The sequence below is a fragment of the Methylobacterium sp. GC_Met_2 genome, from assembly GCF_026540795.1.
Lineage (GTDB): Bacteria > Pseudomonadota > Alphaproteobacteria > Rhizobiales > Beijerinckiaceae > Methylobacterium.
Genome location: NZ_JALNUM010000045.1, coordinates 1 through 47,083 on the forward strand (window position 1 = coordinate 1; position 47,083 = coordinate 47,083).

Annotated in this window: 47 protein-coding genes and 2 pseudogenes; 29 read left to right on the forward strand and 20 right to left on the reverse strand. The window is 68.9% G+C overall.

Features of this window, described 5'->3' with window-relative positions:
* The first annotated feature begins 222 nt into the window (after positions 1–222).
* The 3 genes from OXS49_RS16345 (at position 223) to OXS49_RS16355 (ending at position 2,577) form a co-directional block, all read left to right on the forward strand.
* Entirely contained in the window at positions 223–1,104 is an 882-nt protein-coding gene (locus OXS49_RS16345) for an alpha/beta hydrolase (protein WP_267425647.1), read from the forward strand.
* A 378-nt stretch (positions 1,105–1,482) separates the two neighbouring features.
* On the forward strand, positions 1,483–1,806 hold the full coding sequence (locus tag OXS49_RS16350) for a hypothetical protein (protein WP_267425648.1): 324 nt from the start codon (positions 1,483–1,485) through the stop codon (positions 1,804–1,806).
* A 93-nt stretch (positions 1,807–1,899) separates the two neighbouring features.
* Positions 1,900–2,577: a carbonic anhydrase gene (locus OXS49_RS16355; protein ID WP_267425649.1), complete on the forward strand. Its 678-nt coding sequence runs from the start codon at positions 1,900–1,902 to the stop codon at positions 2,575–2,577.
* An 86-nt stretch (positions 2,578–2,663) separates the two neighbouring features.
* Here the strand turns inward: OXS49_RS16355 and katG are convergent, their stop codons facing one another.
* The 4 genes from katG to OXS49_RS16375 all read right to left on the reverse strand — a co-directional run bounded on the left by katG (position 2,664) and on the right by OXS49_RS16375 (position 8,473).
* On the reverse strand, positions 2,664–4,985 hold the full coding sequence (gene katG / locus OXS49_RS16360) for a catalase/peroxidase HPI (protein WP_267425651.1): 2,322 nt from the start codon (positions 4,983–4,985) through the stop codon (positions 2,664–2,666).
* Positions 4,986–5,225: 240 nt separating this feature from the next.
* Complete coding sequence (locus OXS49_RS16365) at positions 5,226–6,389, reverse strand: hypothetical protein (RefSeq protein WP_243997888.1); 1,164 nt, start codon at positions 6,387–6,389, stop codon at positions 5,226–5,228.
* A 122-nt stretch (positions 6,390–6,511) separates the two neighbouring features.
* Positions 6,512–6,910 (reverse strand): DUF1640 domain-containing protein, encoded by a 399-nt coding sequence (locus OXS49_RS16370; protein WP_267425652.1) that lies wholly within the window; start codon positions 6,908–6,910, stop codon positions 6,512–6,514.
* Between the two features lie 324 nt (positions 6,911–7,234).
* A complete protein-coding gene (locus OXS49_RS16375) occupies positions 7,235–8,473 on the reverse strand; it encodes a histidine kinase dimerization/phosphoacceptor domain -containing protein (protein WP_243997884.1) in 1,239 nt (412 codons plus the stop codon).
* Positions 8,474–8,643: 170 nt separating this feature from the next.
* On the opposite strand from OXS49_RS16375, the gene OXS49_RS16380 reads away from it, so the two are divergent.
* Positions 8,644–8,907: a hypothetical protein gene (locus OXS49_RS16380; RefSeq protein ID WP_243997882.1), complete on the forward strand. Its 264-nt coding sequence runs from the start codon at positions 8,644–8,646 to the stop codon at positions 8,905–8,907.
* 9 nt (positions 8,908–8,916) lie between these two features.
* Here the strand turns inward: OXS49_RS16380 and OXS49_RS16385 are convergent, their stop codons facing one another.
* A complete protein-coding gene (locus OXS49_RS16385; protein ID WP_346016954.1) occupies positions 8,917–9,501 on the reverse strand; it encodes a DNA-3-methyladenine glycosylase 2 family protein in 585 nt (194 codons plus the stop codon).
* Positions 9,502–9,788: 287 nt separating this feature from the next.
* Between OXS49_RS16385 and OXS49_RS16390 the strand changes: the two genes are divergently transcribed.
* The 3 genes from OXS49_RS16390 to OXS49_RS16400 all read left to right on the forward strand — a co-directional run bounded on the left by OXS49_RS16390 (position 9,789) and on the right by OXS49_RS16400 (position 11,086).
* Positions 9,789–10,346, forward strand: a complete 558-nt coding sequence (locus OXS49_RS16390; protein ID WP_243997879.1) for a metallophosphoesterase — start codon at positions 9,789–9,791, stop codon at positions 10,344–10,346.
* Between the two features lie 36 nt (positions 10,347–10,382).
* Entirely contained in the window at positions 10,383–10,736 is a 354-nt protein-coding gene (locus tag OXS49_RS16395; protein WP_267425656.1) for a hypothetical protein, read from the forward strand.
* Between the two features lie 86 nt (positions 10,737–10,822).
* Complete coding sequence (locus tag OXS49_RS16400; RefSeq protein WP_243997875.1) at positions 10,823–11,086, forward strand: hypothetical protein; 264 nt, start codon at positions 10,823–10,825, stop codon at positions 11,084–11,086.
* A 351-nt stretch (positions 11,087–11,437) separates the two neighbouring features.
* Here OXS49_RS16400 and OXS49_RS16405 read toward each other — a convergent pair whose 3' ends face one another.
* Positions 11,438–12,247 carry a sigma-70 family RNA polymerase sigma factor gene (locus tag OXS49_RS16405; RefSeq protein ID WP_267425658.1) on the reverse strand — a complete coding sequence of 270 codons (810 nt, stop codon included), beginning with the start codon at positions 12,245–12,247 and terminating at the stop codon, positions 11,438–11,440.
* 385 nt (positions 12,248–12,632) lie between these two features.
* On the opposite strand from OXS49_RS16405, the gene OXS49_RS16410 reads away from it, so the two are divergent.
* The 6 genes from OXS49_RS16410 to OXS49_RS16435 all read left to right on the forward strand — a co-directional run bounded on the left by OXS49_RS16410 (position 12,633) and on the right by OXS49_RS16435 (position 19,376).
* The gene (locus tag OXS49_RS16410) at positions 12,633–13,814 is read left to right on the forward strand and encodes a YihY/virulence factor BrkB family protein (protein WP_267425659.1); all 1,182 of its coding nucleotides are present in this window, start codon (positions 12,633–12,635) and stop codon (positions 13,812–13,814) included.
* 441 nt (positions 13,815–14,255) lie between these two features.
* Complete coding sequence (locus OXS49_RS16415; RefSeq protein ID WP_243997867.1) at positions 14,256–14,966, forward strand: Crp/Fnr family transcriptional regulator; 711 nt, start codon at positions 14,256–14,258, stop codon at positions 14,964–14,966.
* Between the two features lie 457 nt (positions 14,967–15,423).
* Complete coding sequence (locus tag OXS49_RS16420) at positions 15,424–16,692, forward strand: LarC family nickel insertion protein (protein WP_244008312.1); 1,269 nt, start codon at positions 15,424–15,426, stop codon at positions 16,690–16,692.
* On the forward strand, positions 16,689–17,513 hold the full coding sequence (locus OXS49_RS16425; protein WP_267425660.1) for an adenine nucleotide alpha hydrolase: 825 nt from the start codon (positions 16,689–16,691) through the stop codon (positions 17,511–17,513). The genes OXS49_RS16420 and OXS49_RS16425 overlap by 4 nt, the downstream gene beginning before the upstream one ends.
* Positions 17,510–18,190 (forward strand): nickel pincer cofactor biosynthesis protein LarB, encoded by a 681-nt coding sequence (larB, locus tag OXS49_RS16430; protein ID WP_244008310.1) that lies wholly within the window; start codon positions 17,510–17,512, stop codon positions 18,188–18,190. Before OXS49_RS16425 ends, larB begins: the two co-directional genes overlap by 4 nt.
* A gap of 55 nt (positions 18,191–18,245) precedes the next feature.
* Positions 18,246–19,376 (forward strand): aldo/keto reductase, encoded by a 1,131-nt coding sequence (locus OXS49_RS16435; RefSeq protein WP_267425661.1) that lies wholly within the window; start codon positions 18,246–18,248, stop codon positions 19,374–19,376.
* Positions 19,377–19,531: 155 nt separating this feature from the next.
* Here OXS49_RS16435 and OXS49_RS16440 read toward each other — a convergent pair whose 3' ends face one another.
* Positions 19,532–21,808, reverse strand: a complete 2,277-nt coding sequence (locus OXS49_RS16440) for a xanthine dehydrogenase family protein molybdopterin-binding subunit (protein ID WP_267425662.1) — start codon at positions 21,806–21,808, stop codon at positions 19,532–19,534.
* Between the two features lie 135 nt (positions 21,809–21,943).
* Entirely contained in the window at positions 21,944–22,513 is a 570-nt protein-coding gene (locus OXS49_RS16445) for a PepSY domain-containing protein (RefSeq protein WP_267425663.1), read from the reverse strand.
* Positions 22,514–22,691: 178 nt separating this feature from the next.
* On the opposite strand from OXS49_RS16445, the gene OXS49_RS16450 reads away from it, so the two are divergent.
* Positions 22,692–22,940 (forward strand): hypothetical protein, encoded by a 249-nt coding sequence (locus OXS49_RS16450; RefSeq protein WP_243927532.1) that lies wholly within the window; start codon positions 22,692–22,694, stop codon positions 22,938–22,940.
* A gap of 77 nt (positions 22,941–23,017) precedes the next feature.
* On the opposite strand, the gene OXS49_RS16455 is transcribed toward OXS49_RS16450, so the two are convergent.
* On the reverse strand, positions 23,018–23,782 hold the full coding sequence (locus OXS49_RS16455) for a 3-hydroxyacyl-CoA dehydrogenase (RefSeq protein ID WP_244008306.1): 765 nt from the start codon (positions 23,780–23,782) through the stop codon (positions 23,018–23,020).
* 504 nt (positions 23,783–24,286) lie between these two features.
* Between OXS49_RS16455 and OXS49_RS16460 the strand changes: the two genes are divergently transcribed.
* The gene (locus tag OXS49_RS16460) at positions 24,287–25,057 is read left to right on the forward strand and encodes an SGNH/GDSL hydrolase family protein (protein ID WP_267425665.1); all 771 of its coding nucleotides are present in this window, start codon (positions 24,287–24,289) and stop codon (positions 25,055–25,057) included.
* Positions 25,054–25,182: a hypothetical protein gene (locus OXS49_RS16465; RefSeq protein WP_267425667.1), complete on the forward strand. Its 129-nt coding sequence runs from the start codon at positions 25,054–25,056 to the stop codon at positions 25,180–25,182. Before OXS49_RS16460 ends, OXS49_RS16465 begins: the two co-directional genes overlap by 4 nt.
* Before the next feature lie 94 nt (positions 25,183–25,276).
* Here OXS49_RS16465 and OXS49_RS16470 read toward each other — a convergent pair whose 3' ends face one another.
* Positions 25,277–26,062, reverse strand: a complete 786-nt coding sequence (locus OXS49_RS16470) for a GNAT family N-acetyltransferase (protein WP_267425669.1) — start codon at positions 26,060–26,062, stop codon at positions 25,277–25,279.
* Between the two features lie 428 nt (positions 26,063–26,490).
* Here OXS49_RS16470 and OXS49_RS16475 point away from each other — a divergent pair, with 428 nt between their 5' ends.
* A complete protein-coding gene (locus tag OXS49_RS16475) occupies positions 26,491–26,886 on the forward strand; it encodes a DUF3307 domain-containing protein (RefSeq protein ID WP_244008303.1) in 396 nt (131 codons plus the stop codon).
* A 150-nt stretch (positions 26,887–27,036) separates the two neighbouring features.
* On the opposite strand, the gene OXS49_RS16480 is transcribed toward OXS49_RS16475, so the two are convergent.
* The 3 genes from OXS49_RS16480 to OXS49_RS16490 all read right to left on the reverse strand — a co-directional run bounded on the left by OXS49_RS16480 (position 27,037) and on the right by OXS49_RS16490 (position 29,945).
* Complete coding sequence (locus OXS49_RS16480; protein ID WP_267425672.1) at positions 27,037–27,912, reverse strand: flagellar motor protein MotB; 876 nt, start codon at positions 27,910–27,912, stop codon at positions 27,037–27,039.
* Positions 27,913–27,940: 28 nt separating this feature from the next.
* Positions 27,941–28,912, reverse strand: coding sequence for a flagellar motor stator protein MotA (gene motA, locus OXS49_RS16485; protein ID WP_267425673.1), 972 nt, complete (start codon positions 28,910–28,912; stop codon positions 27,941–27,943).
* A 154-nt stretch (positions 28,913–29,066) separates the two neighbouring features.
* Positions 29,067–29,945 (reverse strand): cyclic nucleotide-binding domain-containing protein, encoded by an 879-nt coding sequence (locus OXS49_RS16490; RefSeq protein ID WP_267425675.1) that lies wholly within the window; start codon positions 29,943–29,945, stop codon positions 29,067–29,069.
* 574 nt (positions 29,946–30,519) lie between these two features.
* On the opposite strand from OXS49_RS16490, the gene OXS49_RS16495 reads away from it, so the two are divergent.
* Positions 30,520–30,870, forward strand: coding sequence for a hypothetical protein (locus OXS49_RS16495; RefSeq protein WP_267425677.1), 351 nt, complete (start codon positions 30,520–30,522; stop codon positions 30,868–30,870).
* 364 nt (positions 30,871–31,234) lie between these two features.
* Positions 31,235–31,633 (forward strand): hypothetical protein, encoded by a 399-nt coding sequence (locus tag OXS49_RS16500; RefSeq protein WP_267425679.1) that lies wholly within the window; start codon positions 31,235–31,237, stop codon positions 31,631–31,633.
* 17 nt (positions 31,634–31,650) lie between these two features.
* Here OXS49_RS16500 and OXS49_RS16505 read toward each other — a convergent pair whose 3' ends face one another.
* Both OXS49_RS16505 and OXS49_RS33665 read right to left on the reverse strand, forming a co-directional pair.
* On the reverse strand, positions 31,651–31,860 hold the full coding sequence (locus OXS49_RS16505) for a hypothetical protein (protein ID WP_267425680.1): 210 nt from the start codon (positions 31,858–31,860) through the stop codon (positions 31,651–31,653).
* Between the two features lie 231 nt (positions 31,861–32,091).
* Positions 32,092–32,286 (reverse strand): annotated as a pseudogene (locus OXS49_RS33665) (integrase); the annotation flags it as partial.
* Positions 32,287–32,440: 154 nt separating this feature from the next.
* Here OXS49_RS33665 and OXS49_RS16515 point away from each other — a divergent pair.
* The 4 genes from OXS49_RS16515 to OXS49_RS16530 all read left to right on the forward strand — a co-directional run bounded on the left by OXS49_RS16515 (position 32,441) and on the right by OXS49_RS16530 (position 35,985).
* Positions 32,441–33,421: an IS481 family transposase gene (locus OXS49_RS16515; RefSeq protein WP_267425682.1), complete on the forward strand. Its 981-nt coding sequence runs from the start codon at positions 32,441–32,443 to the stop codon at positions 33,419–33,421.
* 79 nt (positions 33,422–33,500) lie between these two features.
* Positions 33,501–34,244, forward strand: coding sequence for a substrate-binding domain-containing protein (locus OXS49_RS16520; protein WP_267425683.1), 744 nt, complete (start codon positions 33,501–33,503; stop codon positions 34,242–34,244).
* A gap of 315 nt (positions 34,245–34,559) precedes the next feature.
* Positions 34,560–35,054, forward strand: coding sequence for a tRNA (N6-threonylcarbamoyladenosine(37)-N6)-methyltransferase TrmO (gene tsaA / locus OXS49_RS16525; protein WP_267425684.1), 495 nt, complete (start codon positions 34,560–34,562; stop codon positions 35,052–35,054).
* Between the two features lie 100 nt (positions 35,055–35,154).
* The gene (locus OXS49_RS16530) at positions 35,155–35,985 is read left to right on the forward strand and encodes a substrate-binding domain-containing protein (RefSeq protein WP_267425685.1); all 831 of its coding nucleotides are present in this window, start codon (positions 35,155–35,157) and stop codon (positions 35,983–35,985) included.
* 24 nt (positions 35,986–36,009) lie between these two features.
* Here OXS49_RS16530 and OXS49_RS16535 read toward each other — a convergent pair whose 3' ends face one another.
* From OXS49_RS16535 to modA, 3 genes are read right to left on the reverse strand one after another with little or no spacing between them, the layout of a single operon-like run.
* Positions 36,010–36,519 (reverse strand): hypothetical protein, encoded by a 510-nt coding sequence (locus tag OXS49_RS16535; RefSeq protein ID WP_267425686.1) that lies wholly within the window; start codon positions 36,517–36,519, stop codon positions 36,010–36,012.
* A gap of 2 nt (positions 36,520–36,521) precedes the next feature.
* On the reverse strand, positions 36,522–36,731 hold the full coding sequence (locus OXS49_RS16540) for a TOBE domain-containing protein (RefSeq protein ID WP_091784862.1): 210 nt from the start codon (positions 36,729–36,731) through the stop codon (positions 36,522–36,524).
* A 31-nt stretch (positions 36,732–36,762) separates the two neighbouring features.
* Positions 36,763–37,542 (reverse strand): molybdate ABC transporter substrate-binding protein, encoded by a 780-nt coding sequence (modA, locus tag OXS49_RS16545; protein WP_267425689.1) that lies wholly within the window; start codon positions 37,540–37,542, stop codon positions 36,763–36,765.
* A gap of 140 nt (positions 37,543–37,682) precedes the next feature.
* Here modA and OXS49_RS16550 point away from each other — a divergent pair, with 140 nt between their 5' ends.
* The 3 genes and pseudogenes from OXS49_RS16550 (at position 37,683) to OXS49_RS16560 (ending at position 40,480) form a co-directional block, all read left to right on the forward strand.
* A complete protein-coding gene (locus OXS49_RS16550; RefSeq protein ID WP_267425691.1) occupies positions 37,683–38,051 on the forward strand; it encodes a winged helix-turn-helix domain-containing protein in 369 nt (122 codons plus the stop codon).
* 64 nt (positions 38,052–38,115) lie between these two features.
* Complete coding sequence (locus tag OXS49_RS16555; RefSeq protein WP_267425693.1) at positions 38,116–39,348, forward strand: DUF2325 domain-containing protein; 1,233 nt, start codon at positions 38,116–38,118, stop codon at positions 39,346–39,348.
* Positions 39,349–39,384: 36 nt separating this feature from the next.
* A pseudogene (locus OXS49_RS16560) lies at positions 39,385–40,480 on the forward strand (DMT family transporter).
* A 308-nt stretch (positions 40,481–40,788) separates the two neighbouring features.
* On the opposite strand, the gene OXS49_RS16565 reads toward OXS49_RS16560, so the two are convergent.
* Positions 40,789–41,652: a class II aldolase/adducin family protein gene (locus OXS49_RS16565; protein WP_267425694.1), complete on the reverse strand. Its 864-nt coding sequence runs from the start codon at positions 41,650–41,652 to the stop codon at positions 40,789–40,791.
* Positions 41,653–41,913: 261 nt separating this feature from the next.
* Between OXS49_RS16565 and OXS49_RS16570 the strand changes: the two genes are divergently transcribed.
* The gene (locus OXS49_RS16570; protein WP_267425695.1) at positions 41,914–42,834 is read left to right on the forward strand and encodes a LysR substrate-binding domain-containing protein; all 921 of its coding nucleotides are present in this window, start codon (positions 41,914–41,916) and stop codon (positions 42,832–42,834) included.
* 18 nt (positions 42,835–42,852) lie between these two features.
* Here the strand turns inward: OXS49_RS16570 and OXS49_RS16575 are convergent, their stop codons facing one another.
* Positions 42,853–43,758 carry a LysR family transcriptional regulator gene (locus OXS49_RS16575; protein WP_267425696.1) on the reverse strand — a complete coding sequence of 302 codons (906 nt, stop codon included), beginning with the start codon at positions 43,756–43,758 and terminating at the stop codon, positions 42,853–42,855.
* 170 nt (positions 43,759–43,928) lie between these two features.
* Between OXS49_RS16575 and OXS49_RS16580 the strand changes: the two genes are divergently transcribed.
* Positions 43,929–45,305, forward strand: a complete 1,377-nt coding sequence (locus tag OXS49_RS16580; RefSeq protein ID WP_267425697.1) for a Gfo/Idh/MocA family oxidoreductase — start codon at positions 43,929–43,931, stop codon at positions 45,303–45,305.
* Between the two features lie 103 nt (positions 45,306–45,408).
* Positions 45,409–46,734 carry an MFS transporter gene (locus OXS49_RS16585; RefSeq protein ID WP_267425698.1) on the forward strand — a complete coding sequence of 442 codons (1,326 nt, stop codon included), beginning with the start codon at positions 45,409–45,411 and terminating at the stop codon, positions 46,732–46,734.
* The last annotated feature ends 349 nt before the right edge of the window (positions 46,735–47,083 follow it).

Consider the following 47,083-nt stretch of genomic DNA (forward strand, 5'->3'; position numbering starts at 1 on the left):
CGCCCGCGACCGGCTTCGGGACTGGCGCGCGTGGCAGGCGCCCCGGCCGCTCGCCCGGATCTTCGCCCCGGCCACGCGGGAGCGGGTCGCGGCTCCGCCCTTCACGGGCTGGGGCTACGGCGGAACGATCCCCGGAGCGCGCCCCGGTTTCTGAACCCATCTCGACCCGGATCCCGGACCCTGCCATGGTGCATGAGCCGGGGCCGCCAGAGACAACCCACAATGGTTCAAGCGACCGGGAACCCAGCGTTTCGCCTGGAGGATCCGACCCCAGCGGATCCGCGCCACCGCTGGGCCTCCCTCGATCCCGACGCGCGGGATGCCTGCTACGACAACACCCGCGCGGTGGCCGACAGCGCGCAGCAGGTCGCCGCCCGGGACGCCGCCTCGGCCGCCTACCGGGCCGCGCATCCGGGCGGCCTCGACCGGCCCTACGGCCCGGGGGCCCGCAACGCGATCGATCTCTATCCGGCCCGGGATGCCGGTGCGCCCTGCCTGGTCTTCCTCCACGGGGGCTACTGGCAGCGGGGGGCGAGGGAGCTGTTCGCCTGCTTCGCGCAGGGCCCGAACGCCGCCGGCTGGTCGGTGGCGATGGTCGGCTACACCCTCGCCCCGGAGGCGAGCCTCACCCGGATCGCGGCCGAGATCGGCTCGGCCCTCGACTGGCTGGCCGCGCAGGGTCCGGGGCACGGGATCCGCGGCCCCCTGGTCCTGGCGGGCTGGTCGGCGGGCGGGCTGCTCACCGCGCTGCAGCTCGGCCATCCGGCCGTGGCGGCGGGGCTCGCCATCTCGGGCGTCTACGATCTCGCGCCGATCCGCCAGACCAGTCTCAACGACAAGCTCCATCTCACCGACGCGGAGATCGAGGCCCTCTCGCCGCTGCGCCTGCCGGTGGTGGAAAAACCCCTGTGCGTCGCCTACGGCACGCACGAGCTGCCGGCCCTGATCCACGACGCCCGCAACCTGCACGCCCTGCGGGCGGCGGCCCACGCCCCCGGCCCCCTGCTGCCGGTGCCCGGCGCCGAGCATTTCTCGGTGCTCGACGCCCTGCGCCGGCCGGACGGGATCCTGGTCCGGGCGGCCCACGCCCTGCTCGGGGGGTGACGACGTGTTCGGGATGAAGATCCTGGTTTCAAAAGGTCCGTGACCTTTTGCGGGTGCAAAGCAGGGCGCCGCCCCGACACCCCGCCAAAGGGCCTGCCCTTTGGAATCCCCTGATCGCCCTTCGCGGGCCCGGTACGCGGCGAAGGCTGCCGCCCTGGGGGCAAGCGAATCGCGTTCAGACCGTAATCCCGCCGCCGGAGTCTGACGATGCGTCGGCGTGCGCCCACGCACACAGTCAATCCCGCGCCGGGGATTAAATTTTCTCGTGTTCTACTGTGTCGGGACGCACATCGACCTTGTCTGATCATGGCTATGTTCAGGACATCGGCGAAAACGCAGTGTTCTTCGCAGAACTGGAACAGACGAGGAGACACGACGATGCACGCACGCCCCCTCTCGATCCTCCGCCCGACCCTCGGCCTCGCCGTCCTGGCCGCCGCCGCACCCCTGCTGATGCCCCTGGCCGCCCAGGCCGGCGAGGGCGGTGGCGGGAGCCGCCAGGTCGCCGGTGGTGGCCATATGAGCTCCTACATCAGCGATCCCCACCACGACCCGCGCTCGCTCCACTCGCAGCGTATGGGCACCGGCCAGATCCTCGGCGCGCCGATGCTCCACGAGCGGGCCGGAGCCGCCCTGGTCCGCCGCCCGGTCGAGTCCCACTGGGCATCCGGGACCACCCGAAACCGCCGGCCGATCCGCTGAGATCACGCGCCGCAATCACCCGCCGCCGGGCTCCGGTCCGGCCGGCCTCTCCCGCTTCCGTCACCGCTGCCGCCCCGTGTCAGGGATCCGTTCATGAACAGCCTCATCCAGGGCATCGCCGCCTTCCAGGGCCACGTCTTCCCCGGCCAGCGCGCGATGTACCAGCAGCTCGTGCGTGACGGTCAGCACCCGAGCGCGCTGATCATTGCGTGCGCGGATTCCCGGGTCTCGCCGGAGCACATCACCCAGGCGGGGCCGGGCGAGCTGTTCGTCTGCCGCAACGCCGGCAACATCGTGCCCCCGGCCTCCGACGTGATCGGCGGCGTCTCCTCGGCGATCGAGTACGCCGTGGTGGCGCTCAAGGTGCGCGACATCGTGATCTGCGGCCATTCCGATTGCGGCGCGATGCACGGGCTGATGCACCGGGACGCGCTGGCGCGGATGCCCGCCGTCGCGGCCTGGCTGCGCCACGCCGAGGCCGCCGAGCGGATCGTCTGCGAGGCCTATCCGGAGGACATGGACGAGACGGCCCGCCACCACGCCCTGGCGCTGGAGAACGTGGTGGTGCAGCTCGCCAACCTGCGCACGCATCCGAGCGTCGCGGCTGCCCTCGCCAAGGGGACGCTGCGCCTGCACGGCTGGTTCTTCGAGATCGAGACCGGCGCCCTCCTGGCGTATGACGGCGCGGAGGGACGCTTCCGGCCGATCGCGGAGGCCGACATGCCGGTGGCCCAGGTTTCTACCGCCGGCAGCCGCCGGCGGGCGGCCTGAACGGTGCCGCCGCGGATCTTCCCTCCCCCCGCAGAGGGGGGAGGGAGAGAAGCGGGGTCGGTCGTGCCCCTCCCCGCTTCCCGATCTCAGGCCGCCATCGGCGCGTAGCGCTTGTGGCCCTTCACGTCGAAGCGATCGAGCATCATGACCTTGTCCCAGACCCGGACGAAGTCCCTGACGAACCGTGCGTCTCCGTCGCGTCCCGCATAGGCGTCGGCGATGTTGCGCAGCTGCGCGTTCGACCCGAAGACGAGGTCGCTGCGCGTGGCCGTATACTTCGCCTGACCCGATGTCCGGTCCTTGAGCGTGAAGGTCATGCCCTCCGCGTCGGCCTTCTCCCAGACGAGGTCGGTGTCGGTCACCGCCCGGAAGAAGTCCGGGCTCAGCACGCCGACCCGGTCGGTGAAGACGCCGTGCTGCCCGCCATCGTGGTTGGCGTTCAGTGCCCGCAGGCCGGCGGTCAGGACCGCCCATTCCGGGGCCGTCAGGGTCATCAGGTTGGCCTTGTCGAGGAAGAGTTCCTCCGGCGAGACGCCGCGGGTCATCTGCCCGAACCCGTCATCGACGTAGTTGCGGAACCCGTCCGCCACCGGCTTGAGCCACGTGAACATCTCGATGTCGGTGAGCTCCTGCGTGGTGTCGACCCGGCCCGGGGTGAACGGCACCGGGATTGCGGCGCCGGCCTCCGAGGCGGCCTTCTCCACGGCGACGCAGCCGCCGAGCACGATCAGGTCGGCGAGCGAGACCCGCTTGCCGTCGCTGCGGCGATCGTTGAACGCCGCCATCACGCCGCGCAGGGCCTCGACCACCGGGGCGGCCCTGCGGTTGACCGCCCAGTCCTTCTGGGGTGCCAGCGCCAGCCGCCCGCCATTGGCGCCGCCGCGCTTGTCGCTGTCGCGGTAGGTCGCGGCCGCCGAGAAGGCCGTGAAGGCGAGGTCCGAGACCGACAGGCCCCTGTCGAGGATCGCCTGCTTGAGCGCAGCGATCTCAGGAGCGCCGACCGGCGCGTAGGCGGCGTCGGGCAGCGGGTCCTGCCACAGCAGCCCGTCCTCGATCGTCACCTCCGGGCCGAGATAGCGGTGCTTGGGGCCCATGTCGCGGTGGGTGAGCTTGTACCACGCCTTCGAGAAGGCCTGCGTGAACGCGTCGAAGTCGCCCAGAAACTTCTCGCAGACCTTGCGGTACTCCGGATCGACCTTGAGGGCGATGTCGGAGGTCATCATCATCAGCGGGTGCATCTGGCCGGCGACATGCGCGTCGGGGGTCTTGGGCGCGTTCGGGTCCTTGGGCGTCCATTGCAGGGCGCCGGCCGGGCTCTTGGTCTGCTCCCACTCGAACGTGAAGAGATTCTCCAGGTAGGCATTGTCCCACTGGGTCGGATCGGGGGTCCAGCTGCCCTCGATGCCGTTGGTCATCGTATCCTTGCCGGAGCCCGCCCCCTTCGGGTTGTGCCAGCCCAGGCCCATCGCCTCCATGGGCGCCATCTCGGGCGGCGGGCCGATCTCCTTGGCGGGGGTCATGCCGTGGCTCTTGCCGAAGGCGTGGCCGCCCGCGATCAGCGCCACCGTCTCCTCGTCGTTCATCGCCATGCGGGTGAAGGTGACGCGGATATCATTCGCCGAGCCCTGCGGGTCGCCGTTGGCGTAGGGGCCCTCCGGGTTCACGTAGATCAGCGCCTGGTGGGAGGCGGCGAGCGGGTTCTCCAGGTCGTAGTCGGCGTCGCCGTTCTTCGCCCGCCAGCGCTTGTCGCGGTTCACCATGTCGTCGAAGCTCGACACGCTGCCCATGTCGACCACCTCGGGGCCCCAGTAGGTGGCGTTGTCGGCCTCCCAGGCATCGAGCCGGCCGCCGGCGAAGCCGTAGGTCGGCAGGCCCATGATCTCCAGGGCGCAATTGCCGGTGAGCACCATCAGGTCGGCCCACGACAGGGCGTTGCCGTATTTGTGCTTGATCGGCTGCAGGAGGCGGCGCGACTTGTCGGTGTTGCCGTTGTCCCACCAGCTCGAGATCGGCGCGAAGCGCTGCATGCCGGTGCCGGCGCCGCCCCGCCCGTCCGCGATCCGGTAGGTGCCGGCCGAGTGCCAGGCCATGCGGATCATCTGCGGGCCGTAATTGCCGTAATCGGATGGCCACCAGGCGACCGACGAGGTCAGGAACTGCTTGATGTCGCTCTTGAGCGCATCGAGGTCGATCGTGGCGAATTCGGCGGCGTAGTCGAAATCCGGGCCGAGCGGATCGGCGGCGAGCCCGTTCTGGTGCAGCAGCTCGACCCGCAGGCGATGGGGATACCAGTTCTCCAGGGCGGGCCGGTCGCCGAAGGCCCCGCCGATCCGGTCACCGCCGAAGGGGCACTGGCCCTGCATCTCGAACGTCGTGGTGTCGGTCTTGTCGAGTCTCATGTCGTCCATCAGGAATCCCCCCTGTGTCGCGGAACCGACGCGGCCGGCCTCGCCCCGTCGTCCGCAGACCCCGACGGCCGCGCGCGCGGCGCCACGGCCATCGGTCACTGTGCGCTTTCAGACCGAGAGCGAAATCAGGCCGCAGCCCCCAAAATCAAGGGCTTGCGGCTTGGCTGTTGGCCGCAGCGGTGCCGGCCGCCCTCACGTTCCGGCGACCGACCCGGTGCACAGCGGCATTTTGCCTGAGGCCTACAGGGATCGCGGCCTCAGCCGGGCGAGGAGATCCTGCCCCGGGAACCGGACCGGCGGCATCGGCCCAGCGGGTGGCGGCGCGTCCCCCGGAATCGGGCCTTCGGCGAAGCGCGCCCCGGCCGACCAGAAGCCGTCGCGGCGGGTTCCGACCATTCCGAGGCCGATCGGCTCGCGCGCGACCTCGGGGCGCAGCCGTCCCGAAGCCCAGACCCGCTGCCAGCACCCGCGCCGCGACAGGTCGGCGTCCCGCCAGCCGAGCCGGGCGTAACCGGCCGCCGCGAAGACGCGCGTCCCGGCAAAATCCTCCGGGATCCACACCCAGCTCGAGAACACGTGGATCGCGTCCCGGTCGAAACCGGCCGGATCGACCGTCCGGGTGAACGCGGTGAATCCCGGTTCCCGGTGCCGGCCGACATGCCGCCGCAGCCGGCCCGACAGCGCCAGCGCCTCCGGGAAGGCGTCAGCGTCGAGGCGGGTCGGCGCCGCGCCGTGAACAAGCGCATAGGCCCCGTCCACGAGGTGCATCCAGGGCTCCAGATCGACCGCCCAGGCCTGCTCCGCCGGTGCGAAGCGGCGCACCCGCCCCTCGATCCGGTGATCGGCGCCGCGCCGGACGGGCTCCGGGGTCCAGGCCGGCCCGGCCTCGGTGACGCGCAGCAGCGTCGCGGGCCCGTGCGCCCGGACCGCCTCGGCGAGCCGCGCGAAGCCGGAATCCGGCGCGTCACGGTCGACCTTGCGCACCAGGATCTTCGAGCCTTCGGCGAGTTCGTCGAGGAACTTGCGCTTGAGATGGGCGAGCCGGCCGTATTCCCGCTCCAGCAGCGCCTCCGGGGCGACCGAGCCCTCCGGGTGCCCGGTATTGGCCCAGATGTTGTACGCGAGGCTGTGGCAATAGTAGGTGCCGCCCGCGCTCACCGACAGGCGCAGGTCGCCCGGCACGCCGAAATCCGAAAACCCGCAGCGCAGGCCGCGGATCAAATCCTCCAGCGGCGTGTAGGAGAAGCGCAGCAGGCCGGACGGCTCGACCCCGCCGTAGCGCTGCACGAACCCGAACTCGCAATTGTCGCCGAGGCTTCGGAAGGCGTGGAGCCGCTGGGCGAGGGTCTTGGCCGCCCCCTCCCCGACCCCGGTCTCCGCCCCTGTCGTGTCTCGACGCGCCATCACGCCAGATCGCGGCGGCGCGGGGCGTTTGTCCAGCCCCGCGGCCCCATCCCGGAAGCCGGGCGTAAGCCTTTCGTGACGATCCGCGCGCCGGAGCCGAGAGCCCGGCGGGCGCGCATGGCTCAGTGCAGGCCCCGCGTGAGGGCCACGACCGCGCCGACGATCACGAGCGCCTGAAACCCGATCGAGCCGATCGTCCACTTGATGATCTCGGCCTTGGTGGCTTCGATCCTGGCCTCCAGGCGCAGCTCCGCCTCGCGCAGGTCGGCCTTCGTGGAGAGCCGCAGCGCTTCAAGGTCGGTCTTCGTGGAGAGCCGCAGCACTTCATTGTCGGTCTTCGTTGAAAGCCGCAACGCCTCGATATCCGTCCGGACCATGGCGATGTCGGTCTTCGTCGCCAGATCGCTCTGGATCGCCTCCGCGACGGCATCGGCCAGACCTTCTGCCTGCTCCGACGACATCTTCGCCTTCTCGCGGAGCGTGCGGACGAAGCGGAGCGTATCGAAGGCGACGGCGGTCATGCGCCGATACCCGGCCCGCCACCGAGGGGACCGGGCGTTTGTTCCATCGCCTTCGGCTTGGAGGCGGTCATCATGATCTGCCCGCGCGGACGGTCGGATTCGGAGGTAACGGCCAAGACCATATCGATGCGCGCATCGTGCGCAAGCGCATCATCCTGAACGATGAGGCCCGGATGTCGCAAAAAGAAGTCACGATCACAGCTTCAACGCCTACGCACAGCTCCGATGTCCAGGGCGATGCTCACAGTGACCAAGTCCAGGGGGTAGAATTTCCAGACCGATCGTACCCTGCCCCGATCTTGCGACCCGGGCGCCGCACGCGGCTCAGGGCGTCAGCGGTACCTCCAGCCGGAAGCAGGCGCCCCGCGGCGTCCTCGGCGTCGTGAGCTGGCCGCCGAGCTGGCGGGTGAGGCTGCCGACGACCCGCATGCCGAGGCTCTTCGAGGTGCGCCCGACCTCGAAGCCCGGCGGCAGCCCGACCCCGTCATCGGCCACCTCGACCACGAGGAGGTCGGGCCGGGGCTCCGCCCGGACCCGGATCTCGCCGCCCTCCGGGTGCGTCCCGAGGGGATACGCGTATTTGAGCGCGTTGGTGACGAGTTCGTTGACCAGGAGCCCGATCGGGATCGCCCGATCGGCCGAGATCCGGTACGGGGCGGCCGTGCAGGCGAGCCTCCGGTCGGGCCGGCCGCCCGCGAGGTTGGCCACGAGGGTCTCCAGGAACGGCGCGAGGTCGAGCTCGCCCGGAACCCCCTCCCCGTTCCCGTCTCCGCCCCCGTCGCCTTGCCGCCAGAGCTGGTCGTGGACGCCCGCGATCGCCTCGACGCGGCTGCGCGCATCCGTCAGGGCGGCGTGCACGGCGGGCTCGGCCTCGGCGGCGCGGGCCTGGAGGGCGAGCAGGCTCGCCACGATCGCGAGGCTGTTCTTGACCCGGTGGCTCATCTCGCGGGCGAGCAGGTCCTGGCGGGCGAGGGCCGCGCGCAGCAGGCTCTCGGTGCGCTGGCGCTCGATCGCGCCGCCGAGCAGGTTGGCGAAGCCCTGCATGAAGGCGATGTCGGCCTCCGCGAACATGCCCTCGCGGGTATCGTCCACCTCCAGCACCCCGAAGGCGCCCTCCCGGTTCTCGATCAGCACGTTGATCGCCCGGCGGACGCCGTGCTCGGCCATGAGCTGAGGCGTGCGGAACCGGGTCTCGGCGGCGAGGTGGTTCGAGATCACCGGCCGCCCGGTCTTCAGGGCGAAGCCCGCCGGCGAGGCGAGATCGGCGCCGACCCGCGCCTTGCCGATCACGTCGGATCCCCAGCCGACGCCCGCCCGCACCAGCAGCGTGTCGGCACCGGGCCGGTATTCCAGGGCTTTGCAGAACTCGGCCCCCATGCCCTGCGCGCACAGCTCCGTGGCCCGCTGCAGCAGGTGATCGACATCGGTGCCGCGCAGGGCCTCGACGCCGAACTCCGACAGGATCGCCTGCTGGCGCAGGCGATAGTCGAGATCGGGACGCGAGGCGTCCCGCGGCGCGTTCGGGCTGGGTTCCACTTCGGTCAGGTCGGTCTTTATGGTCATGAAGACAGCAGAGTACGCGGACTTGCGCGGACAGGCCAACGCTTCGTCCGCGCCGGTCCGTGGCCGGACGCAGGTTTCCGCCGCACCCGTCGTCGCACCCCCGCCGACGACCGGAGCCGCCGACCCCGTGCGGCGTTCGTCCGTCAACCCCGACGCGAGGAGCGCACAGCATGGCCGACGACGTGAACGGACTCTCCGACAAGGCGCTCTCGATCTTCGCCTTCGCGGCCTATCACCGCCTCGTCAGCGGCGAGCGGGTCACCTCGGTGATCCGCAAGGACGGCGCCGGCCACGAGGCCGACCCGCAGGGTGTGAAGGAGCTGGAGGAGCGTGGCCTCGTCACCGCCGGCGAGACCGAGATCGACTTCGGCGAGACGGCGCAGCAGGCGGTCGAGACGATGGTCGCGGCCCTGCGCCAGGCGGTCGGGCGCTGAGGCGATGCGTCATGCGGGCGCCGCGGCGGCCGTGTCCTTGATGCGCCAGAGGTAGCGCGCGAGGATCGAGCGGTACGGCGCGAAGGCCGCCGCCACGGCGCGCGTGTCGGCCTGGCCGGTCAGCCGGCGCAGGCATCCGACCGCCGCCACGTCGCCCTCCGGCCAGATGTCCGGGTCGTGGAAATGGAAGATGCCGACCATGTCGGCCGTCCAGGGGCCCACGCCGCGGATACCGCACAGGATCGCGGCGCGCTCCGGATGCGGCAGCCCGGCCAGTTCCGGGCCGAGCAGGCCCGCCGCCTCGGCCGCGACGATCGCCTGCAGGGCCCGGGCCTTGTTGCCCGAAAGGCCGCAGGCCCGCAGGAGATCCGGGTCGCCGGCCTCGAACAGGGCGCGCGGCGTGCCGGCGGCCGCGGTAGCCGCTGCCTCGATCCGCCCCCAGATCGCCGCGGCGGCCCGGGTGGAGAGCTGCTGGTTGACCACCTCGACGAACAGGCGCTCGGCGACGCAGGGGTGTGCCGCCGGCTCGATCCGGAGCGGGCCGGCTCGCTCCAGGGCGTCCCGCAGGGCCGGGTATGGGCCGGCCGCCGGCAGGAGATGGGTGTGCAGAAGATCGCGGGTTTCCAAAGGGCTACGCCCTTTGGTGGGTCGCGAGGGCGAAGCCCCGGCGCATCGGGCGAAGCCCGACACTCGAGCAAGGCGCGACATCCGGGCAAAGCCCGACATCCGGGCAAAGCCCTGCACCCGCAAAAGGTCGCAGACCCTTTGAAACCCGGACTTTCAAGACGAACGACATGATGGGGAACGCGGATGGTGCGGACATTCGATGACAGGCTCCTGGCGCGTCGGCGATCGACGGGACAACCGCTCCGGCGGGCGTCATGACCCTCTTCTTCACCGCGGACACGCATTTCGGCGATCCGCACATCCTCCGGCACCAGCGGGCCCGGTTCGATACGATCGAGGCCCACGACGAGACCCTGATCGCCCGGTGGAACGCCGTCGTCGGCCCCGGGGACGGCGTCTGGCACCTCGGCGACTTCGCCGCCCATGCGAGCCGCGACCATTGCGCGGCGGTCTTCGCCCGGCTCAACGGGACCAAGCGCCTCGTCCGGGGCAACCACGATTCGAACCGCGTGCTAGACCTGCCCTGGGCCGAGCCGCCCGTGGACAGCGCCCGCCTGTCGATCCCGGACGCGCAGGGCGCGGAACACCGGCTGTTCCTGTCGCACTACGCCCACCGGGCGTGGCCGGGCCTGTGGCGGGAGACGCGCCATCTCTACGGCCACAGCCACGGCTGGCTCGCCGACACGACCCGGTCCTGCGACGTCGGCGTCGATGCCTGGGACGCGCGTCCGGTCACCCTCGACGCGATCCTGGCGCGTCAGGCGGCGGCCGCGCTCGTGCCGGAGGAACTCGCCACCCAGGGTCTGCGCTGATTCCCATACGGGATTCCCTCAGGAGGCCGCACCGCCATGACCGACACGCCCGCACCACCGCCCGGCTGGGCCGAGGCCGCCGTCCAGGCCGCGACCGAACTCGGGCTCGGGACCGCCTTCGCGGAGATGGACCGGACGGATCGGGATCAGGTCCTGCGCCGCGTCGGGCAGATCCTCGCCGGACAGGGGCAGGCCCTGCCGCCCGGCTGGGAGCGCGCGCTGGCGCGGCTGCTCTCGGGTGATGATCTCGGGGGCGATGATCCCGGGGGCGATGATCCGGGTCGCGCCGACGAGACCGGCCGCCCGGCCGACGCCGCGCTGGCGCGCGACACGGCCGACACGGTCCTCGCCGAGAAAGGCGAGGTGTTCGCACCCGAAGACGACGCCTGAAACGCCGGTGCGCAACGTCGGTCTCTTGGAAAACTCTGTGGCGTCCGGCGGTTGCCGTCGCCCCGGTCGGGGCCGATGTAGGGCGCATGCCCCAATCCGAATATCAGCGCGCCGCCCCGAGACCCATCACCACGCGATCCGCCGCACGGACAGGTCCCGACGGGGCGCAGGCCGCCCTGCGGGTGGTCCCGATCGCGGGCCGTCCGGTCCTCGACGCGCAGACGCGCGTGCGCCTCGGCCACGCGCTGCGCGCGCTGTACGATCCGGTGATCGACGAGGCTTTGGATCCCCGGCTGGCGGAGCTGCTGCTGCAGCTCGACGCGGACCGGGCGGGAAAGGTTTCGCGCTGAGGATCCGGCCGGACGCGCCCCCAGCCGAGAAGGGGGCTCCCATCGGCGGATCGGGGGGGTGTCGCACCGATGGGAGCCGAGCCGAGCCGACGGATCGACCCAACCCGCTTCATGTCGCCCGAGTCTGCACCCGGGCGCTTTCACCTAAGTCAAATTTGCTGCTGAATACACGCGGATAAGCGACGAATTTGCGTATTCGGGGTTGAAGCCCTGCAAGGCGGGCCGGTCGGGAGCCGCATCCCGACAGGCGGCATGGCCCCCGAACACGGATCACGCTCCGACGGGCCCGGGCCTCGTCCCGGATTTCCCGTTCCGGATTTCTCGTCCCGGATTTCCTGGCCGCGACGATCCTCAGGCCGTGGTGCCGGTCACCGACAGCATCACGCCGTCGTTGCCGATCTCGGCCCCGCTGTAGCCGAGCATCCGGGCGAGCTGCTCCCGGGCGCGCCAGACCCGGCTCTTCACGGTCCCGATCCGGCAGTTCATCACGGCGGCGGCTTCCTCGTAGCTCAGGTTCTCGATCGCCACGAGGACCAGAGCCTCCCGCATCATCGGTGCGAGCCGGTCGAGGGCGGCGCGCACGTCCTGCAGGTCGAGGTGCCCCCCCTGCTCGGGGATGCTGGTCAGCCGTTCTGCGTGGTTGCCGTCGGAATCCGCGATCTCGCGGCCCTGCTTGCGGTGCTGGCTGTAGAAGACGTTGCGCAGGATCGTGAACAGCCACGCTTCCAAGTTGGTGCCGGGGGTGAAGCCGCCCCGGCCGCGCCAGCCGCGCAGCAGCGTGTCCTGCACGAGGTCGTCGGCCGCCGCCGGGTCGCGGGTCAGCGAGACCGCGAAGCGGTGCAGCGCCGGCACCACCTCCAGCAGGCCGGCGCGGAACGTCGCCTCCCGCGCGCCGTCGGCCCGGGTGAGGGCGGTCCCGAGGCGGGCCAGGAGTTCGGCGAAGCGATCCGAGGTGGCCCCCGGCGCCGGGCCGATCCGGTCGTAGGCATGGCCGAGCAGGGTGCCCAGATGGGCCCGCACGGCCTCCGGCAGACCGTGGCGGGTGTCCTCGCGCGTATCCTCGGCAGAGTCGTCGGCGCCATCCGCGACGCGATCCTCCAGCGTATCGGCCAGGGGGTCGGCCAGGGGGGCGAGGAGGGATGAGCCTTCGGGTGCGGGCATTCAGGTCCGGTCGTCGGCGATCGGGCCGGTCGAGCCCGCACGCGGTTGTCGCGCGCCGAGGCCGCCCATGCCGCAACATGGGTTAGCGGTTTGCCGGAACGCTCATCGGTCGCGGGCTTCCCATGCTCGGTCTGCCGCCCCCCCACCCCCCGGCACCAGAGCCGCGCAAGCGCGGACCCGGATCGGCCCGGTCGAGGGCGCTGCCGGCCAGCGGGGTCTTCGCGCCAGGTTTCAACGGCGATGTTGCAACTGAAAGGCGAACCGTTGCGTGCGATGTGACGTTCCCCTGGGCAAGTGCGGCCCTCGATCGCGTCCCCGGGCGCCTCGGAACCTCCGCCCAGAAGCCGTCCCAGACCCTGTCCCACAACCCCGCCCGGAATCCGCGATGCCCGTTCCCGAACCCGCCCGCTCCGAGGCCGCCGGTCCGCAGGGTCACGCATCGACGGTCTGGACGCTGGCGCTGGCCACCGCGCTGATCGGCCTCGTGGCCCTCCCGCGCCGGACGGGCCGGCCGGCCGAACCGGCCCCGGACCAGAGCTCGGATCAGAGCTCGGATCAGGATGGCGCGCGCCGGCCCTCCCCTTCGCATACGGGCGGCGCGGCGCATACCGTCGCCCGGACTGAGGCCGATCGCGGGCGCGGCGCCGCCACGCCCACCGAGATCCCCGCCAAGGGCTGGAAGGACATCGCGCTGCGCACCTACCGCGCCATCGGCGAGAACCGGCTGTCGCTGATCGCGGCCGGCGTCACCTTCTTCACCCTGCTGGCGATCTTCCCGGCGGTGGCGGCGCTGGTCTCGTGCTACGGCCTCGTGGCCGATGCCTCGACCATCAACGCGCAGCTCGCCAGCCTCCAGGGTATCCTGCCCCAGGGCGCGCTGGAGATCATCGGCGATCAGGTCAAGCGCCTGAACGAGCAGGGCGACACCACCCTGGGGTTCAGCTTGGTCTTCAGCATCGTTCTGTCGGTCTGGAGCGCCAATGGCGGCGTGAAGCACGTCTTCGACGCGCTCAACCTCGTCTACAACGAGCGCGAACGGCGCAATTTCGTCGTGCTCAACCTCGTCTCCCTCGGCTTCACCGCGGGGGCGCTGCTGTTCCTGATCCTGGCGCTGTCCGCGGTGGTGGTGCTGCCCCTGGTGCTCACCTACGTCGGGCTCGGGGCCGACGCGCGGTGGCTGACGCTCCTGCGCTGGCCGGCTTTGTTCGTGGCGGTCCTGCTCGGGCTCGCCCTGCTCTACCGCTACGGCCCCAGCCGGGATGCGCCGCGCTGGCGCTGGGTCACGCCCGGGAGCGCGCTGGCGGCTTTGCTGTGGATCGCCGCGTCGCTGCTGTTCTCATGGTACGTCGCCCATTTCGGCAGCTACAACAAGACCTACGGCTCGCTCGGCGCGGCCATCGGCTTCATGACCTGGATCTGGCTCTCGACCATGATCGTGCTGGCCGGCGCCCAGCTGAACGCCGAGATGGAGCACCAGACCGCCGAGGATACCACCGTCGGCACGCCGCAGCCGCTCGGCACCCGCCGGGCGCGCATGGCCGATACGGTGGGCGCCGCCGCGGAGTAGCGCACCGGCCCCGCGGGGCCGGTGATCCGCCGGCTCAATCCCGGCGGTCGCAAGCAATGGTGGCTTCCGGGGCCGGCCCGGGCGAGGATTCGTGGGGCCTTGAGCCCGACGTGACCGACCCGGTTGGGCAAACTAACACAGGTTGGCGCGCGGTTCTCCGGTCCAGGCACAAGCGGATCAAGAACATCCGGATTTCGCGATCCGGAAGACCGTTTACCTTCCGCCGATCGAAATATCCGTGCCTGACAACTTGATTGATACCTTCGACGGCACCGTCGCGTGCGCCGACCCGGGCGCGCGGATCCACCGACGGCCAGGGGCCGGCCTGCGCGTCGTCGGGCTTGGCCCGGCCGCGACGCTCCGGATGGTCGCCGGACCGGCGGCATGAGACCGGTCCGCACCCGCCCCGCAAGCCCCGCCGCGATCTGACCGGAGGCGGGCGTGGAGAATCCGTTCGTCCGGAAATTGGAGCGGCATGTCCGCCTCGCCCCCGAGGATCGCGTGACCCTCGACGGTCTCGCGCGCCAGCACATCCGCCACGTCGCGGGCCGCCAGGACATCGAGGGGCCGCACAGCGACCCGTACCACACGCACCTGATCCTCGACGGCTGGGCCTGCCGCTACAAGCAGTTCCCGGACGGGCGGCGGGCGATCGTCGCCCTGCTCCTGCCGGGCGACCTGTGCGATCCGTTCGCGTTCCGCCGGGCGCGCATGGACCACGCCATCGGGGCGCTGACCCCCGTCACGGTCGCGCGGATCACCCCCGAGCAGATCGCCGACGCGGTCCGCGGCCGGCCCGCCATCGAGGAGGGCCTGTGGCGGGAGACGCTCGCCACCACGGCCATCCACCGGGAGTGGATCGCCAGCGTCGGGCGCCGCTCGGCGATCGAGCGGCTGGCGCACCTGTTCTGCGAGCTGCACCTGCGGCTCACCTGGGCGGGTCTGGCGGACGGGACCAGCCTGCCGATGCCGGTGACCCAGCCGGATCTCGCCGACGCCCTCGGCCAGACCAGCGTGCACATCAACCGCACCCTCAAGGAGCTGCGCAGCAGCGGCCTCGTCGCCCTGCGCAGCCGGCGCCTGACGATCCGCGACCTCGACGGCCTGCGGGAGCGGGGGCTGTTCGATCCGGCCTACCTGCTGCCGGCATAGAGGGCGCTCTGGCGCCGAAAGGGACACCGGTTCGGCGCAGGAGCGCGCCAGAACAAAGGCCTGGAGCCGGCCGGAGCGGACCAGCGTACACTCCGGAGTGGCCCCCCCGAACAAGACGCGGGTCCCCTCTCCCGTGCGGGAGAGGGACAGGGTGAGGGGCGAGAATTTTCGTGAGGGGCGAGAATTTTCAGGATCGAGCGCGTCGGTAACGCAACGTCAGGGGGGGCGCCTCGTCCGGATCGTTCTCCTCCCTCACCCCAACCCTCTCCCGCTCGGGAGAGGGGGCAGGTCGCGCTCGCCAAGTCCGAAGGCGCACGACTGTCCTGTCGCGCGCAGGCCGGCGGGCGATACGCCGCGGCACCGGTCGGCCTTGCGTCCCGCGGCGAACCTTGCCTTGGGGCCGATGCGGCCGATCTCAGCAGACGTGCCCAATCCGTGGCAGGCCGACCGGCAGACGATGCACATTCATCTCGACGCACTCGGCGGCGTGGCCGGCGACATGTTCGCCGCCGCCCTGCTGGACGCCTTCCCCGAGCATCAGGACGGCGTGAGCGCGAGCATCCGGGCGGTCGATGCCCGCATCGCCTGCGCGCTGCACCCGCACAACGACGGCATCCTGCGCGGCGCGCGTTTTTTCGTTTCCGGACCCGGGGTCGAGCCCGATCACCGGCACGATCACGGCCACCATCATCACCCACACCACGATCACGACCATACGCACGGCCATACGCACGATCACGGCCACCGGCCCTGGTCGGAGATCCGCGCCGCGCTGACGGAAGCGGATCTCGCGCCTTCGGTCCGGGCGCAGGCGCTCGGCATCTTCGGCCACCTCGCCGACGCGGAGGCCCGGGTGCACGGCATCGCGGTCGATGCGGTGGCGTTCCACGAGGTCGGGGCCTTCGATTCGATCGCCGACATCGTGGCCGCCGCCCACCTGATCGCCGCGCTGGAGGTGCGGAGCTGGAGCGTCTCGGCCCTGCCGCTCGGCTCCGGCCGGGTGAAGACCCAGCACGGCCCCCTCCCCGTCCCGGCGCCGGCCACCACGCTGCTGCTCGCCGGCTTCTCCACCCTCGACGACGGCGTCCCCGGCGAACGCGTCACGCCCACCGGGGCGGCGATCCTGCGCCATCTCTGCGGCGGCGATCCCGGGCGGGGCCGGCCCCGGGGGATCCTCGGGCGCACCGGCATCGGCTTCGGCACGAAGGTGCTGCCGGGCCTGAGCAACTGCCTGCGCGCCCTGGTGCTGGAGGAGGGCGCCGCCGCCGGCCCGGGCCGGCGGGATCTCGCGGTGATCGCCTTCGAGATCGACGACCAGTCCGGCGAGGACCTCGCTATGGGCCTCGACTGCTTGCGCGCCGAGCCCGGGATCCTCGACGTCGTGCAGGCCCCGGTCCTCGGCAAGAAGGGCCGGATGATGGCCCATATCCAGGCCCTGGTGCGCCCGGAGAGCCTGGAGGCGGCGATCGCGGCCTGTTTCCGGGAGACCACCACGATCGGCCTGCGTTACCACCTTGTGGAGGGCGCGGTGCTGGATCGGGAAGCCCATACGGTCGAGCAGGCGGGCCGGCCGGTCCGGGTGAAGGTCGTGGACCGGCCGGGCGGGCGCACCGCCAAGGCCGAGGCCGACGATTCCCGCGACCATGCCGGCCACGCCGCGCGGGCCGCCCTGCGCCGCGCGGCCGAGCGTCTCGCCCTGGACCAGCAGCCGGAGGAGGAGCGGTGACGCACCGGAAGACTCTCGAAACGGTCCTCGCCGGGCTCGGCCCCGTGGCGGTGGCGGTGAGCGGCGGGGTCGACAGCCTGACGCTCGCCACCCTCGCCCACCGGCTGGCGCCGGGGGCGGCCCTGATGGTCCACGCGGTCTCGCCGGCGGTGCCCGGGGAGGCGACCGCGCGGGTGCGCGCCGAGGGTGCCCGCGAGGGCTGGGATCTGCGGGTGATCGAGGCCGGCGAGTTCGCCGACCCGGCCTACCGGGCGAACCCGGTCAACCGCTGCTTCTTCTGCAAGACCAATCTCTACGGCGCGGTCCGGGCCGTCACCGACCGGCAGATCCTGTCGGGCGCCAATCGCGACGACCTCGGCGAGTACCGCCCCGGCCTCGACGCCGCCCGGCAGCACGGCGTGCGCCATCCCTACGTGGAGGCCGGGTTCGACAAGGCGTCCGTGCGGGCGCTCGCCCGCGACCTCGGCCTCGGCACGGTGGCGGAGCTGCCGGCGGCGCCTTGCTTGTCGAGCCGGGTCGAGACCGGCATTCCGATCGAGCCGGAAACCTTGAGCTTCATCCACGCGGTCGAGCGGCTGGTCGGCGGGGCACTCGACGCGGGGGCCGGCGCCAAGCGCGCGGTCCGCTGCCGGGTGCGCGCCGAGGGGGTGGTGGTGGAACTCGATCCCGGGAGCCTTGCGGCCCTCGACGCCGCGGAGCGCGAAACGCTCGGGGCCGGCATCCGGGCGCTCGCCCCGCCGCGTCTCGCCGGCCTCGTTCGCTTCGCCCCCTACCGGGTCGGCAGCGCCTTCCTGGTCGAGCCGCGGGAGGCCCAGGCATGAGCATCGCGGAAGAATTCACCCTCGATTTCGCCCGGTCCGAGCGGATCGGCCTGGAGGAGGCGATCTTCTGCGCCGGCAAGAGCCCGGAGCAGATCGACGCGATCCTGGAGGCCGCCCGGGTGCGGGGCGCCTCGCTCCTGCTCACCCGCCTCGACCCGGAGAAGCGCGACCGGCTCAGGGATGGGGCGCGGCTCGACTATTGCCCGGTCTCGCGCACGGCGGTGTTCGGCGAGGCCCCCCGGGTCACGGGCCCGGCCCGGGTCGCCGTGGTGGCGGCCGGCACCTCGGACGTGCCCGTCGCCCGCGAGGCCCTGCGGGTGCTGGCCTATGGCGGCCGGGCGGCCTCGCTCTTTGCCGATGTCGGCGTCGCCGGCCTGTGGCGGCTGACCACGCGGATCGCGGAGATCCGGGCCCATCCGGTGGTGATCGTCGCCGCCGGGATGGATGCGGCCCTGCCGAGCGTCGTCGGCGGCCTCGTGGCGGGCGCGGTGATCGCGGTTCCGACCTCCGTGGGCTACGGCGTCGCGGCCGGCGGGCGCGCCGCCCTCGATGCCGTGCTGGCGAGCTGCGCGCCCGGCATCACGGTGGTCAACATCGACAACGGCTACGGCGCCGCCTGCGCCGCCCTGCGCCTGCTCCACGCGGCAGGACGCCTCGCCGAGGAGCGCGAACGATGACCCGGCCCGACGCATTACCTCCCCGCACCCGACCATTCGCGAACGGAGACAGCCGATGGAACGCCGCAGCTTCCTACAGGGCGCCGTGCTCGGCGCCGGACTTTCCGGCGCGAGCTTGGCTGGCGCCGGCAGCGCAGGAGCGGCCGTGAACGCCCCCGCCAGCCCTCTGCCCGGCAACCGCCCGCAGGACCCGGCCGACCTGCCCTTCGTCACCGATCCCGGCGAGCGCCGGGGCGAGATGCTCTACCGGACCTTCGGCAAGACGTCGGAAAAGATCTCGGCGATCGGCATGGGTGGGTTCCACCTCGGCAAGAGCGCCGTGACGGACGACGATGCGACGCGGCTGATCCATGCCGGGATCGACCGCGGCATCACCTTCATGGACAATTGCTGGGATTACAACGACGGGCGCTCCGAGCTGCGCATGGGCGCGGCGCTGGCCCAGGGCGGCTACCGCGACAAAGTCTTCCTGATGTCCAAAATGGACGGGCGGACCAAGGAAGAGGCGATCAAGCAGATCGACCAGTCGCTCCTGCGCCTGCGCACCGACCGGATCGACCTCGTCCAGCACCATGAGATCCTGCGCTACGACGATCCCGACCGGGTCTTCGCTGAGGGCGGCGCCATGGAGGGGTTCCTGGAGGCCAAGAAGCAGGGCAAGCTGCGCTACATCGGCTTCACCGGCCACAAGGACCCGCGCATCCACCTGCAGATGCTGGAGGTGGCGGCCGAGCGCGGCTTCCACTTCGATTCCGTGCAGATGCCCGTCAACGTGATGGACGCGCATTTCCGCTCGTTCAGCCACCTCGTCCTGCCGTATCTGGTGCAGAACGGCATCGCGCCGCTCGCCATGAAGACGTTCGGCGACGGGGTGATCCTGAAGGCGGACGCGCCGATCCGGCCGATCGAGTACCTGCATTTCTCGCTGAACCTGCCGGTCTCGGTGGTGATCACCGGCATTCAGAACCAGCGCGACCTCGACCAGGCCTTCGAGGCGGTGAAAACCTTCACGCCGATGGACAAGGCCACGGTGGCCGAGTTGCTGTCGCGCTCGAAGCCCTACGCGCTGGAGGGCAAGTACGAGCTGTTCAAGACGAGCGCGACCTTCGACGGCACCGCCAAGAACGCGGCGTGGCTCGGCGACGACGTGCAGGGCGTGAAGAAGCTCGCGCCGACGATGGAGTAAGGCGTCAAGGGTCTCTGCGCCGAAGCGGCCGCTCCCCCCTCCCCCTTGCGGGAAGGGGTTAGGGGTGGGGGTGGTTCAGACGGCACCGCTGTGCTCAATCCGGCACCACCCCCACCTCCGGCTCCTCCCCGCAAGGGGGAGGAGAGCATGCCCCCTCACACCACATCCTCCAGCCGGATCGGCAGGCTGCGGATCCGGCGGCCGGTGGCGTGGTGGATTGCGTTGGCGATGGCCGCGTTCACCCCGATGATCCCGAGCTCGCCCAGGCCCTTCAGGCCCAGCGCGTCGACCTGATCGTCGGGATCGGGCACCAGCAGCGCCTCGACCTCCGGCGCGTCGGCCGCGGTGGGGACGAGGTACTCGGCGAGATCCGGATTGCGATAGGCGGCGCCGTCGAGCACCGTCTCTTCGAGCAGCGCCGAGCCGAGCCCCCAGATCATCCCGCCCATGAGCTGGCTCTTGGCGGTCAGCGGGTTGAGGATCCGCCCCGCCGCGAAGGCGCCGGTCAGCCGCGCCACCCGGATCTCCCCGGTCTCGGCCTCGATATGGACCTCGGCGAACTGCGCGCCAAAACCCCAGGAGACGGCCTTGCCGCCCCCGCCCAGGCTGAGGCCGATATGGCCGCCGCGCAGGCCCTGAAGCGCCTTCTCCCGGTCGCCCCCTGCGGGCACGAATTCCGCGACGGTCTCGACGCCCGCGGGGCCGACCGCCTCGCCAAGCGCGATCCCGGTCCCGTCCGGCGCCGCGAGCCGGCCGCCCGCGAGGCGCAACGCGCCCGGATCCCGGCCGGCGAGGCGTCCGCCTTGCCCGGTCGCGGCCTGCACCAGGGTTTTGCGGATCTGCCGGCAGCCGAGCGCCAGGGCGTTCATCAGGCTGGTGGTCGTGCTCGACCCGCCCGAGATGCCGGCCGCCGGAAGGTCGGTGTCGCCGAGCCGGACCGTCACCCGCTCCACCGGAACCCCGAGCCCGTCCGCCGCGCCCATGGCGAGCAGCGTGGTGATGCCGTTGCCGATCTCGTGATGCGCGCAGGCCACCTCCGCCGATCCGTCCGGGCCGAGCCGGACCCGCATCGTCGCGGCGGCGATTTTTACGGGTCGCACCGAGGCCGCGCAGCCGAGGCCGATCAGCCAGGGGCCATCCCGCATCGCGCCCAAGCGCGGCACCCGGCGCGACCAGCCGAAGGCCTTTGCCCCGGCCTCGAAGCAGGCCATCAGCGGCCGGGTCGAGAACGGTTTTCCCGAGACCGGATCGACCGCCGTGTCGTTGCGCCGGCGCAGTTCGATCGGGTCCATGCCGAGCGCCACCGCCATCTCGTCGACGGCGCTCTCCAGGGCGAACAGGAACGGCACCTCCGGGGGCGCCCGCATCGGCCCCGGCGTGTTGCGGTCGACCCGCACGGCCCGCTCCTCGGTGCGGATGTTCGGGCAGGCATAGAGGCTCGCGGTCACCTCCGCCCCCTCCATCACGAAGGGATCGAAGCGCGACGTCACGGTCTCGGCCTCGTGCACCAGGGCGGTGAACCGGCCCGACCTGTCGGCGCCGAGCCGGATCCTGTGGCGCGATTCCGGCCGGTAATTGGCGATGGTGAAGCAGTGCCGCCGGCTCGGTACCAGGGAGACCGGCCGGCCGAGGCGCTTGGCCGCGAGCGCGACCAGCGCCGTGTGTTGCGACAGCGCGAATTTCGAGCCGAAATGGCCGCCGATCAGGCCCGCCACCACCCGCACGTTCGCGGGATCGAGGCCGAGCTGCGCCGCGAGCCCGTGCTGGACGGCGCCGACATAGCGGGTCGGCTCGTGCACGGTGAGCCGGTCGCCGTCCCAGGCGGCCCGGGTGGTGAACAACTCGATCGGGTTGTGGTGCTGGACCGGGGTCGCGTAGCGGGCCTCGACGCGGATGGCCGCGCCCGCCAAGCCGGCCTCGACATCGCCCCGGTTGATGTCCTCGTGGTGGGGTTTCAGGTCGGCGAGGCGCACGGTCTCGGCGCCGGGCGCATCGAAACCCCCGGCGGCGGGCTCCTCGGCGTAGGAGACCCGGACCGCACCGGCCGCCGCCTCGGCGGCCTCCAGGGTCTCGGCGACGACCAGCGCCACGATCTGGCCGGCATACGCCACCGTGTCGGAGTCGAGGGGCCGGTGCGAGCTGTTGGCGTAGCCGCCGGCCATCAGGTGCTTCACCGGGGCCACCGCGCCGGAAAAATCCCGGTGGGTGAAGATGGCAAGCAGGCCCGGCACCGCCCGCGCGGCGTCGCAGTCGAACCCGGCGATCCGGCCCCGGGCGATGGGGCTGGTCACCAGGGCGGCGTGGGCCGTGCCCCGGTCCGGTCCGGGGCGGTCGGAGCTGTAGAGGGCCCGGCCCGTGACCTTGTCGGGCCCCTCGACCCGGGTGTGGGCCTGGCCGAGATGGTCTCCGGATTCCAAAGCGTGCGAATCCATGCCGCCCTCCCCGTCCGCGGCCATCGGGCCGCCTGCAGGGAGGGAAGCGCCCCGGGGGCGGTTCGGCTCCCCGGGCGGTGGGGCGACAGGATGCAGCGGCCGCGCGGATGGCGCACCAGCGCGGCCGGGATCAGCTCAGTTCAAGACCTTCCCGTCCGGGCCGACCTTGACCTCCTGCTCCTTGTCGGTGCCGGCCACCTTGATCTCGTACTGGACCGCGGAGCCGTCCTTCTCGACCTCGGCCTCGTAGGCCTTGCCGCCGCCGGCCTTCTGCTCGGCGATGGCCAGCGCGTCCTTCAGGGAGGTCTTGGCGTTCTGGAAGTCGGAGGCCTTCAGGCGGGTGAAGTAGCGCTCGAACGGCTGGTTCTCGGTCTTGTAGAGCGCGCCCGTGTCGGCGTTGATGCCGTACTCGACGAGCTTGCCGCTCGGGTAGACGACCTTGATCGCGTAATGGGCCGGGTCCTTGCTGTCGGCCTTCTCGAAGTCGGCATCGATGGCGCGGCCGCCCTTCTCGTCGCCCTGCGTCTCGGCGGTGGCGAGCGCCTGGGCGAGGCCGACCTTGGCGAGCTTGGCGACCTGCCATTCCTTCAGGTTGCTGTCGGCCTTGGAGGCCGGCTCGGCGGGGGTGGAGGTGGCGGTCTGGGCGAGCGTGAGGCTCGTGGAGAGCGCGAGCAGGCCGGCGGCGGCGGCGAGACGGGTGATCATGGCGGGTGTCCCTTTTGCGGGTGCGTTTATGGTTGCGGGTGCGTTCATGGGAGCGTGAAACGCCGGCTCCGGGATACGGTTGCCTCCCCACGGGGAAGAAAAGCCTCCCGGTGTCCGGATGGCGCGGCCCGCCGCTCCAGCTGTATGAGGGGCTGACCCACCCGACACGGAGCCGCCCATGACCGGACACGAACCCGAGCCGCTGGACGAGTTCACGCGCCTGCACGCCAAGCTCTCCGCCCTGGAGATCGTGCTGGGCGTCCTGATCGGGCGCCTGTCGGAGGAGAATCCCGAGATCCGCGAGGACGTGAAGCGCGACGTGGCCGCGATCCTGTCCGACATGCCGATCGACGGCCCGAGCGAGGAGATGATCGCCGAGGAGGTCCGCCGGGCCGCCGGAGTCCTGACCAGCGTGTCGATCGGCTAGTCACCGGTCGGTGGATCCCAAAGGGCAAGCCCTTTGGCGGGGTGTCGGGGCAGCGCCCCGACGCTTGGTTCGCGCCTTCAGCGCGGCGGCATCCGCAAGGCCCCGTCGAGGCGGATCGTCTCGCCGTTGAGCATCGGGTTCTCGCAGATGTGCCGGACCAGGGCGGCGTATTCGGCCGGCCGGCCGAGCCGCGGCGGGAACGGCACGCTCTGCCCGAGCCCGTCCTGCACCTCCTGCGGCAGCCCGGCCATCATGGGCGTCTCGAAGATGCCGGGCGCGATCGTCACCACCCGGATGCCGTGCCGGGCGAGTTCCCGGGCGATCGGCAGGGTCATGGACACCACCCCGCCCTTCGAGGCCGCGTAGGCGGCCTGCCCGATCTGGCCGTCGAAGGCCGCGATCGAGGCGGTGTTGACGATCACGCCCCGGGCGCCCGTCTCGTCCGGCGCCTCCCGGCCGATCGCGTCGGCCGCCAGCCGGATCATGTTGAAGGTGCCCACGAGGTTGACCGTGACCGCCCTGGCGAAGCTGTCGAGGCGGTGCGGCCCGTCGCGGCCGACCACCTTCTCGCCCGGCGCGATCCCGGCGCAGTTCACCAGCCCGTGCAGGTGCCCGAACGCGTCCAGGGCCGTCCGGACCGCCGCCGCGCCGTCCGCCTCGCGGGTGACGTCGGTCTCGGCGAAGCGCGCCGCCGCGCCGAGCTCCGCCGCCACCCGGGCGCCGGCCTCCCGGGCGATGTCGGCCAGCACCACCCGGGCGCCCGCCGCCACGAGGCCGCGCGCCGTCGCCTCGCCCAGGCCCGAGCCCGCCCCGGTGACGATGAAGACGCGATCCTGAATCATTCCGGCCTCCCCCGATAATCCCAGCCGCCGCGCACACGGCGCGCCCGGCCCTGATGACGGACACGACCTAAAGCCGCGCCCGATCGCGTTGCAATCGAGTGCGGCTCTCAACCCGTGTTGTGACGCGCGCTCGTGCTGTGACGCGCACTCTTGCTGTGACGCGCGCTCGTGCTGTGACGCGCGCTCGTGCTGTCACGCGCACTCTTGCGCCGAACGGTGTCCGCTTCGTCGAAGCGGGCTCCGGCGGGAGCCGGAAGCCGCCCGCACCAGCCCCTGAGCGTCGGCGCGACAGTTGACGTGTGAAAAATTCCCACATAAAGTTCGACCAATCGAAGCGCTGTATTGGTTTGTATTTCCGTCTGTTTCCAGCGCGTCGATACAGACTCGAAAAACATTCCGGCCCGTGGTTTCGGTCGAACATCGTCGACCCGCCGCGCCGAAAGCCCAGCCCTCCGCCCCGACCTGCCGGGCGGCCGATGCCTCACGCCATGCACAGGACAGCTCATGCGCGCCCCCTGGTTCGAGACCGTCGCCCGCCGCTGGTGTCATCGCCGGCTCGTCGGGCGGCACCGGGCGGCGCGGTCCGCGGGGATCCGCGCCGCCCTGCGCGCCGCCACACCGGACAGCGTGCTTCTGGTGGGCAATTCCCACGCGGAGTCCATCGGGACCCCGGATCTCGGCGGCCGGCCCAGCCTCAACATCGCGGTCGGCGGCAGCACCGCGGCCGATTGTGCCCGGCTACTCACGGATCTGCACCGGACGGTCCTGCACCGCGCGGACCGGCGCGTGCCGGTCCGCTGCGCAGCCTCCGTGCTGATCATCGGCACCAACGACATCCTGCGCGGGCGCCATCCGGAGCGGGCCCGGAGCGCCGATCGGTTCGCCGCGGAGGTCCGGCGCATCCTGAGCTTCCTGGAGGCGTGGTCGGGGCAGGTCTTCGTCGCCGCCGTCCCGCCGGTCGGCGCCTGGGCGACCGGCCGGGATCCGGCCGCCGTCGCGATCTTCTCGGACCGGCTCGCGGCGCTCTGTGCCGAGCGGGGCCACGCCTACTTCGATCCGTTCGTCGCCCTGCGTGACGGCCCCGGGGGGCTCGCCGGATCGGGCCTCTACCGGGACGGCGTGCACATGGCCGATTACACCCGTCTGGCCGCCGAGATCGCCCGGCTGGTGGTGATCGATCCGCTGCCGGCCGCTCGGCCCGCCCGCCGCTCGGCCGGGCCGAGCCCGGTGGCCAATCTCCGGGTTCTCCGCGCGGCCTGGACCGGCCGCCCGTGAGGGGCCTTGCGGAGATCTTCGCCTGCCCGCTCTCCTCGGGACCCGTCCGCGGCGGGGCACGGCCGGGCCGGCGCTTGGCGCTGGCGGCGGGCCGCACGACGGGCAGCGTCATCCTCACCGTGTGAGACGCCCGCCTCACGGCGGGCAGCCTTATCCTCACCGGGTGAGACGCCCGCCTCACGGCGGGCAGCCTTATCCTCACCGGGTGAGACGCCCGCCTCACGGCGGGCTCGTGCCCATCAGGACCGGCGCGCAGACCGTCCGGAAGCCCGCCCGGGTCGCGAGCGCCTCGAGGGCGCCACCGGCCCGGCCGTGCGGGAAGACGTGCAGGAACACCCGGGTTGCCCCGCGCGTCCGCGCCGCGTTCAAGGCCGCGCGGGTCACGGCGGTGCCCAGGCCCCGGCCCTGCCGATCGACCCGGGTGCCGAGGTTGTACAGCCCGGCCATGTCGCCGCGCAGGTAGAGGCTCGCGCAAGCCGCCGGGCCGGCGGCGTCGCGCAGGACGAGGTGGAGCGGCGCGAGGCCGGGCCGCGCCTTGGCCCCCCGCAGGGCCGGCAGGTAGGTGCGGCGCAGATGCGTCCGCACGGCCGGGTCGTCCGACAGGTTGGCGAAGACGCCCTCGAACTCCGGTCCCGGCGCGGGGGTGGCCTGGAGGGTGATCGCACCGTCCGCCGGGGATGGCACCGGCGGCGGCCGCGCCACCATCCAGCGCGCCGGGCGGAGGATCGCGGGCTCGAACAGGGCTCGCAGCAGAGCGACTTCCTCGGCATCCCGGGCCAGGAAGGCCGGCGCCCGGTCGCGCCCCAGGGCCGCCGCCCCCGCCCAGGCGAACTGGTCGGGCCGGCGCACCCCGTAGGCGAAGTTCAGGGTCGGGTCCGGAATGCTCCGCGACCAGACGTAGCCGGCGCCTCCGGGCCCGTGCGCGACGCCGTCGATCAGGGATCCCTTGAGGGCCGCCACATGGGCGTCGCGCAGGGCCTCGAAGGCCGGGTCGCCATCCCGCATGGTCAGGCGGCCGGTCCGCCCCGGGCCTGCGCCGGGCGATCGAGGCGGCGACGGGAGCGCTGCGGCGGCATCCCCGCCCGCGTATTGCTCAGGTTGCAATCCCGGACCGTCAATCTCGCCCTCGTGGTGCTCGTAATGAAGCCGGGGCTATCATGCACAGGATCGACCCAACAATGGTTATTTATCTGAATTAGAACGATTAAAATATACGACTTGTGGTAGTATACGATCGGACATCAGCAAAAATACTGATCTTATGACCTGAAGCCGTGAGCGAAGTCTGGTGTCGGGCGGCCAGCCGGCCCCGCGCAGGTCGATCCAGGCGCGCCAGGAGGCGGGCGGCCGTGTATGCTGAAGACCCGCGATTCGGAGCGGGCTGCGCGTGCGGACCGTCAGCCTGCGCGCGTGACAGGAGAGCCCGTGCGGCGATGCCGTCCTTCGACACGCCCGTTTCGGTCGGGGCCTTCGCGCTGCTGGTCTTCGCCTTCGCGGTAAAGCAACTCGGTGCGGATTTCCTGCTCCAGAACACCTGGATGGCGCACGGCAAGGACCGGGCCTCGGCCTGGCTCCTCCCCCTCTGTGCCCATACCGGCCTTCACGGCCTGGGCACGCTGCTGATCACGCTGCCGGTCAAGCCGGCCCTGTGGTGGCTGGCGCTGGTGGATTTCGCCGTGCACACGGCCGTCGACCGCGGCAAGGGCCTGATCGGCCAGCGCACGCACTTCCCGCCCACCGACACCCGGTTCTGGTGGCTGATCGGCATCGACCAGTTCCTGCATCAGGTGACCCATATCGGGCTGGCGGCGATCCTGGCCGTGGCCTGATCCGAGGGGCGGCATCGACCGCGCTGTGCCCGTCGTGGTCGCGCGCGCTCTTAGTCGAAGCGGACACCGGTTCGGCGCGGAAGGGCGCGCGTCACGACACGGGCGCGACACGACACGGGCGCGGCTCCAGGGCGGCGCAGCGCCGTGTCGTCAGCGGAAGAGGTTCGCGGGTACCGGCGGGCTCGCATTGAGCAGCGTGATCGTCACCCGTCGGTTCGGCGCGATGTAGGGATTGTCGGGGAAAACCGGCTCGGTGTCGGCGCGGCCCACCACGGAGACGAAGTTGTCGTTGGGAACCCCGGCGCCCGCCAGGATCTCGCGCACGGCGAGCGCACGCCCGGCCGTGAGGGCCCAGGGTTCGCCGGCCCGCGCCGAGCCCGGGCGCGCGGCGGCCGTGTGGCCGGTGACCGACAGGCGGTTGGGCAGCCGGCGCAGGGTAGGCGCGAGCGCCTCCAGCACGCGACGGGTGCGCTCGTAGGGATCGACGGCGCCCTCGCGGAACATGGAGCGGCCGTCCTGGTCCACCAGGGACACGTCCACGCCGTCCTTGGTCGGCTCGATCACGATGTTCTTCGACAGCTCGGCGATGTCGGGCATTTCCTGGAGGGCCTGCCGGAGGCTGGCGATGGCGCTGTAATTCGCCTGCGCGTCGGCGGCCGCGCGGCTGGCCTCGCGATCGCTGGCGCGGCCCGGACTGTTCGGGCGCGCCTTGTCCTCCTGCTCGGCGGAGCCCCGCTCCGCGTCGCGGGGCGTGGACGGCTTGTTGCCGGACGTGTCCAGGGCTCTGCCATACATGATTCCGCCCGCGCCGCTGGTGGCCGGGCTCAAAGCCGCCGGCGCGAAGTATTCCGCCAGACCGACCTTCTGCTCCTGCGTCGTCATGCTGATCAGCCACATCAGCAGGAAGAACGCCATCATGGCGGTCACGAAGTCCGCATAGGCGATCTTCCAGGCCCCGCCGTGGTGGGCATGGGCGGCCTTCTTGACCTTCTTGATGACGATGATCGGCGGGGTGGGCGTGGCCATCAAGTCCCTGCTGGAGACGGGGTCAGGTCTAGGCGGGCAGAGCGGCGGTGGCCGCTTCCACTTCGTTGAAGGTCGGGCGGACGTCGCTCATCAGGGACTTGCGGGCGAATTCAACCGCCATCACCGGCGGCTGGCCGCCGATATGGGCCAGCAGTCCCGCCTTGAGGGACAGATAGTATTTGGATTCAGCCTCGAAGAGGCTCTTGAGCGACTGCGCCATGGGCCCGAAGAAGCCATAGGCGACGAAGACGCCGAAGAAGGTGCCGACCAGCGCGCCGCCGATCAGATGTCCCAGCACCTCCGGCGGTTCCTTGATCGCCCCCATCGTCTTGATCACGCCGAGCACGGCAGCCACGATGCCGAGCGCCGGCGTTCCGTCGGCGAGCGCCTGCATGGCCGAAACGACACGCTCCTGCTCCTGATGGTGGGTCTCCAGTTCCTCATCCATGAGGGCGTCGATCTCGTGGACGTTGTTGGCGCCCAGCGTCACCATGCGCATGTAGTCGCAGACGAACTCGACCGCGTGATGGTTCGCCGCGAAGGTCGGGAAGGCGTTGAACAGCGTCGACTCGCTCGGATCCTCGATGTGCGGCTCGAGCGCCATCGCACCCTTCGACTTCGCCAGCTTGAACAACGAGTACTGCATTCCCAGCAGTTCGACATAGGATTGCTGCGTGTATTTGGGGCCCTTGACCAATGTGCCCAGCATGGCGGGCACAGCCTTGAGCACCGGCCCGGTATTGCCGATGATGAAGGCACCGATCGCTGCACCGAGGATGATGACGAACTCGAACGGCTGCCACAGGACGGCCAGGTGGCCGCCCATCGCCGCGTAGCTGCCGAAGACGCAGGCGAAGACGATCAATGTGCCGACGATCAGCCGCATCACGTGCCATCCTTGCGCGGCGGCCGTTATAGCCGGCGCGAAGTTACCAAGATCTGGCAAATCACCGATTTTGGTTAACGGCGCGTTTAGGGCCTGTTCGGCCCGGGTTTCCAAAGGGCCTCGCCCTTTGGCGGGTGCTCAGGGCGGAGCCCTGAGAGCTTGACCTTGAGACGTCGACCAGGGCCCTGCCCTGGACCCGCGAAAGGTCTCGACCTTTCGAAACCAGAACTGGAGCGCGGCGGCCCGGACACCGAAACTGGGACGCGGCTCAGTGCAGCTCGACCTCGAGCAGCCGGTTCGTGTCGGTGAGCTTGCCGGCCAGTTCGAGGATCAGGAAGCGCTGGACGCGCAGCGCGAGGTCGGGGCGCTCCCGCTCCATGCGGGCGAGGCCGTCCCGGTCGATGCCGACGACCCGGCAGGGGGTTTCGGCCACCGCCGTGGCGGTCCGCTGGCCGCCCTGCACCAGCGCGACCTCGCCGATCACCGTGCCGGCCGCCGTGGTGCGCAGGCGCATATGCGGGCGCCCCGGCACCGCGATCTCGATCGAGACGAGGCCCTGTTCGAGGAAGTACAGGGCGTCGGCCGCCTCGCCCTGGCGCATCAGCGTCGCGCCGGTCTCGAGATCGCGGACGGTCAGGTAGGGTGCCAGCTCGCCGGGCTCGATCGTGCAGCCCAGCTGATCCGACAGGTGCCGGGCGAAAGGCGCGGTCGTGCCGGCCTCGGGGATCGCCGCCTCCGCCAGCAGCGTCGCCTCCGCGTCCCGCAGGGCCTCGTCGAGAGTCGGCAGGGTGCGGATCCGCGGCCCGGCCGTGAGGCCGTTGCGCGCGAACTGCCGGAGCATCGTCGGCCCGAGATGGGCCAGGAGCACGTCGAAGCCGCGCGCCTCGGCGCGCTGCCCGATCTTGCGGAACGCCACGAGGGCCGAGCTGTCCAGCCCGACGCAGTCCCGGAAGTCCAGGATCAGCACCCGCAGGGCCGGGGCCTCCGCGGCGACCCGCCGGTGGATCGCCTGGCCGTTGAGGAAGAACAGGAAGCCCTGCAGCGTGTAGATCCGTGTGCGGGTTCCGGCCTCGCGCAGCCGGGCGGCGGTCTCCGGCGCGCGGATGATGCTTCCGCCGAGGACGTATCCACCAACGTCCAAGTTCATCCAATAAGTCGCTGATTTACATGTTATTTCTTAGATAAGTCGTCCTAAGGCGTCCGCTGGCGTTTGGTCAAATCCCCGCTTACGATGTGGGTAGAGGAGTGGGTGAGAATGTTATGCCGGGTAAGCTGGCCCTCCTTGGACGTACGAAACTCAAAGCCCCGGGCCTGTGCGTGGATGGGGGTGGCTTGTGGCTTCAGGCCGCCGGCAACGGCGCCAAAAGCTGGGTCTTCCGGTTCACGCTGCGCGGGTAAATTATATGAGATGGGATTCGATTCGGCTGGCACATTCTCGTTGGCCAGCGTGTGACAAAGCTCTGAAATGCAGCAAGTTCTGCTACCAGGGTATCAATTCGATTAAAGCTCACCGTCAGCAGCACCAAGCGGCGGCCCTCGAATCCGCGCGCCATGACCTTTCGGCAATGAGCCGCAAACTACATCGAACCGCATAAAGGGGGGTGGAACGAGAAACACAGCGCTCAGTGGCTCGCCATTCGGCGCCCGGTAGTGCGAGTTCGACCTAGCGGCCGGGACTGTGCCGGTCGAACGGGGCGGCGTGCAAACTGATTGGCCGGGTCGTGCGAGCAATTCAGCATCTTGAAACCGCCAAGGTGCTGTCGAGCCGGGTTCAGGCGCTGGCGGCCTCGCTGGGCGAAGGGCTGCATGCCTGGGCGCGTCAGCGGGCGGTTGCAAAGCAGGTGTCCTCATCCCCGACAAATGCCATCGCGAATGCCCGTCGATCGAAGGCCGAGGCACGACAGCGGGCGCTGATCCACGAAGTGACGATCACGACGCGCCGGCTTGATGGCTCCCGAAAGAAGCAGCGGCGGTACGCCATAACGGGCGTTCTAGGGGCCGAGATCGCGGGGCTGCGACGGCGCCTGAAGGGTCTTCAGATGGTAGCCAAGTGCGAAGCTTCGACACGCTGACCAAGCTGGCGGCGAAGCGGCATATGTTCAGCCCCACTGCTGGAATGCGCCATGAGCCGACATCAACTCGCGACCCGGGACCAGACGTTCGGCCGCACGCCCATCTTGGTCATACATTGATCAGTTTCGATCGCTCGGAAGCGGGCTGTAAATCAGCGCGGAATCTTTAAAGCCGAAGGTCAACCTCGCCAGTGATTTGCGGAATGGACCGGTGCTCAGGCCCTATGCGATCCATATGTCCGGGCGCACCTTCATCAAATTTTCGAGGGCGTCACTACGCGCAAATGAAAGAATTTAGTCTGTGCCTTGACAGGAATGCCGACAACAACAAGCTTCACGGTACGAGCAGCCGGAGGATCGAAACATGCCTGCCGTCGAGCCTCAGACCAGCGGGCCCCCCGAGCAAAAGCCTTCCAAGAATGGGCTGCTCGTCGTCATCGGCGTGATCGCCGCCGCCGTCGCGGGTATCGCTGCCGTTATCCGGGATGTTGACTCGATCCGCGATCCCCTGCACCGGGCATGTCAGGCCACGGGCCTGTGCAAGCCCGATCCCCTGCCGATCCCGAAGCTGGCGGATCACACGTCCGATTGGACGGTTGGCGGCTCCAATCAGGAAGCACAGTGTGGACCTACGAGGAACGCATACGCGTCTCAATACCCCAGATTCAATATCGCTTTCTCTGCTTCGGAAGCCACGCGCAAGGATTGGAAGGGTCAAGTAACCTACCAATATCACTGCACCTATTCAGCCATACCGAAGTAACTAATCGTTGGAATGGCCTAAGCCGCCACTGCAACCGTCCGCGCTGGCCACTCCCTGCGGTTGCTGAGCGTCAGCTCGGTTTCCGCGCCGGATCGGGTAACGCGGTCGGTCCAAAGCTCGCCGGCGCGCTCGGTCGCGCCCGAGTCGGGCCATGCGTCGCCGGGGGCATTGCCGACCTCGATCTCTTCCTCCACGTGCTTGGCCTTCTTCCGGTCATTGCGGCGCACCAGAACCTTGCTGCGGCGCAGCCGCCCATCGAGGGGCGGATGCGCGCCTCAATCAGGTTGCCTAGACGGGAGATCGTAACCGTGGGCGTTTGGCCGGCGCCGGGGTCGTCCCTGGTCACGCGCTTGGCGAGCGCCGCCACGCTGCCGTCCAGCTTGAACGTGTCGGTCAGCGCTTGGCCGAGGGCGAAAAAGTTGTGCCCCTTCGTCGATCAATAGGGGCGGCGGATCGCAGCGAAGGTGGACGAGGTTGCAGCCGCGCAGCTTGCTGTCGATGGCGGTGTTGAACAAGGCGAGGCCGCGGATGCGGCCCTCGTGCTGCAAGCGGGTACGGATCGCCCTGATGTGCTTCGGCTTAAACGGCGGCTTGGGGCCGACGAGGCGGCCGAGGTTCCAAGAGCGGCGGGTGGTCTCGATCGTCGTGGACATGATGGAGCTCCGTTTGAGGAGCCATCACCATCTCACCCCGCCCGCGATCCAACCACACTGCAGCTGCGGGCCGAACTGAGGTTCGCTCTAGGTGTACAGTCCCGCGGTGTGATGGTGCATCATGGACGCTGACGCGTCAGGCGGAGGATGCACTGTGGCAGGAATTCTTCACGGCAGCGCCCGAACGACGCCGCGTGTTCGAGTCGAGCTCCAAGCGTCGAAAGAAAGTAGCCGCGCTCTTGCCGCCGCGTACGGCCTGAACCCGAAGACGGTCGCCAAATGGCGCAGGCGGGCGGTGACGACCGACGCTCCGATGGGGCCGAAGAAGCCCAAGAGTACCGTGCTGACGCCGGCCGAGGAGGCCATCGTGGTCGAGTTCCGGCGTCGGACGCTGCTGCCGCTCGACGATGTCCTGGGCTGCCTGCGCGACACGATCCCGAACTTGAGCCGCTCCGCCCTGCATCGGTGCCTGCAACGGCACGGCATCTCCCGTCTTCCGGCAGCCGAGGCAGCGCGGACACGCCAACGCTTCAAGACCTACGAGATCGGCTATGTGCATATCGGCAGTTGTGAGCTGCGCCACGCCGACGGAAAACTGATCCTGTTCCTGGCGATCGACCGGGTTTCGAAGTTCACCTACGTCGAGTTCCACGACAGCGCGGGCAAGATGGAAGGATCAGCCTTCCTCAGGAACGTCGTGGCCACATTCCCTTACAGGATCCACACGGTGCTGACCGATAACGGGATGGCCTTCGCTGACCTGCCCAAGAACAGGACTGGGCCGAGCCGACAGTTCCTCGGTCCACACATCTTCGATCGCGTCTGTATCGAGCTCGGCATCGAGCATCGTCTGACCAAGCCATACCATCCCTGGACCAATGGGCAGGCCGAGCGCATGAACCGGACGATCAAGGATGCGACCGTCAAGGTCTTCCACTACGAAGATCTGGAGAGCCTGAAGGCGCATGTCCTGGCCTTCGTCACGGCCTACAACTTCGCCAAGCACCTCAAGGCCCTGCGCTGGAAGACCCCGTTCCAAACCATCTGTCAGGCCTGGATCAACGATACAGACCGGTTCAGGATCAACCCGCACCACCTCATCCCGGGACCATACAACGCATTGGTCCCGGCTTGAGGTGGCAAGCAGATCCATCAAACGCTACCGAGGATGCAGGTGGCGGCCATTCCGCCTTGTCCTGAACGACGCCCACGCCATGACATCGTTGAGCGATATCCCACCTACGGTCACCGTTCTGATCTCCGGAGGCTTCGAGCTAGCCTATCGAAGAGCGATCCCGAACTTCGAGCAGGAGACTGGCATCAAGATTGAGACCCGGTCGGGGGCCTCGCAGGGAACCGGCCCAAAGACGATCCGCTACCAACTTGACCATGGTGCCGAGGTCGATGTCGTCATCCTGTCCAACGAAGGGCTCCATGAACTCATCGGCGCGGGCCTGATCGCAGAGGGCTCGATTGCCCAGCTTGCGACTGCTCCCCTTGCGGCTGCCGTGCAGACGGGCGCGCCGAAGTCCGATGTTAGTTCAGTTGCGGCGCTCACCCAGACCTTGCTGGATGCCCGCCTCGTCGTGATGCCAGGCAGCACCAGTGGTCTCTTCATCCAGAGAGAAATCCTTCCAGCGCTCGGCGTCGCCGACAAGGTTTGTTTGAAGGTCTACCCACGAGGAACGGACTCTGCCGCCGCGCTGGCAGCAGGCGAGGCTGATCTTGCGCTGGGGCCTATCAGCGAACTCGTCAACATCCCTGGCATCGAGCCAATTGGGGTTCTCCCCGACGCGGTTCAACTCGTCCAAACGTTCAGCGCAGCAACGGTGGCGACGGCCAAAAGCCCAGATCTGGCGAAACGGCTGATTGCTTTTCTACAGTCCGACAAGGCCGAAGGGGCAGTGAGACAAGTCGGGATGGAGCCGCTCCGGTCAGGTCGCGGATCGGCTGCCTAGGATGCTGAGGCGTCCGCTTCGATGCATATGCCACTCATGAGCGGACGGGCAGGAAACCACCCCGAGCGGCCCTCCCGCTTGCGACCCAACCCAGCCGCTGGGAACGTCGTTTGCGTTTCTCCAAAGCGGTCGTTCGCCGGATCTCCGGCAACTTCGGCTCAGGGTGGAAAGCGGACCGTCACGTCCAAGCTTTTCACCGTCCGCGAGCTACTGAAAGATGATTATCGAAGGTCGACACTTGCATAAGGAAGGCGTTTCGAACGAGCTGCCGCTACAGTGGCACTAGCGACGCTTCCCTTTGAGAGAGGGTGCAGCATGGTACGCCTCAATGAGATCCGAGCCGGCGAAGTCGCGGTCACCGCACCGGAGGCCAGCGATGCCGGGTTGGTCTACATTGGCCGCATCCGTACACCTTGGACCGACCGCCTTGCCTGCCCACGCCAGGGCCGGACTGACGGTCCGCTCTGCCGTATCGAGGTGTTCGAGCCCTGGGTGGCAGCTCTCGACGGGCTAACATCTTTCGCTCAGATCGAGGTGTTGTACTGGCTCGATGCCTCCCGGCGCGACCTCGTCCGCCAGAGCCCGGCCAATGATGGAACCACACGCGGCACTTTCGCGCTGCGCTCGCCGGTGCGACCGAACCCGATAGGCACATCGATCGCCACGCTCATCGCGATCGGGGGCAATATCCTGACGGTACGCGGCCTCGACTGTCTGGACGGGACGCCGCTCCTCGACCTCAAGCCTGACCGGACCCTGTTCACACCGATCGCTCCGCCGCAGCCGGGTGATTTTGAAACAGAGAGCTGATCCAGCGGTCACGCGCTCGGTTTCACGGGACGGATGACGTTCGTCCTAACTCGGCTATATCCGTGCGGATATAACGATACCGCATCATCTGGAGCCGCCGTTGTCCCTCACGCGTTTTTCGTTCGCTACTGGCCTCCTCCGCCACACTGCAATCCTCAGTGTCCTCGCCCTGGCGTCCGTATCCGTTGCACGAGCGGAACCGGTACGGGTCTATGCCGCCGGCAGTCTCGTAGCTGCGCTCAAGGACGTGATCGCCGCCGCTGGCCTGCCCGCCGAGGCGGTGGCCGCTCCGACATTCGGACCTGCAGGGCTGCTGCGTCAGCGCCTCGAAGGTGGCGAGGCGGCGGATCTCTACCTCTCTGCCGATCTCGCCGGGCCGCGCCGTCTTGCGGAGGTCGGCAAGGCCAAAGCTGTCGTGCCGTTTGCCCGCAACAAGCTGTGCGTGCTCGCCCGTGCCGACCTCGGATTGTCCCCCGACAGCCTACTCGACCACCTGCTCAAGCCTGATCTACGCCTCGCGACCTCGACGCCCGGCGCCGATCCAGGTGGCGATTACGCTCAGGCCGTGTTCGACCGAGCCGAGGCCGTCCACCCCGGTGCCAAGGCGACGCTGGACAAAAAGGCGCTGAAGCTACTCGGTTCGCCGAACACGATGGTGCCGATGGCCGGGCGAAGCCCCAGCGCGACGGTGTTTCTGGGCAACAACGCCGACGTCCTGTTGTACTACTGCAGTGGCCAGGGTGGCACGATGAAGGAGGCTCCAGGCCTCAGCCTGATCCAACTGCCGCCAAACCTGTCCGTGCCGGCGACCTACGGCATGGCGCTGCTGACCGACAATCCGGACGCGATGCTGCTCGCACTGTTCCTCGTGTCCGAGAAAGGTCAGGCGATCCTCGCCCGCCACGAACTCGTACCGATCAGCGAACCGTGAAGGGTTCGCTGCGCGATCGCATGGCTACTCGGCTTTGAGGAGGTCGAGCTTGATCTGTGGGCCTGCTGCGCGGCTAATCTCGATCGTCACCGGACCGGCATCGAGAGCGAAACGCACGCTCTTGCGCACGCCCGGGCAGCCCGCCTTGCCGCTGTGGGCCGCAGGCTTCAGGGTCGAGTGGCCATCCTGGCTGACATCAATCCAGGCCTCATCCGAGAGCGTCACCTGATAGGAGCCAGCGGCCGGCACCGTGGCCGTGACGAAGCCTGAGAACGTATCGGGCTTCGTCGGTCTCTCGGATGGGACAGGCAGAGTGACCTCCGCGGCCGGCTTTAGCGTCAGTTGCACCGCACTAGCATCGTTCGGCAGCGCCGAACCTGACGCCAAAGCGGACAGGTTCGGCGCTGCGAAGGCGGTCTGCTCCCGCGCAACCGACCATGCGAAGGTTGCACAAGCCGGTGCATCCTCAGCCATGGCCGCACTGATCGAGACGGCTGCTAGTCCGGCAGCGAGGATGGCGCGGGCGATGATCATCATCAGTCGACCGCGACCATGACGTCAGATGCTTTGATCACGGCATATGCCGGGCCACCGACGACGAGCTTCAGACTGTCGACCGCCTCGTTGGTGACGGCTGCGGTGACGATCTGTCCGGGCATGATCTCGATCTTCACGTGCGCCGTGGTGGCACCCTTCTCGATCGCCGCCACGGTGCCCTTGATAATGTTGCGTGCGCTGATCTTCACAGTGTCTATCTCCTAGTCCGTGCGGAGCTGATTAGTTCTTGCCACCGTCGATGATGCTGAAGCCCTGAGCCTCGAAGTAGGGCTTGGCTGCCGCGCTCCGGAGGTAATCCAAGAAGCGCTTCGCGCCGTCGCCCTTCGCGTCCGCGGTAACGGCGAACGGGTACACCACCGGCGGGTGGCTGTCCGCCGGGAACACGCCCACGACCTTCACCTTGGGATCGGATTTCGCATCGCTCTCGTAGACGACGCCGAGGGGCGCTTCTCCGCGTGAGACCAGCAACAGGGCTGCCCGCACGTTATCGCCTTGCGCCAGCCGCGGCTGGATCCCGGCCCACAGGCCAAGCTTCTCGAACGCGACCTTGGCGTACTTGCCGATCGGCACCGAGTTGACCTCGCCGGTTGCGAGCCGGCCGTCCGGTCCCAAAGCCGCCGCGAACGCCTCTGGGGTGAAGGCGACCGCATTCTCCTTCGCGTCAGCCGGCGCGATCAGGACGAGGCGGTTGCCCAGCAGGTTCACCCGCGTGTCTGGACGGATCAGGTTCTTCTTGGCGAGGTAGTCCATCCATTCCAAGTCGGCTGAGGCGAACAGATCGGCGGGGGCCCCGCTCTCGATTTGCCGGGCGAGGGCCGAGGATGCCGCGTAGCTCGCCTTGAGTTCGACGCCCGACTGAGCGGTGAAGGCCTTGCCCGCATTGTCCAGAGCGTTCTTGAGGCTGGCTGCGGCGAACACTGTCGCGGTTTCGGCCGCTTGCGCTGCGCCAGCGGTCAGGAGCAGGGCGACGGCGAGGCTGGTACGGATCAGGCTGCGCATGCTCGAAGCGGTCCTCAACGACGGATATGTCGGTTGCGCTATATTAAGAGGAACATATCGCGGGAACCACCCTGTGCTGCGCCCTTGATCGTTCGAGGGGTCGGTGCGTTGGCCGGTGGCACGAGATGGGAGCATTCCCGATGGCAAGCCTGAGCATCCGTATCGACGTCGGACCGGACAACCGCATCGGTCCGGGCAAGGTGCAACTTTTGGAGATGATAGCTGAGCATGGGTCGATCTCCGCGGCCGGGCGTGCGCTGGGCATGTCCTACCGCCGGGCTTGGATGCTGATTGAGGCCATGAATAGTGGGTTCGGGCAGCCGGTCGTCGAGGCGCAGATCGGCGGTAAGGCGGGTGGCGGTGCGCGTCTGTCGGCCCTCGGGGCTGACCTCGTGGCGCACTACCGCGCCATCGAGCGTGCTGCTGATCGAGCTGCAGCGCCGTTCCTCGACCGGATCGTCGCTCCTAACCGGAAAACCAATGACGGGACGCCTACCGCAACTCTCTAGGCAAGCCGGCTGTTTTTAGACAGACTGCTATATCTGATCGGATATAGCGCCTGCCGAGACGCCGATGCCGCCACACGCCTACCTCGACGGTTCAGCTCTGCGCGCCCTCGTGTCTGTGGGCCATTCCCCGTTCGTGCCGCCCCCCGCCCCAGATCCAGCCGACAAACCGCGCGATCGGATCTGGGAACTTGCCGAGAACCTGCACTGCTCGATCGTCGGGACCTGCCTGACCAATGCAGAAGCCCGCGGGATCCTGGCCAAACTCGGCCGAGCAGACGCTCGGACGATCAGCGAGCACCGGCTGCACGGGGAGATCGTTCAGATCGCTGGCCGCAAGGACGGCGGCGGCCGTTTGCTACAGAAGACCCTGGACCGGCGGCACGAGCGGGAGATCGAACGCTTCGACGTAGCTCGCACGCCCGAAGCGGTTCGAGCCCTCTGGAAGGCTTCCCTCGAACGCGGCGAAATCCCCGGCGCCTACTGGGCTGCGATCACGCATCCGGCAACCGATTGGCCGCTGGTGCAGGACGTCTTCGGGGAGGTGCACATGCTCTCGCACCTCGTCGGTCAGTCGAACCGAGCTGACATTCGTCGCTTGCGCCACCTTGAAGAAGAGTTGGGTCGGCGCGACGAAGCGATCGCAGCACGGGACGAGCGCATCATGACGCTTATGCTTGAGCGCGACGATCTTGGGAGACGTACCAAGGCCATCGATGCCGAGCGCCCTAGCCCGATGATGACGGTCGTCGAGCAACCATGCACGCGCGGGCTGGAGGTGCGGCTGGCCCGCGAGGCCGCTCACGCGAAAGCGTTGGAGGATCGGCTCGCGGTGCTGACCAGAGCAGCCGAACGCCTCAGCGCCGATCTGGCCGCTGAAATAGCCCGTCGGTCGGTGGTCGAGAAGGAATTGGCCGCGCTCGAAGTGGCGTTGGAAGAGCCGAGCGCGAACATCACCGATGACCGAGCGCCGGGACGATTAGAGGGTCGGGTCATCCTCTATGTCGGTGGCCGGCAGCGTCAGGTGGCTAACCTACGTCGCTTCGTGGAGACGCGGGGAGGTAGGCTGCTCAGCCACGACGGTGGCATCGAGGACAACTTGTGCCTCTTGGCGGGCCTAGTGGGCCAAGCAGATCTGGCGGTGTTCCCCGTGAGCTGTATCAGTCACGAGGCAAGCCTGCACCTCAAGCGGTACTGCGAAGCTCAATCCAAGCCGTTTCACCCGGTGCGCAGCGCCAGCCTTGCCAGCTTCGTACACGTAGTCAGGCATTGCGGTCAGAGCGCCAGGATCGGGCAGTAGGTCGGCAGACCTGAGCGCACCTGCTACGACCAAGTCATGAAGCATTCGCACAGCCATCTCTGGCCTGGAGTGCCGCTGGCGCTCGCCTCGGCCGTCCTGTTCGGGGCCTCTACCCCATTCGCGAAACTGCTGCTCGGCACGGTGTCGCCCCAACTGCTCGCCGGGATGCTCTACCTCGGTGCGGGCATCGGTCTGGCAGCCGTGCATGGCGGCCGGGCTATCCTCGGCGTTCCGGCCCAGGAAGCCCCTCTGCGCCGTCACGATCTTCCGTGGTTGGCAGTGGTGGTGCTGTCCGGTGGGTTAGCCGGGCCGCTCCTGCTGATGCTGGGACTGTCGCTCACCTCTGCTGCTTCCGGGTCGCTGCTGCTCAACCTCGAAGGGCTGGCGACCATGATCATTGCGTGGGTGGTGTTCCGGGAAAATGTTGATCGTCGGCTGCTGCTAGGCGCGTTCGCCATCCTCGCGGGTGCCGCCCTGCTGTCGTGGACCGGAGGGGGGGGTGCACCTTGATAGGGGCGCGGTCTTCATCGCCGCCGCCTGTCTGGCTTGGGGCATCGACAACAATCTGACACGCAAACTGTCCTCGGCCGACCCAGTAGCGACGGCCGCGATCAAAGGGGGGGTGGCAGGCAGCGTCAACGTCGTCCTGGCGCTGCTGCTGGGCGCGGCCGTGCCGCCCGTGGCAATGATTGGGGCAACGGCTGTTGTCGGCTTCCTTGGTGTTGGAGTGAGCCTTGTCTTGTTCATGCTGGCGCTGCGCCACCTCGGAGCAGCTCGAACCGGAGCCTACTTCCCCCTCGCACCCTTCATCGGCGCGCTGATCGCCGTGGCGCTGCTGCGCGAGCCGGTGACAGCGCAGCTTGTCGTAGCTGGCTTACTGATGGGGGTTGGGCTGTGGCTGCACCTCGCAGAGCGGCACGAGCACGAGCACATCCACGAGATGATGGAACACGAGCACGCCCACGTCCACGACCAGCATCACCAGCATCATCACGATGAGCCGGTGGTGGAGCCGCACTCGCACTGGCACCGGCACGACCCGTTGAGGCACACCCACACACACTACCCCGACCTGCATCACCAACACGGCCATAGCGAGAAGCTCAGCCGCTGTGCCGCAGATGCCTGCTAAGGGTCGTGAGCCGTACCAGCGGCGATGTCCGCTTTGATGCATCCGTCGTCCAGAAGCGGACCGGCGGCTTTCCACCCAACCCAGCCATTCAGCGGCGACCGCCAAGGGGACCGAGCCCGGCCGAAAGCAGCCGGTCCGCTTTTCATACCGGAACCACAGAATTGGTCATCTGGTGCGCCTCGCACGGCGAACAGTATGAATGCGCAGCGTAACCGGCAACGCATCCGCTAAAGCGTCCTGCACCACGCCGAACTACCGCGCGGCTAAATCAACGGCGGAGGACCATTCTCCTAGCCGGTCTCTTGACCTCACGCGAACATGTCAGGTTGGGTTTCAGCGATGTGGCTGTACAGCGTCTGGAAGTGCAACCAGCCGATGTAGTCGCTGCCCACGTGCTCGCGGCTGTAGCGGGCGGTCTTCTCCGACAGGAGCTGGGGCTTGATCCCGGTGGCCTCGATCAGAAGTTGCTGCTTACAGGCCCGCTCCAGGGCAATGAACCAGAAGGCCGCGTCGTCGATGCTGTGGCGAGAGCAGGTGAGCAGGCCATGGTTCTGGTGCAGCACGCCGCGGTTGCGGCCGATCTGCTGGGCCACCGAGAGGCCACTCTCCTTCTCGACCGCAACGGCACCCGCCGAGGCGCCGATGACCGCGTGGCTGTCGTAGAAGGCCGCGGCGTCCTGGCTGATCATGTCAAGGGGCCGACCGGTGGCGCACCATGCCGTGCCGTAGGTCGTGTGTGCGTGACACATCGCGATCACTTCAGGATACTCGTCGTGCACGGCGGCGTGCAGGACGAAGCCCGCGCGATTGATGGCGTGGCCCCCCTTGACCACTCGGCCTGTGTGGTCGGCCAGGATCAGGTTCGACATCCGCACCTGCGAGAAGTGCACGCACATCGGGTTCGTCCAGTATAGCTCCGGACGTTCCGGGTCGCGGATCGTCAAGTGCCCGGCAAAGCCGTAATCGAAGCCGTGCATCGCGAAGGCGCGGCAGGCGGCGACAAGATGCTTCTTGCGGTAGTCGCGCGCTTCGGCGTGGTCGGCGAAAACCGGCATCTCCGGGAAGATCAGGCTGGCTTGCTCCGGCTGGTAGATCGAGGTCCGCCTTCGGCCGGCATCGTCGTTGGGGAGGTCGAGCGCGACTGCAGCGTCGTTTGGATGATCGTCGAACATAGCGAATCCTTTTGTCGGCGATGCGGAAAGGGTGGCGAGTCTCAGCAACCGAAACATCACCCCGCGACCGTGCGGCCAGCCCACCGCGCTGCGGTCGGTTACGATGTGGGCTATCACCTCTGCATCAGGGCGCCTGTATCCCGGATGCGTATCGTTCCCACAGCCGTCAACGCGGTGGATCCGGCACTATCGTGCTGTATCTCCGTCTTGACAAAGGACAATTTTTCACGCTGTCCATGAATTTCATTCACGGATTGCACGATGCGTCGGACGCCGAACTTCCCCGCTCTGCGGGCCTTCGAAGCGGCCGCGCGCCTCGGCAGCTTCGCCCGGGCGAGCGAGGAGCTGCACCTGACGCCCTCGGCGGTGAGCCATCAGGTCCGGGCGCTGGAGCGCTGGTTCGAGCGCCTTCTGTTCCGGAGAGCGAACCGGCAGGTGACGCTCACTGCCGACGGGCAACGCCTGCTCGCGGGGCTTACCGACGCGTTCGACGCGATCGAGAGGGTTTGCGCCGAGCTGATCCCGCCGCCGCCTTCGTCGCTCTCCGTCCACTGCACGCCGAGCTTCGCCGCGAAGTGGCTCGGGCCCCAGCTTCCCGCCTTCGTAGAGGCGCATCCGGGCTTCGCCCTTCGCCTGTCCACCAGCGCCGACCCGGTGGATATCGGCCGACACGAGGAAATCGACATCCTGATCGCGTACGGCCGGCCGCCGCGCGGAGCGGGGCTGATCGTCGAATCCCTCGGACCGGAGGAGATCGCGGCTCTGTGTACGCCGGCGGTCGCGCGGGCGGTCGGGCCGGTGGGTCCTGGGACGGTCGAGCGATTTACCCGGCTGGACTCGTCGTTCAGCCCGGTGCGCTGGCCTGACTGGTTCGCCCTTAACGGCTTGCCCATCCCGACCGTGTCGGCGGGCGCGGCCTTCGACCGGGGCTCGCTTGTGATCTCGGCAGCGGTCCAGGGCCTCGGGGTCGCGCTGGAAACCTTGCGGTTCGCCGAAGTGGAACTTGGCGCCGGACAGCTCGTGCGCCTGGGGGCCGGCCGGGTCGACAGCCTGTACCGGGACCTCCACTTCCTCTGCTACCGCGAACGAGACAGGGCGCTGGAGAAAATTCAGGCCTTCCGCCGCTGGCTCCTGGACGTGGAAGAAGAGAGCCGGGCGGGGCAGACCGAGATTTCGGCCTGACGCCCGACGGAGCAGGCATTATGGCCCGGCTAGCCAGAAGGCGTCGCCGGCCGCTTCGGCCTGCCGGGTCAGGAAATCCGAGACTAGCCGGACCCGCGGTAGGTCGCGGGTATCCGCGTGAGCGATGAGCCAGTAGGCCCGGACGATGCGCACAGCCTCGGGCAGGACGGCCACGAGATCGGGGCAGGTACGGGCCAGGAAGTGTGGCAGGACAGCAAGGCCGGCGCCACCGCGCACCGCCTCCAATTGAGTGATGACGTTCGAGATCCTCGCTTGCGGATGGATCGCCGGCGAGACCTGCGGGAGGTAGTTGAGCTCGCTCGTCCAGAGCAGGTCCTCGACGTAACCGACCCAGCGGTAGCGTGGCAGGTCGTCCGTCGACCAGATCGCGTTCGCGGACTCCGCGTAGCCGCGCGCCGCGTACACGCCGAGGCCGTAGTCTACGAGCTTGCGGGCAAACAACCGGCCGGCCTCGGGCCGGGTCATGCCGATGGCGAGGTCAGCCTCTCGCTTCGACAGGCTAAAACTACGCGGATTGGCCACCAGCTCGACTTCGAGTGCCGGCTGGGCGGCGCAGAGCTCGGCGAGGCGCGGGGCCAGGAAGTAGGTCCCGAACGCCTCGGGCGTTCCGAGCCGCACAGTGCCGCTGACCTGATGCGCATCCGCGTCTAGGTGCGCACGCAGGGTGATCGCCACGCTCTCCATCCGCTCGGCATCTGCGAGCAGACGCTCCCCATCATTGGTGAGGGTGAAGCCGGACGGGCGACGGTCGAAGAGGCGCTTGCCGAGGGCGCCCTCCAGGGCAGACAGGCGGCGGCTCAGGGTGGAGTGGTCGATGCCCATGCGCTGGGCCGCGATCGTCAGCCGGCCCACTCTGGCAACAGCCAGAAAGGCGCGAAGATCGTTCCAGTCGAAATCGGCCATCGCGTGCCACCGGTTCTCGGCATGGGAATTTGCGCAAGCCGCCTTTGCAATCCTTCGCATGGGCGTGCGCAGAAACGAATGATAATTCCAATATCGCGACAAAGTGCAAACGCGGCGGGGGCCGGGCCTAAAATCCGGACCGACCGCGGACGGCCCAGGGAGATCGCGATATGTCCATGTTTTCCAAGCTCCAGCTTCGCGCAAGCGAGGGTCGGCCCGTCCGGGTTGGCCTGATCGGCGCCGGCAAGTTCGGCTCCATGTACCTGTCACAGGCACCTCGCACACCTGGGATCCACCTCATCGCCGTGGCCGACCTGTCGCCGGACCGGGCGCGCCAATCGTTGCAGCGAGTCGGCTGGGACGACGCTCGTGCCACGGCGCGCGGAATGGAGGAGGCGGCGCAGGTCGGCACCACCTTCATCACGGACGACGCTGACGCGATGATCGCGAGCCCCTTCGTGGACATCGTGATCGACGCCACCGGCAGCCCGGCTGCCGGCATCCACCACGCCCTCACGGCCTTCTCTCACGGCAAGCATATCGTGATGGTCAACGTCGAGGCCGACGTGCTCGCTGGGCCGCTGCTGGCCCGCCGCGCCGCTGAAGCTGGGGTGATCTACTCCATGGCCTCGGGCGACCAGCCGGCGCTCATCGCCGAACTCGTCGACTGGGCGCGCACGATCGGGTTGGAGGTGATCTGCGCCGGAAAGGGCACCAAGTATCTGCCGGCCTTCCACGCCTCCACGCCTGACACCGTCTGGGGCCATTACGGCTTCAGCGCCGAGCAAGTCGCGGGGGGCGACTTCAATCCGCAGATGTTCAACTCCTTCTTAGACGGCACCAAATCGGCGCTGGAGATGGCCGCCGTGGCCAATGCATGTGGTCTGACGCCCCCGCGCGACGGCCTCGCCTTCCCGCCCTGCGGCGTCGACGATCTGCCGAGCGTCCTGCGCCCCGTCGCCGACGGGGGCATCCTGGCCGATCGCGGCACCGTCGAGGTGGTCTCCTCCCTGGAGCGGGACAGCCGGCCAGTGTTCAGGGACTTGCGCTGGGGCGTCTACGCAGTGTTCGAGGCGCCTAGCCAGTACGTGCGCGACTGCTTCGCCCAGTATGGCCTGAAGACCGACGACAGCGGCCGCTTCGCTGCCACTTACAAGCCCTACCACCTGATCGGCCTGGAGCTCGGGATCTCTGTAGCCTCCATCGCGGTCCGTGGCGAGGCGACGGGCGCAACGAGAGAATGGCGCGGCGACGTGGCGGCCACCGCTAAGCGAGCCCTGCGGGCAGGAGAGCGGCTCGACGGCGAGGGCGGCTTCACCGTCTACGGCAAGCTGATGCCGACAGCCGATTCCCTGGCGCAGGACGCCCTGCCGATTGGGCTCGCCCACAACATGGTGCTGAAGAACGACGTGCCCGCCGGCAGGGCAGTGCGCTGGAGCGACGTCGCGTACGACGCGGACCAAGAGGCGATCCGCGTCCGGCGCGAGATGGAAACCCTGTTCCGGCAGGAGCTGGGCCTCGCGGAGGCCGCGCGGAAGGTCGCCTGAGCAAGGCCCGCGCCACGCTGCGGCATCGGGTGCCGGTCGCCCGCTAATCAAGCGCTGGCCCCGCCTGCGAGGCGGAGCTGGTTCACCGCGACAGAGCCCGCCAATGGGCCGATCGGAGGAAACGATGAAACATGCAGCCAGCCTCGGCCTGAACGCGCGCGTGGCGGAGACGAATGTCTACCGTAAGATCACGTGGCGCATCATGCCGTTCATCGTCATTTGCTACCTGTGCGCATACCTCGATCGGGTGAATGTTGGTTTCGCTAAACTCCAGATGATATCAGATCTTGACTTCAGCGATGCCGTCTACGGCTTCGGGGCCGGGGTATTCTTCATCGGCTACTTCCTTTTCGAGGTACCCAGCAACCTGGCCCTCCACAAGCTCGGCGCCCGGGTCTGGATCGCCCGGATCATGATCAGCTGGGCGATCATCTCGGCGCTGACGCTGTTCGTGACAACGCCGGTTCAGTTTTACGTGGCGCGCTTCTTCCTAGGGCTCGCTGAGGCCGGGTTCTCGCCCGGCATCATGCTCTACCTAACCTACTGGTTTCCGGCGAAGAAGCGCGGCTTCGCGTTGGGTTTCTACTACATTGCGATCCCACTCGCAGGCGTCATCGGCGGACCAGCGTCAGGGCTGATCCTGCAGCATTTCGACGGCTCGACCGTGATGAAGGGGTGGCAGTGGCTGTTCCTGCTGGAGGCGGCCCCCTCACTGCTCGCTGGCATCGCGGTGTTGTTCCTTATGGTCGACAAACCCGAGCAGGCCACTTGGCTCACCGAGGCCGAGAAGGTGGAAGTGAGCGCCGAGATACACCGGGAGGACGGCGACAAGGTCGTGCATACCTCCTCCGGGGCCTTCCTGCGGGATGCGCGGATCTGGAAGCTCAGCGGCGTCTACTTCATGACCATTATTGGCCTCTACGGGATCAGCTTTTGGCTACCGTCTATCGTGAAGGATTCTGGCATCAAGGACGTCGCGACGATTGGCTGGCTCTCGGCGATCCCCTACCTCGTCGCAGTGCCGACAATTATCCTCACCGGCATCAGCGCTGACCGCACACGTAGACGCCGGGCGCATTTTGCAGTGATGCTGGCAGTCGGTGCCGTCGGGCTGGCGCTGGCCGGCTATGTCGGACAGAACCCGGCCGCGGCGTTGGTCTGGCTCTGCGTCGGCACGGCCGGCATGCTCTCGGCGCTGTCGCTGTTTTGGGGCGTACCGTGCGCGTTTCTGGCGGGCACCTCGGCGGCGGCCGGCATCGCCACGATCAACTGCATCGGTAATCTGGCCGGGTTCGTCTCGCCCTACATGGTGGGGGGCCTGAACGTGCTCACAGGCAACCCGGCAATCGGCCTTTACGCGGTGGCCGCCTGCATGCTGGCGGGCGCAGCGCTGATCCGGATCATTCCAGCCTCGCTGGGCGATCGATAACGGCTCGTTTGCGGATCTGATCGAAGGCCGATGCTGTGGGTCGGAAGCGGATGCCGGCGAAGGATCCACGATCGCTTCGCGTAAGTGGCGAAGGTTCGCTAGTGGCGGAATCCAACCGGGAATCGCTCGAAGGCGGAGCGTCCGCTTCCGAGATGCTGCCAGATACGGCTGAATGGCGGCAACGGGCGCACAGCCGAACGTCTGGTTTTGTGCGTTCAGGGAATCAGGCGTGACGTAGATTGGTCGAAAGCTGCTAGCCCGCATTGGAACGACCGAAACAGTAAGGCGGACACATGCCTCGGTAAGCGTTTCCCGCGACATCGATCGTGACCGACTGCAGGTCAGATAT

Bases quoted from the DNA above. Each gene is read 5' to 3' on its own strand.
- OXS49_RS16345 (WP_267425647.1), top strand. From the start codon at position 223: ATGGTTCAAGCGACCGGGAACCCAGCGTTTCGCCTGGAGGATCCGACC.
- OXS49_RS16350 (WP_267425648.1), top strand. From the start codon at position 1,483: ATGCACGCACGCCCCCTCTCGATCCTCCGCCCGACCCTCGGCCTCGCC.
- OXS49_RS16355 (WP_267425649.1), top strand. From the start codon at position 1,900: ATGAACAGCCTCATCCAGGGCATCGCCGCCTTCCAGGGCCACGTCTTC.
- katG (WP_267425651.1), bottom strand. From the start codon at position 4,985: ATGGACGACATGAGACTCGACAAGACCGACACCACGACGTTCGAGATG.
- OXS49_RS16365 (WP_243997888.1), bottom strand. From the start codon at position 6,389: ATGGCGCGTCGAGACACGACAGGGGCGGAGACCGGGGTCGGGGAGGGG.
- OXS49_RS16370 (WP_267425652.1), bottom strand. From the start codon at position 6,910: ATGACCGCCGTCGCCTTCGATACGCTCCGCTTCGTCCGCACGCTCCGC.
- OXS49_RS16375 (WP_243997884.1), bottom strand. From the start codon at position 8,473: ATGACCATAAAGACCGACCTGACCGAAGTGGAACCCAGCCCGAACGCG.
- OXS49_RS16380 (WP_243997882.1), top strand. From the start codon at position 8,644: ATGGCCGACGACGTGAACGGACTCTCCGACAAGGCGCTCTCGATCTTC.
- OXS49_RS16390 (WP_243997879.1), top strand. From the start codon at position 9,789: ATGACCCTCTTCTTCACCGCGGACACGCATTTCGGCGATCCGCACATC.
- OXS49_RS16395 (WP_267425656.1), top strand. From the start codon at position 10,383: ATGACCGACACGCCCGCACCACCGCCCGGCTGGGCCGAGGCCGCCGTC.
- OXS49_RS16400 (WP_243997875.1), top strand. From the start codon at position 10,823: ATGCCCCAATCCGAATATCAGCGCGCCGCCCCGAGACCCATCACCACG.
- OXS49_RS16405 (WP_267425658.1), bottom strand. From the start codon at position 12,247: ATGCCCGCACCCGAAGGCTCATCCCTCCTCGCCCCCCTGGCCGACCCC.
- OXS49_RS16410 (WP_267425659.1), top strand. From the start codon at position 12,633: ATGCCCGTTCCCGAACCCGCCCGCTCCGAGGCCGCCGGTCCGCAGGGT.
- OXS49_RS16420 (WP_244008312.1), top strand. From the start codon at position 15,424: ATGCACATTCATCTCGACGCACTCGGCGGCGTGGCCGGCGACATGTTC.
- larB (WP_244008310.1), top strand. From the start codon at position 17,510: ATGAGCATCGCGGAAGAATTCACCCTCGATTTCGCCCGGTCCGAGCGG.
- OXS49_RS16435 (WP_267425661.1), top strand. From the start codon at position 18,246: ATGGAACGCCGCAGCTTCCTACAGGGCGCCGTGCTCGGCGCCGGACTT.
- OXS49_RS16440 (WP_267425662.1), bottom strand. From the start codon at position 21,808: ATGGATTCGCACGCTTTGGAATCCGGAGACCATCTCGGCCAGGCCCAC.
- OXS49_RS16445 (WP_267425663.1), bottom strand. From the start codon at position 22,513: ATGATCACCCGTCTCGCCGCCGCCGCCGGCCTGCTCGCGCTCTCCACG.
- OXS49_RS16450 (WP_243927532.1), top strand. From the start codon at position 22,692: ATGACCGGACACGAACCCGAGCCGCTGGACGAGTTCACGCGCCTGCAC.
- OXS49_RS16455 (WP_244008306.1), bottom strand. From the start codon at position 23,782: ATGATTCAGGATCGCGTCTTCATCGTCACCGGGGCGGGCTCGGGCCTG.
- OXS49_RS16460 (WP_267425665.1), top strand. From the start codon at position 24,287: ATGCGCGCCCCCTGGTTCGAGACCGTCGCCCGCCGCTGGTGTCATCGC.
- OXS49_RS16470 (WP_267425669.1), bottom strand. From the start codon at position 26,062: ATGCGGGATGGCGACCCGGCCTTCGAGGCCCTGCGCGACGCCCATGTG.
- OXS49_RS16475 (WP_244008303.1), top strand. From the start codon at position 26,491: ATGCCGTCCTTCGACACGCCCGTTTCGGTCGGGGCCTTCGCGCTGCTG.
- OXS49_RS16480 (WP_267425672.1), bottom strand. From the start codon at position 27,912: ATGGCCACGCCCACCCCGCCGATCATCGTCATCAAGAAGGTCAAGAAG.
- OXS49_RS16490 (WP_267425675.1), bottom strand. From the start codon at position 29,945: ATGAACTTGGACGTTGGTGGATACGTCCTCGGCGGAAGCATCATCCGC.
- OXS49_RS16500 (WP_267425679.1), top strand. From the start codon at position 31,235: ATGCCTGCCGTCGAGCCTCAGACCAGCGGGCCCCCCGAGCAAAAGCCT.
- OXS49_RS16520 (WP_267425683.1), top strand. From the start codon at position 33,501: ATGACATCGTTGAGCGATATCCCACCTACGGTCACCGTTCTGATCTCC.
- tsaA (WP_267425684.1), top strand. From the start codon at position 34,560: ATGGTACGCCTCAATGAGATCCGAGCCGGCGAAGTCGCGGTCACCGCA.
- OXS49_RS16535 (WP_267425686.1), bottom strand. From the start codon at position 36,519: ATGATCATCGCCCGCGCCATCCTCGCTGCCGGACTAGCAGCCGTCTCG.
- modA (WP_267425689.1), bottom strand. From the start codon at position 37,542: ATGCGCAGCCTGATCCGTACCAGCCTCGCCGTCGCCCTGCTCCTGACC.
- OXS49_RS16550 (WP_267425691.1), top strand. From the start codon at position 37,683: ATGGCAAGCCTGAGCATCCGTATCGACGTCGGACCGGACAACCGCATC.
- OXS49_RS16555 (WP_267425693.1), top strand. From the start codon at position 38,116: ATGCCGCCACACGCCTACCTCGACGGTTCAGCTCTGCGCGCCCTCGTG.
- OXS49_RS16565 (WP_267425694.1), bottom strand. From the start codon at position 41,652: ATGTTCGACGATCATCCAAACGACGCTGCAGTCGCGCTCGACCTCCCC.
- OXS49_RS16570 (WP_267425695.1), top strand. From the start codon at position 41,914: ATGCGTCGGACGCCGAACTTCCCCGCTCTGCGGGCCTTCGAAGCGGCC.
- OXS49_RS16575 (WP_267425696.1), bottom strand. From the start codon at position 43,758: ATGGCCGATTTCGACTGGAACGATCTTCGCGCCTTTCTGGCTGTTGCC.
- OXS49_RS16580 (WP_267425697.1), top strand. From the start codon at position 43,929: ATGTCCATGTTTTCCAAGCTCCAGCTTCGCGCAAGCGAGGGTCGGCCC.
- OXS49_RS16585 (WP_267425698.1), top strand. From the start codon at position 45,409: ATGGGCCGATCGGAGGAAACGATGAAACATGCAGCCAGCCTCGGCCTG.